The following is a 57,671-nucleotide window of genomic DNA, read 5'->3' on the forward strand; positions in this document are numbered from 1 at the left end:
TGATGGCACTTCTTTTAGAAAAGGATATCTCTTTTTATCGATTGTTTGTTGTTTTTGCATATCAGAGCGTGTATACGATTGTTTATTTTCTTTATATTTTCTTTGTTTATCTAAAAGAGCAGAGTTATAAGTTTGACGACAATATTGTAACCAACGTTCTAACATTTCTTTTTGTTCTTGAGTTGGAAAAATTTCATACTTTTGGCTGAGCAACATTGTCATCACCTACCTCTTTTTTTGTTGTAGGGTTTCAGATTCCCATACACAAAACAGAATATACGTTCTGTTTTGTTTCTAGTACTAATATACATGATGTTACATAAAAAGGAAAGAGAAATTTCGTGCTATGCACGACCAACATTCATCCCCTCCCTACCACTTGGGCTATGCCCTGCACGTGCTTGAGGAAGGGGACTTCTGTTGGAATTTTGTTAAAATAATGCTGCCCCAAAAGGTTATTATTACACAACTTTGGGGGGCAAGTTCTTTTATTCCTTCTCGATACGTACAAAAAATTGTTGTCATTTTTCTTACAGTATGCACAGATAAATTATCTTTGCACATTCATTATTATTTAATGTGTAGAGATGAGTTGAATCTTTTCAAAGAATGCTTGTAATCGTATAAATTCTTCTTCATTTCCACGTGTTGTAAAAATTTCTTGTTCCTGATGAAAAACAACAATAGCAGGAAACGTTTTAAAAAGCGCAAATACATGCTTCGTTTCTTTTATTTTATTAATTTGATGAAAAGGTATTTGTAATGAAATAGGAAGCTTTCCAAATATTTCACCGTAAAATAATAACTGCTGTTCAGTATAAGCTAAAATACCTTTCACAGGAGTAGGATTTGCATTTGGTGTTCCTACTAAACCAGACATTCCATTTTGCATTTCGTAATAAGCTGAGGTCATTCCTTGGATATTTTCAGTTGAAGATATCCTCTCTTGAAATTCTTTCATTGCTTGTTCTTTTAGACCCATGTTTATCACTCCATTAATAAAGATGTATAATAAATATTTTACTAGAAAAGAGAAACGAAATATGAATAAAAATGCTACTTATTAACTGAAGATTTTTATCCTACATATATTTATCTAAAACATCCCTTCTTGTTCGAAAGCCAATCTTCCCATGCATCTTCATGTTGTTTCACAAAGAGTGGTGGGAATTGGTCAATTGGAAAATACTTAAGCTCTAACGTTTCATTACCATCTGTTTTTAACGTTCCACCTACTGTCTTGCATTGAAAAAAAAACACAATCGTCTGCGCTTGATCTCCATTTGGGTATTCATCGTAATATTTCGTATATACGCCAATTAAATGTTCAACTGTTACTTTTAATCCTGTTTCTTCATATACTTCACGAATGGCCGTTTCTTCAGCAGATTCACCAAGTTCCATCGCACCACCAGGAAACCCCCACGCATTTCTATCTCCTCGTTTTTGCAGAAGCACTTCGCCTTCTTCGTTACAAATAAGTCCACCTGCAAAATTAAGAAAGATTCGTTCAGACCCAACTTTCTCTCGAATAAAACGAATATAATCCAGCTTTTTAGTCATATACATCCCCCTATATTACTCCATACATTTTTCTAAATCGTACCAAATAAACATGATATAATCATAATATACAGAAAGGACTGAATACAATGTTAACATTACGAGATACAGTAAAAAATCTACTCCATGAAGATGAAACGATCCTTTATCACACACAATGTTCTCTATCTTTATTTCTACATAAAGGACCATCTGTACCAGGAGTTATACTAACAACAAATAAAAGATTGTTGTTTATATATAAAGAAAAAGATACCTCTAATCCTACACGATATGAAGAATACATTTACAAACATATTGAGGAAGTAAAAGAACACCCTTATTTTTTCAGCTTTCACATCGCTATTTACTACAACAATGATTGGGTACAATTTCGAGATATCTATGATAAAAATGCAAGAAAGCAACTTTGTTCCATTATACAAAAGCAAGTTACAAGTAGCCCTATATCCTAAGGCTACTTATTTATGTATCTCTTCACTAAAACATCTTCTACATTGTAGTATAACGAAAAATAGTTTTATTTTTTAGAAAATTTTGTTAAAATATTCAAAAAGATTGTACCGGAAAGGAAGAAACAAATGATACATAAATTAAAAGAAAATATCTCTTCTGTTTTTGTCGGAAAAGAAAATGTGATTGATCTCCTCTTAGTTTCTTTATTAGCAGATGGACACGTCTTATTAGAGGATGTACCTGGAACAGGAAAAACATTGCTGGCAAAAACAATTGCGAAAAGTATTGGCGGGCAATTTTCGCGTGTACAGTTCACACCTGATGTATTACCGAGTGATGTAACAGGCATTGAATACTTTAATCCGAAAACAAGTGAATTTGAACTGCGCCTTGGTCCTGTTATGACAAATTTATTATTAGCAGATGAAATTAACCGTGCGATGCCACGTACACAATCGAGTTTATTAGAAGCAATGGAAGAAAGGCAAGTAACACTTGAAAAACAATCCACACTTCTTCCGAAACCATTTTTCGTAATCGCAACGCAAAATCCAATTGAATCACAAGGAACATTCCCTCTTCCAGATGCCCAGCTTGATCGCTTTTTAATGACCGTTTCGATTGGTTATCCTTCTCCAGAAGAAGAGCTACAAATGATGCGACGTTTTCGAAAGAACAAACCGTTAGACGCGCTTCATCCGGTCATCACACTAGAAGATATAATCCAATTACAAAATAAAGTAAAAGATGTTCATGTATCGGAACCTTTGGAAGACTACATCATTAAACTCGCTAACGCAACTCGTAATCATGATTTTATTGCAAATGGAATTAGTCCGCGCGGAACACTCGCTTTAGTGAGGGCAATTCAAGCTCTTGCCTTTTTACGTAATCGCGAATTTTGTACACCAGAAGACGTACAATTTCTACTTCCTTACATTTGGAAGCATCGTATTATTTTATCTATGGAAGGTGCTCTTCGTACGACAAAACAAGAGATTATAGAAGCAATTTTGAAAGAAGTTGATGTGCCGGTGGAGATTGAGCAAGCATGAATGGTCAACGTCTCGTCTCCGTCCCATTAGTATTTCAAAAACATATCGTTCAATTAACGATTCCAATTGCCCTGTTGTTCACATTTTACTTACCGCAATCACTTATCATATATCCATTTCTGTTTTACTATATATTTTCTTTTTTTATTTATCGGTATGTGACTTACATAGAGAATCACTTTCAAATTATCAATAAGAAACAAACAACAAGGCTATTTCCTGAAGAAAACGGACAACTATCCGTTATGTTACAAAATGAAGCAAAATTACCGCTAGTGAATGGGAAATGTTTTTTTCATATAAATCCATCGCTCGTTATCCAACCAAGCAACAGTCTAGATCAAATATCAAAAACGCTCTTTTCTTTCCCATTTTCACAACGTGCTCACTCACAACAAATGTGGGATATAACTTTTAAAGCGACAAGACGAGGCGTTTTCCAAATTGAACAGTTTGAATGCATCATTGGTGATCCCTTTAACATCATTCAAGTTCATTTACCAATTATACATAAATTAAAAACAGAAATTATTGTCTATCCTACCCCGAAGCAAGTTGCAGGGCTACAAGAAATACAGCAACTAGTACTAGGCTCTTACAGAACAAATTTTTCTTTTTTTCATGATGAAATGTCCATTGTCGGAGTAAAACAGTATGAAAGGGAATCATTTCGCTCCATCCATTGGAAGGCATCAGCGAAAATGCAAAGTTTACAAGCAAAGCAATATGAAGCAGTAAAAAATTACAGCTGGACAATTTGCATCTGCCTTGCCTCAGATCGAGGACTTGGATGGAAAGAAAACATAGAAGACTTGATTTCTTATGCAACATACATTTGTCAAATTGCAACAGAAAAGAAAATTCCCTTTGAATTATTTATTAGTATTTTAGTAGCAGATGGACCGCTGCACTTGACGTTGAATGATGGTCCCACGCATTATGCAAAAGTATTGGAAGAACTTGCGCGTATTTCAGAAGATAGTACATTACTGCCGCGAGATGGTTTTCTGCATTATATGCTGCGAAAAAGAGCGAGGTCGTCTACACTATTTTTCCTTGGCGTCCCTAAGTACCATATCCCTCATACAATGCAGCCAACATATATTGTTCACGATGAAGGAGTGGTGGAACAACTTGAATACATGGCTACGGTACGTTAATAATTTTATTCTTCTTCTCCTCCTTTCCTTATTAACTGAAAAAGGAGAAGTTGTACACATAGTTTTGTTTCTTCTAGTCAGTCATATTTGCTTGCTGCCTATTATGAAAATTAGTAAAAAGAAAAATAGATGGCTTACAGCACTATTTATTCTACAAGTCATTGTTTGCTATTCGTTGGCGTTATTTTCTTCTATAAGTTCCGTATTATTGCCGTTTTTCTTTTTTCTTGTGTACGCAAAAGATGATGTTTCACCCTTTCATAAATTATTAGGAGCATTTCTATGGTCTTTTTGTTCCTTTCTCCTCCATATGCAGTTTCCATCCATATGGGAAATAGGATTACTTATTTTGTATACACTTCTAACATTGTGGATTACAAGTTTCAATCGAAACCAACAAATGTTGCGTTTGTTCTCAATTACAGCTATCGGAATTTTGGGTTTTTTATTCATCCCCATACTCTCTTACGTACGAACTGGTATCGCTTATGCTCTGCAATGGATTGCTTTAGGATTAGGATATATTCTAAACCCACTATTTCTATCAGCTGAACAGAAGCAGAAAGATGATTCTTTGAATCTTAATTTAGGTCAGGGTAATTCGCCGCCTCCACCGGTTCCAGAAAAAGAATATGATCCATTCATTTTACAATCTATTACTATCCTTATCATAGTAGTTGCTGCCATATATGTGATTTGGAAACTATTTAAGCAACGTCATGAGATAAACTTTGGGCGTATGTCTTCCTATGAACCTATCGTTGTTGGTTCAGAACAAGAAAATATACAAAAGCGAAACCGAAAGTTACGACCACCAAACAATGCAATTCGCAAAGAAATTTTTAAACTTGAAAAAAAATTAAAACCACCCTTAAATCGGCAGCGTGGTGAAACAGTGGAACAATGGATGGAAAGACTTGGCACTGAAGAAGACATATATATTCAGTCCAACATTATTATAGAAGCATATAGTACTGCCAGGTATGGAGAGAAAGAAGATAACACCCTTCTTCAGCAATTCAAAACAGAAGCGCATACATTATATAACTACAAAAAGGTAGTTAATAAGAAAAAATAATATAAAAAGCTTTCAAGACCTCCATGAAAGCAATGTAAAAAATAAAGGAGAGTATGCATTAGTCATTTACAACATGTGCTCTCCTTTATTTTATTAAGTGAAAACTACCATCATTATTTTTTTGTTTATTGCTGTCTAAATTTAGAAATTAAGATTTAATCAAAACATGCTCTAATTTATTATCTTTCTCCTTCTAAAATAACAGCCACTAAAAAAAGAATGAATTTCCCTACAATTCCTCTTGCGTAATTCCTTCCTTGTAGTTAGAATGAATTATAATTAGGTAATCTAATTAAAGGAGTAGACATAAAGAAAATGCGTAAGAACGGAAAAGGAACATATTCAGATGATACCTTACCAAGATTGGGTATTCACCCTTATTTAGACCTTATTAATCACTCTGCATCATCAAGTACAAACCGTAATGATGCCTCTATGGGCTTAATCATGTTATGGTTAAGCGATAATATCTTAGATGTAATGGATCAAGAGTTAGCTCACTTCGGGATTACAGAAAGCAAACTTGATTTGCTAATCTTAATAACTCTGCATGATAACAAAGTGATAACGCCTTCAGCAATAGCTGAACGTTTAGGAATTAGGCGGGCATCTGCAACTTCTATGATTGATTGGTTGGAAAAAAGAAACCTTGTTACACGAAAACCCAGCTCGTTTGATCGCAGAAAAATCCATGTCAGTATTACCGAAGAAGGCCGTACATTTGTTGAAAAAGTATTGCCAACATATTGGTCCGTTTGTGCCTCTATTTTTGATGAATTAGATCCTACTGAGCGCCAAGTATTTGAGAAAATCATCAAGAAATTAAATGAAAATATGCAAGTACGACTTGGAGTTGGGCGATAAAGTGAAACTTTAATCAGTGGGGGTTTTCTTCATCCTCCACTGATTATTAGTTGAACCAATCGGGCTTTTACGGGCAGTTTATCTCCCACCTAGCTTCTTTGCTTTCGCCGAATTTTGAGGTGGGAGTATTACTGCCCGTTAATGCGGGATAAATAACAATTAACAGCTACCTATTCAAAGTGATAGTAGCTCTTTTTCCAACTTTTTAATTAGGTTATCTAACTATAAGTTAATATAATTAAAATAAAGGTGAAGGTGATTTTATGATCGCGATCGATTTTGAAAAACAGCACAACTATAATCTTATGACACTCATATTATGCTGGACTGGAATGGTTGTTATGTCCAGTTTATATGTAAGTATCCCACTCATTACCATGTTTAGTGATAATTTTCATGTTTCTCTATCGCAAGCAGCTACAACTTCTAGTATATTTTCAATAGGTTTTGCTAGTGGATGTTTTATTTACGGTGCGATTTCTGAAAAATATGGCCGCAAAAACGTTATATGCATTGGACTAATTTCTTTAAGTGTCATTTCATTACTGCTTGGAATGGTTCATTCTTTCTCATATATTGTTGTATTAAGAGGTCTACAAGGTTTAGCTGCTGCAACATTTTCACCAGTAGCGTTAGCGTACACACTAGAAGTATTCCCTAACGAAAGAAAGGTTGGTGCTGTTGGTTTTATTAGTACAGGATTCCTCGTTGCCGGAATCGTCGGTCAAGTGTTTAGTGCTTACGTAAGCCAACAATTTCATTGGCAATTTGTTTTTTACTCCCTTTCTGCAGTTTATATTCTTACTGCATCAATAGTGTTCTGGTTACTACCAACAAGTATAAGTCATAATCAAAAGAAAAATATTTGGGAGCCAATGAAGCAACTCGGCATTGTCTTTACTAATAAAAATCTAATATTTAGTTACGTAATAGCGTTTGTTCTACTCATGTCTTTCGTTAGTATGTACACCACCTTAGGACAATATTTAACTAATCTACCTTTCGAAATGAACAATCACGAACTTCTTTATATTCGTTCATTCGGGGTCCTAGGAATGATATTGTCTCCACTAGCAGGTAAATTAGCAAAACGTTTTAGCGTTCTGTTTGTACTTCAGTGGGCGCTACTTCTCTCCATTTTCGCCCTAGCTTCGATGGGCTTTCTTACAAACATATTCTTTTTAACAGTAATGAGTATAGTCTTTGTAAGTGGCATTGCACTCTCCGTACCTTCTTTAGTTTCTCTTGTTGGTCAATTAGGAGGTAAAGCTCGTAGTATTGCAATATCAATGTACACAGTCATTTTATTTGCTGGAACAAGTTTTGGTCCAATTATCTCTTTTACATTTATGAAAGCTTTCAGTTTCACTACGACGTTTATTCTATTTGCAGCCATACTCGGTCTAGGCTTACTTGCAGCTTGTCTCGTTAAGCATGAAAATTCATCAATAGTTGAAGTGAAATAAAGAGATTTCCGCTACTTTTAATATGTAATGATTCATTCCATCACATAAAAAAGAGGATACCTTTATATCCTCTTTTTTATCATACATTTCCCTATTTCTTTACGTTGTCACAATATGTTCCACACACTCAGGTAAATGTTTGAGCTTTGTTGTTAAAAAAGCAGGTTGCGTATGAAAAAGATGTAACTCCTCTAGCGGAACCCACTGGAATTCAAACTCTCGACCACCATCTTCTCTTATAAAAGAACCCGTTTTTGGAATAACGCAATCTTCTAAATGAGTTTCATAGTAAAAACCAATTTCATGAAACTTATGATTATCATATGTAAAAAACTTCTCCACAATCCATATTAAACGTTTTACATTCGCATGCACTTCTAATTCTTCTTGAAGCTCTCTTTTCAAAGCAGACTCACTACTTTCCAGCATTTGAACTCGTCCGCCAGGTAGACACCAAAAAGTATCTCCCTTCCCGCGATGAAGAAGAACCTGTCCATTCTCTATACATACTGCCACTACGCGATAATTAAAACGTTTCCCATCCTCTGTAAAAACAATATCCATCCCGATTCCTCCTCATATCTATCTGATCAATAAAAAACCCACAAATTCCATTATAAGAAATTTGTGGGTTCTTTCCTAATTATTCCGCAAAATTTTTCGCAACTTCTCTCGCTTGTGCAATTGCTTTTTCTTTAATACTCTCTGCTTCATTCGGCATTTGATTCATACCTTCTACAAAAATAGATTGCACATCTGTAATTCCAACAAAACTCATAATGGCCCGAAGATAACGATCTCCAAATTCCATTTCTTTTGCTGGTCCTTCTGAGTATATACCACCGCGTGCTTGAATATGAACGGTCTTTTTACCAGATAACAAACCAACAGGACCTTCTGCTGTATACTTGAATGTTTTTCCTGCAATACAAATTGTATCAATATACGCTTTCATAAGCGGTGGAAAACTAAAATTCCACATCGGTGTTACAAATACATATTTATCCGCTTCTACAAATTGATCTGTTAATTTATTAATTGCAGCGACCTTACTTTGTTCTTCAGCAGAAAGATTTTCAAACACTGTCCCTTGTTGTAGCTTTCCCCATCCACTAAATACATCCGCATCAATGTAAGGAATATTAGTTTTATATAAGTCAAGTTCAATAATTTCATCATTTGGAGCCTTGCTACGATACACTTCTAAAAAAGCTTGTCCAACTGAAAGTCCATATGATTGATCTGGTGTTTTTGGATTTGCAGTAATGTATAAAACTTTGTTCAATTGTGATCTTTCCTTTCGAAATATAAATTCAACCCTCCTTATATTGCCTTTTATATTGATTTTTATTAAAAATTTTATATCGTTTTGCTACTTACATCATTTATATACTTTACGAATAACACTCGACTTCCACCTTTTCCGTCATAGTTTGTATGTACAGACACTCCATCCACTTCATCATCCCCTCTTTCAATTTCAAATCCGATCTCACGATGAAATTGAATAGACTTTTTGTTAGCTGGAGATGTTATTGCTTTTACAACATGACGGCCATTCGATCGAACTGCATCAAAAAAGGAAGAATACAATGCCGATGCAATCCCTTGCCTTCTAAATTTCGGATTTACACCAATGAAATGAACATATGCCTCATCCTCAAAAGTTTGCGAGAAAAAGCCACATATAAACCCTGCAATTTCATTGTCTTTTTCAATAATAAAACTAGTTTCTTGAAAATGAATAAAAAAGAGTTTTGGCAGCATATCTGCCATCTGTCTCCCGCCCCACCAGTCATTCATAACAGAATGAATTGTAGTATAATCCTCAGGTCTAATTTTCCTAACGTGCATATGTCATACCTCTCTTTTTCCATCAATGTTTATATTATTAGATATTAAAATACACATTCCTTTTTAACTTCCAAATTCATTTTTGCAGATTCATATGAGATAATTAAATTAAAATAAATGAAATTAGGTGGAAAATATGTACAAAAAGCCTTCTTTTGGCGAGAAAAAGCAGCATATAGAATACACCTTACGTCCAAGTTCTTATGCAATTATTTTTAATGAAGATACTAGTAAAATAGCCGTTATCCAAAATGGAGTAAGATACTTTTTACCTGGCGGTGGAATAGAAAATAGTGAAACAAAAGAAAGCTGCTTACATCGTGAACTATTAGAAGAATTAGGCTGGGAAATTGAAGTGCAGCACTATATTGGAAATGCTGAGCGTTACTTTTATGCTGAAAAAGAAGATACACATTATTTAAATGATGGTCATTTTTACATATGTAGCAAAATGCGAGATTACCATGTTCCTACAGAAGATAGCTACATTTTACATTGGGTATCTTCTTCTGAAGCACAGCAGTTGCTTGTTCACGATCATCAACAATGGGCTGTCAGGCAAGCAATGTTATTACACAAACAAAAATAATTGCTTTTTCTGAGAATGATCACCTTTTTATTCCACAAAAAATAACATTAATCTTTAATCACCATATTTAACCAATACTTTTATTGGTTTTATTTTTTCTTCACTCAGCTCTTGAAAACACTGAATTAATTCTCGATGTGTTATTTCATGTTCAAATAGCTGACTTATAAATCGAGTATGCTTCACATACTGTAAGAACCAGCTTGCATGTCTTTTATAATCTAATCCATCACTAGAACCAACTATACATAGTTCCTTTTCATAAAACTCTGGTGTTAAATAAAATTCTTCTTTTTTCCATTCAAGATGCTTTTTTCCGCATAGAACGAGGGAATGTTGTTCCATCTTTCCCCATTCTTTAATAACTATAACTGTCTTCAATTAACATAGTTCCTTTTTAAATAAGTGCATACCATTTCGCATATGATACAGCTCATATTCTCTTTGAAATCTACAGCAAATGAGACTTCACCCTACTTAACTTCCATTATATTACTCTTCACTCATTTCTTTCAATTCTAAAAATTGACACTTCTTTTATGACATTATATCTACATTCCGAACACAAAAAATGACCACACCCTTACGATGCAGTCATTTCCATACTAACTTACCTTCTTTAAATTCAATACTGGCTTCTTCACTGTTCCTTTTTTCACAACATATAACCCAGCGAAAATTACAAATCCACCGAACAACTGCATAATGTTTACCTGTTCGCCAATCGTTACGGCCGCAAATATAACAGCAAATAACGGAACGAGATACATATAAACCATTACTTTCGTTGAACCAATTTTACTAATTCCAACGTACCACATTGCAAGTCCAAAAATGGTCGCAAAAACAATAGAGTAACCTAATGATCCCCAGCTTAACATGTCAGTTGGCCATGTTAAAGAGTCGCCATTTATAAAGCAGTATAATACAAGTGGTACAATTCCTAACAAAGTCGACCAAGCTGTTACGCGCATTGCAGAATATTTCGTTATAAGCGGCTGAGCCAGAATCGGATACCAGCCCCATGCAATCGACGCGGCTAATCCAATTATATTTCCAATCCATGCGTATTCATATGCAGACTGGTTTGTATGCCCTGTTAATAACACAAGTGCTGCTCCGCTAAAAGAAAGCATAGATCCGATTTGTATTTTTAGGGAAAAGCGTTCCTGTTTATGTAATACCGCTAAAATCCCCGTAAAGATTGGTGACATTGCAATTAATAATGAAGCATTCGTCGCAGATGTATATTTTACTGAAAGCATAAATAGTGTTTGATATAAAGTTGTCCCTACAATACCAACCACCAAAAGTCTAAGCCAGTCTTTTCTCTCTATACGTAACGAGCGTTCCATAATAAAGGTAATAAGTAACAAAATTGGAGATGCCACTAAAAAACGCATACTATTAAATTGAACGGACGACATATATGCCACCCCATATTTTCCTATCGTATAGTTTGCTCCCCATACTAATGCAACTAACATCAGGAGCCCTTCCATTTGCCTTTGTTTCATCAAAACCTCTCCTTCCCTCATTTAGCATAGTAAAATTGGCCCAATGTAACACCATCCAATTGGCTGTTTTTTTACCCAGCCAATTTGCTATAATGATGATAATGAAGTAACAAGGAGAGACGTTACAAATGAAATGGTCATTAGATACTGATAGTAAAATCCCAATCTATCAACAAGTTGTTGATTATATTGAAAGACGTATTGTATATGGAGAGCTTCCACCCGGCAGTTTTCTTCCGTCAGAACGTAAGCTAGCAGAGCAGCTCAAGGTGAATCGAAGCACAATTACAACAGCCTATAATGAACTACGTGCAATGGGAATTGTTGAAAGTACAACAGGAAAAGGAACGCGTGTAAGCACACATATGTGGGGCGTATCTCCGAAATTCACACCAAATTGGAGGGGGTTTGTAGAGGGCGGGACATTTTTACCTAATTTACCACTCCTTCGCTACATTCGTGAGCAAGTGCAGCAAAATGACAATATCATTGATTTTGCAAACGGGGAGCTTGGATGCGATTTGTTCCCGCACCAGCAATTACAAGCGATTTTACGCGAACAACCGTTAACACAATCGTTAAGTTATGATCATCCTCAAGGCTATCTTCCTTTACGACAAGCTGTAGCTACATATATGAAGGAGCACTTACAAATTGATGCAACTGAACAATCGATTATGATTACTTCCGGTGCCCAGCAAGCACTGCATCTTATTGTGCAATGTTTATTAAATCCAGGTGATGCTGTAGCATTTGAAAGTCCATCGCATTGTTATTCGTTGCCTCTTTTTCAATCCGCAGGCATTCGAATTTTCCCATTACCTGTTGATGAACACGGGATTAATCCCGATGATGTAGAAGAGCTATATCGTAAGCATCGGATTAAAATGATTTTCTTAAATCCAAATTACCAAAATCCAACAGGAACGCTCCTACACCCGAAAAGAAGAGAAACTCTTTTATCTTTATGCGCAGATCTACGCATTGCGATTGTTGAAGATGATCCGTCAAGTTTATTAACATTAGAAAACAAAAAGCAAGCATGTTCAACCTTAAAATCCATTGATTCAAATGGAACGGTCATTTATGTCCATTCCCTATCCAAAATGATAGCACCAGGATTACGAATTGGTTGGCTCGTCGCTCCGCAGTCCGTTGTTGAGCGTTTATCAGATGCACGGCATCAAATGGAATTAGGCTTAAGCATATTTCCGCAATGGCTTATGCAGCAATTTTTTGAAACTGTTCCATTTGAAACACATTTACAACAGTTACGGTCTGAATTAGTACAAAAAAGAAATATATTAGCAGATGCGCTGCAACATTCACTTCAGAAAGAACTCTCATTTTCCTTGCCAACAGGAGGAATTTATATATGGGGGAAATTACAACAACCTATCAATGAAAAACAGTTGATAATGCAAAGTCTAAAACAACAAGTTGCCTTTATGCCCGGCAGTATTTTCGGTGCAAAAGATGGATATATTCGTCTATCGTATGGAAAAGTTGATGTAAGCCGCATTGCCGAAGGAGTCTCTCGTCTACAACAGGCGATTCATTTATCTCATATATAAATGGTCAATCTATCTCCTTTTCCTTTTTTCAAACAGTATATAATACCGTGATTTTCCTATCTGAAAATAAACGAATTACCTAGAAATACAGTAGGTATCTGTACTTCTAGGTAATCTTCATTACCTTAATTCCTGCTAAAATATGTACATACCATTCCATATATGACATACACTCATATTCTCTTCATTCCCTTCAAATTCTACTGCGAATGGTACCTCTCCGTTATTCGTTAATTGATTCTGAACGATCCCATTCCCAATCGGTTCACAAAATTGAATTGTTATTTTCCCAAGAGAAAAACTTTGAGATATCGCATTCCACTCCTTATTTATTTTGGGCGGATTCATTTCTATCTGCAGTAAATCTTTCCATCGTTTACTTGTTTCATTTACATTAGTAACAGCATAGAACACTGTTTTCATTCCAATTATGTGATTGTTATGAGGCGAGATTACTCCTTTTTTCTGTAAATCATCCCTTCTTTTTTCATCCGATTCACTCCACTCAATGAAAAATGGGAATCTAGGGCCGTCTCCTTCTTGTTCAATAAATAGCATTTTCCAGCTTAATAGAGTTCCATCATCCTGCATACGTTTCCCTTCCAATGGACCGTTTATATGAAATCCCTTTGCTACCAGTCTCTCAGCAAGCTCTTCTATCTGTTCTGTACGCAGTGCAATTTGAAGCATTCCTTCTCCTATTTGTAACTTATGAATAGCTTGTTGAATAAGGGGATTCTCTGCTTCGATTGCAACCTCTTGATTTTGCACTGCTAAAAACTCAATGTATGCTAAATCAAAATAACATAGACTATTATGTGTCCCCCAATTCGTATGCTCTCCTCCTTGAACTACATGAAATCCATGTCGTTTCATTTGATTTATCACCTCAGCTGGAGAGCCTTGAACGCCTTGAACAAGATGATCAAACTGTAACATCTCCTCACCACCCTTACTTTTATTCTTTTAGTGTATTATTTTTCAATTATTTCTTGCAATGTGAATAACCCCTCCTTATACACCTTACGGCCTGATTGAAGAAGGGGCTTCCTGTTTCATAGACCGTTGCATAGTAGGGTGTCCCACTGTGTCTTACACAGTCTCCACAGGCGTAGATTATACTGTTCGGACATAACCTTGCCCTACAGTTTGTAGACTTTAGTTTGTGGCAAGCAATTCTTCTAATCCTTTTTGTAAGATGTTCCGGCTCGCGTTATAGTCTCTATCCAATATCATTCCACACTTTGTACAAATGTGGGTACGAATAGAGAGCGACTTCTTCACACGATTCCCACAAACAGAACAGTCTTGCGAAGTATACTTTGGTTCTACTTTAATCAGTATACCGCCATTATTTTCACATTTGTAAGCAAGCATGTTTCGAAACATTCCCCATCCTGCATCAGAAATAGACTTCGATAACTTTCTGTTTTTAACCATGTTACGAATGTTCAAATTTTCTACAACGATAACAGAATACTCTTTCGCTAGATTGTAACTGAGTTTATGAAGAAAATCTCTGCGCTGGTTCGCTACTTTTTCATGTAGCTTGCGAACACGCTGGGCTTGTTTTATGAAGTTAGCAGAACCTTTTTTCTTCTTAGAAAGTTTCCGCCCTGCTTTCTGTAATTGTTTTTCTTTTTCACGAAGAAATCTAGGGTTTTCAAACTCTGAACCATTAGAAAGAACGGCATACTTATGTAATCCCACGTCAATTCCTATCGCACGATTGGTATCGATATCAGATGGTACCACTTGTCTTTCGACACTGAAAATAGCGTACCATCTTTTCCCTTGACGTTTGAGAATAAATTGCTTGATTGTTCCTTCGAGTGGTCTATGAAGTAAGATATCTATTTCTCCCAATTTCTTATTGTATAACTTATCGTGATCAGAAAAAGACATAGCATAGCGATGCTTTCCGTATGATTTGAATCCAAATTGCGGAAACGTCATACTATTGTAGTCTTTATACTTTTTCTGTTTTGGATACTTTGCATCTTTACGAAAAAAATGATCAAAGGCTTTTTTCAGACGTGAAAAAACTTCTTGCAAAGGCTGAGAAGGCATTTCTTTTAGAAAAGGATATGCCTTCTTGTCCAATGTAAGTTGTCTTTGCATATCATAACGATCGTAATTTTCTTTGTTTTGCTTATATTTCCGTTCTTTGTCTAGTAAGGCAGAATTGTAGGTTTGACGACAATATTGTAACCAACGGTCTAACATTTCTTTTTGTGCTTCTGTTGGAAAAATTTCATATTTTTGATTCAACAACATTGTCATCACCTCCCATTCGTTTTGTCCTTGTGTTTCGATGTATTGTTTTAGCATTTCTAATGGTGCACCGACCACAGCCAGCAAACAATAACTTTGAGACCAAAAGCCTTCTTTACATACATTCTGTCTGATTTAAGGAAATTCCTTTTTCATTCCTTTGGCTTACACCAACCAAAATTCATCCCCTCCCTACTCATTAGGCTTCGCTCTTCTCATTCCTTGAGGAAGGGGAATTCTTTTGGAAATATGTTAAATTTTCTGAAAATCTGTTACTTCATGTTTGTTATAACGAAAAAAATAAAGCGAATTGAAAGACTAAAGAATCTTTTCCACTAGAAAGAGGAGCCTTTAATTTTAATACGATTCTTCCTGTAAATAAGAATTTCATCTCAAATAGCTTTGTCGAAAAATTTTTTTCTGAATTTTCCGTTAATTTTGAAGGGTTTTTTGAAACACAATGCGAAACCATTGTATAACCTTTTTTCAAGTAGGTTACCTATTACATACTTTTTAGGATCGGGATGAATTTTGAAAGCACTTTTCTTAAATAGCCATTTTTTTCTATAAAAAAATCCTTGCAATATTTTCAGAAAATCATTACAATTGCCATATATTAAAAATCATAGTAATAGAAAAATCCTCATCAATCCGATGAGGTAGAGGTTGCGGCTTTTATTAATAATCTAGACGAGACGCAGAGAACGTCAATAACTCTAGATAAAAGGAAAAGCTGCCGAAGTTTATACTTCTTCTCTGGAAGTATATGCTGGGGCTGTTTTCGAATAGGAACAGAACTGTCACGTTTACAAAATTACCGTGTAAACGTGGGGCGCTATCTTAACGGAAGGTATGATGGGGTGGCTATTTTTGAAATGCTCCGCTAAAGTCCTTTGGCGGTTTTTTTTATTCCCCCCGCTCCTTCCTATCTTACAAGAAAAGGAGTGTTGAACATGAACGGCGCAACTACTAACGTTACCTCTACAGCTACAAATCAATCTGCACAAACAACTAACGAACTTCGACGCGGATTAAAATCTCGTCACCTTACAATGATTTCTCTCGGTGGTACAATCGGTACCGGACTATTTCTTGCTAGCGGTGGTGTCATTCATACAGCTGGCCCTGGTGGAGCTCTTGTAGCATACGCTGCAATTGGAATTATGGTTTATTTTTTAATGACAAGCTTAGCTGAATTAGCAGCGTACATGCCTGTTGCTGGATCTTTTAGCACATATGCGACAAAATTTGTTGATCCATCGCTTGGATTCGCATTAGGTTGGAATTACTGGTATAACTGGGCAATTACGATTGCTGCTGAACTTGCAGCCGTAACATTAATTATGAAGTTTTGGTTCCCAAATACGCCTTCCCTTCTTTGGAGTGGCATTTGCTTAGTCATTATGTTTCTTTTAAATTACTTATCTGTTAAAGGATTTGGTGAAGCTGAATATTGGTTCGCACTTATTAAAGTAGTTACCGTTATTATCTTTTTAATTGTTGGATTTATGATGATTTTTGGTATTATGGGTGGCGAGCCTGTTGGATTTAAAAACTTTACTGTTGCAGACGCACCATTTAACGGTGGTATTATGGCAATCATCGGCGTTTTTATGGCTGCTGGTTTTTCATTTCAAGGAACTGAATTATTAGGTGTAGCTGCTGGTGAAACTGCCGATCCAGAGCGTAGTATTCCAAAAGCAATTCGCTCAATCTTTTGGCGTATTCTATTATTTTACATCTTTGCAATTCTTGTTATCGGTCTATTGATCCCTTATACAACTGATAGTCTTGCAGCAAGTGACGTAACAGTAAGTCCATTTACACTTATATTTGAAAAAGCAGGGGTTGCATTTGCTGCTTCTGTTATGAACGCTGTTATTTTAACTGCAGTTTTATCTGCCGGTAATTCAGGAATGTACGCATCAACTCGTATGCTTTGGGATTTAGCAAGACAAGGAAAAGCACCGAAATTTTTAGGGAAATTAAATAGTCGCGGTGTACCTGTTAACGCGTTAATCGCAACTTCAGTAGTTGGTTGTGTCGCTTTCCTAGCTTCCTTATTTGGCGACGGTGTAGTATATATTTGGTTATTAAATGCATCTGGAATGTCTGGATTTATTGCATGGGTCGGAATCGCTATTAGTCATTATCGTTTCCGAAAAGCATATACTGCACAAGGAAAAGATTTAAATGATTTACCGTATAAAGCAAAATGGTTCCCATTTGGTCCAATTTTTGCATTTGCACTTTGTGTCATTGTCATTTTAGGACAAAATTACGGAGCGTTTATGGGCGAGTCTATCGATTGGAACGGTGTACTTGTTTCCTATATCGGCCTACCTCTCTTCCTTGCGCTGTGGTTAGGATATAAATTTATAAAGAAAACAAAAGTAATTCCTCTTGATAAAGTAGAACTTTAATCCGGTGGAGATTCTTCATCCCCTGCTGATTATCGGCTCCTACTATCTGTTAATAAGTGATAAAGGTTAGCCAACACAATGGTGTTGGCTAACCTTTTTTTATCTGAACGAATCCTTGTTCAAAGGTTATAGTATCGATAGACCTTCTATCTATCAAATTATTTCCAATAATCTTTCATTAAATCGATAGACCAATTTGCTTGTCTAATTTCATTCTTTGGAAGAAACTCCTTCATTACAGGTTTAATATCAATGATAGGTGTTCCATCTATTGCATCTAATCCTTTCACCACTAATTTCTTGCCAGTATGCTCTATTAATTCAACTGTAGTTACACCCAATTTATTCGGTCTATTTTTTCCTCTCTGTGAAAAAATTCCGACTTTCGGAAAGTTAAGATTATTTCTCGGATGCCTTGCTTCATACTGAATTTTATCATCAGATACTTTGTCAAAGTAAAAAATTATTTCTAAGTGTGAAAAATCTTCTATTCCTTGTAATGCAGATTCATTTAATTCATCAGTTAGTTCGACTTCTGACACAACACTACCCCAATTATCATCTTTCATTTCTTTACGAGAATTATGAACGTATGCAACTGGATTCATTATAATTTCCATATAAACCCCTCCAAAAATTTCTTTTTTTTAATTATATAAGACATTTAACTATAAAAAAATTTTTTCTTTTTTAATTAGTTTAATAAGTTTTACTAATAATCCACTAAAATAAGTGCTTACTAGAAAATCCTTTCCATCAATAAGTCGCATCATCTTACCAAAGAGGATATACTTATTAAACTCAAATCATCTTCCTTACATAATTTCTGTTGTCATAAGTTATTTTAATTTTTTACTTAAAACAATGCTTCTTATATAGATTATTGAATTTCAAAACACAGCACAAACAACGCATGAAAAAACGAAATGCGTTGTTTGTGTTATTTTATCCTTTTAGAACCAAATCTGCATTTTTGTCAGGAGCTTCTGTGTTTACATAAAACTCTTCAGCTTTCCAATATCTATTCTCAAATTTTGTAATGTTCTTTTGTGTATCTTCACTTTCACGAAGAAATCTCTTACTTCTCGGACAATCTAGATATACAACATAATCATAGAAGCTTCTCCACTCTTTCCGCTGCAGAAAAACACCTTCTACTATAATAACAGAGGGATTAGAAAGTTGAACTTCCTGCTGACTATGTGTATTAGATTCATCATCATAAACAGGAAGAATAAGATGGTTAGCGGATTTCAGTTTACCGAAAAAATTGCGACTTAACCAATCCGTATCCCATTGTAAGTTGTAATACTCATACCATTCCTCATTCCCAGTATTGTAACGTTTTTCACGCTCTACAATATAATCATCTATGTGAAAGACATGAAACGAGATCTTCTTTTCTTTCATTTTATGACTAAGTTTTTTCACGAGTGTTGTTTTACCAGAACGGCTTAAGCCATCTATTCCTAAAATAAACCGACTGCCCACGCTGATATTCTCAATTATTTTCAGTAATGTTTTTTCATTCTCCCCCATACTACTCTCCCCTTTGAAACAAATCTCTTTTTTAGTAGCTACAATGAAATTTTAACGAGATTCAAACATATAAGCTATATGCCTTAACAATTTTAGTTTCCGTACAATTACTCTGTCCTATCTTTACCTGCTAAAATTCCATTTATAAATTCACCAATTGTTTCATGAAACGCATAATCAAAATATTGCTCTTGTCCTGTTTGTTCATTATTAACAAGTATTGTTGTTGCTCCTATTTCTCGTTTTGCTATTTGCGGAAAGGATGCCACAGGCTGTACTTTCAATGACGTTCCCATCACAAGTAATACATCCGTTTCATACAACCTTTCAACTGCCATTTGAAATTGCGGCAATGTATCTCCGTATAACACAACATCAGGATTCAAAATGAAATTACACTTTTCACAGCGCGGTACTTCATGTTCAATCATATATTGTAAGTTATATTTTGCACGGCACTTCGGACAATGAGCAGATTGAAGCGTACCATGTAAGTCAATGACATGTGTACTCCCGCTCAATTGATGAAGTCCATCAATATTTTGTGTTAACACTACAATATCTTTTCCCGTCTGCTCTAACTGCGCAAGAAACGTATGTCCTTTATTTGGTTTATATTGATGGAATGTATCAATTTGAAAAATTGCTTTATAATGTTTCCAAAATTCTTTCGGATTTCGGTTATAATATCCTCTTGATAAATACATTTCTACATTTGCATCTGCGTACAAACCGTTTGCTGATCGAAAGTCTGGAATTCCACTCTCTGTACTTGCACCTGCTCCGGTTAACACTGTAATCTTCTTAGCATTGTTAATAATAGAACACGCTTCTCCATAATGCTGCACAACATTCACCTCTATGTATCATTCTTCTTTCATTATAACAGGCATACGCAATAACTTGGAAATTTTTCCTTAATAAGTTATCCCGTCTACTATATAAATATCAATTGCACATTCGTTTGTTCTAATGAAAATAAAAGAAGGAATCAAAACAGCAAATGAGTTTTGATTCCTTCTTTCAAAAATTATTATAACGCTCTAGCGTGCTGTAATGGCCAAAATACTGCCGAACCTTTTCCTACAATTTGCTTTTCAGAAACAAAACCAAATCGTCGGCTATCCTTAGATACTTGACGATTATCCCCTAGTACAAATACAGAACCTTTCGGAACAGTTTTCTCGCCAGTTAGTCCTTCTAACGTAAAATCAGGAGTTAACATCTCTCCAGATAATTGCTTTTTAAATTCATCTAAATACGGCTCATCCATTGCTTTACCATTTACATATAAAATATCATGTTTGTACTCTATTGTATCTCCTGGTAACCCAATTACTCGTTTTACTAAGTCATGCCCTTCATTTCCGTGAAAAACAATAATCTCAAAACGATCTAACCCTTGTAGGCTAAATCCTATCTTATTTACAACCATTCTCTCATTATTCTCTAAAGTTGGCATCATCGATTCACCTTGGACAAGCGATGGTGTAAATAAAAATGCTCGACAAACAAATGCAATAATTAAAGCTAAAGCAATACTTTTAACCCATGACATAATCTCACTTTTTTTCATATATTCACTATCTCCTTTAATAACTATATGTATATAAGTTTAAAAAACGACATAAACCCCTTTCTTTTTTTACGGGAGGACGAGAGCAACTGGCCGTGCATAGAAGCGATCAGGGCCTTTTCCTGCAACATACGAGGTTTTCAAACAAAGAGAGCAAGCAAGTGCAGGTCATGATGTATCCTGCATAGTAGCGACTTATATGTCTAAACATTAAAATGAACTTATATAGTCATTTTTGCGATTTCTCGTACAGTTTGAACAACAACTTTACCAAAGCACGATTTTTCTTCTCTCACCGCTGTACCAACGTGAGCTTGTGTAATCCCTGTCTTATGTAGTAATTGTTGTACATTCTCTTTCGTCACACCACTACCAACGATCATTTCTATTTGCCCTTCACTTGCCTCGTGCATATGGCGTAAGACCGAAATGTTATCTTCTATTTTTCCTTGTCCGCCAGATGTTAAAATATGCGTGACCTCTTTAAACTTCCGCAATATTTTAACGGCTTTCACTAAATCTTCCATTTCATCAATTGCACGATGAAACGTCACATTCATTCCCTCTACTACTTCTAATAATTTTGCTAAATTTTCTTCATCAATTTCATTCTCTTCATTTAAAACACCTAATACAACACCAGTTGCACCAAGCTCTTTTGCCACTCGAATATCTTCTCTCATTAATCCTATTTCTTCATTAGAATATATGAAAGACTTGGCATGCGGACGAATCATTACATGCACTGGAATAGAAACAGCAGTTATCACATTTTTTATTAACGCATAGCTTGGTGTAAGACCACCTTCTGTAAATGCTGTAATCAATTCTATCCGTTTCCCACCGCCACGTTCAATCCGTTTGGCATCTTCTAAACATGTTGCGATGACTTCTAGCATTTATTAACTCCTTTTCGTACATTTTCTATTTTAATTATATACGAAAAGAAAGAATTGTACCTATTTTTTAACATCAAAATCTTGCAAAGCATGCTGTGCTAGTAGCGAAATTGTCACATCATCCATTGGAGGATTATGAAGTCCAGCGCGTACATGTAAGTAATAACGGTGTAATGGATTTTTTTCAGATAAGCTCCTTGCTCCGACGATACGCATCGCCTTATCAACAATAGAAATCGCTGCGTTTGTCACAACATACTTCACCGCAGCCATCTCTGCTTGCAAACTCTGTATTTGTTCTTCTTCATATCGCTTTGCAACGCTATATAAAAAAGAACGAGCTTGCATGATTTCTAATTCTATTTCTCCTATTAATCTTTGCACATTTGGTAGCATCGCTATTGGTGCTTTCAAGCTATTTGGTTGATACGTTGCTGCAAACTGTAGAGCATACTGGCGTGCAGCTAGGGCAATTCCAAGATAACAAGCCGGAATGTGCAGAAGCCATCCTCTTCTCTTTTCTATACTACGCGGAGAAATTTTCTCAACAAAATATTTATATGGAACTGCTACTTGTTCTAAAATTAAATCATGACTTGCTGTACCACGCATAGCTACACTATCCCACGTTTCTTCAATGGAGACACCTTCTGTAGTACGCGGAACAAGAAATTCTCCTATTTCTTCCGTTCCTTCTATAGATGCGGAAACAAGAAAATAATCTAATACCGGTGCCATCGTTGTAAATGTTTTTCTGCCTGAAATAATCCACATATCTCCATTTTTCACTGCTGTTGTCTCTGGCTTTCCTCCTCTTGTCGGACTTCCCGTATTTCGTTCTGTTGCTGCTCGGTTTACAAGCGCTCCGTCCTTCACCTTCTCACAAAGCCAAGAAAACATTTCCTTATCCCATAAACGATTTTCAGAAAGCTCATATATAATTCCAAGGTGCCATCCCATACATAATGCCGTTGCACCATCGCCCTGTGCAATATACTCTTGAAATAGTAAAAAATCATATAAGGACATTCCTAAACCGCCTTCGTCCTTTGGAACTGTCCATGATGTATACTCAATTTCTTTTAAATCTTCTATATTTTCAAAAGGAAATGAATACAATTTATCCAACTGCTGTTCTCTCTTTGAAAATAGAGTGATATATGGTTGTAATTCACTAAGTCGCTCTTGTTGCTCTTTCGTTCTTACAAAATCCATTTCATCAGCCCTTTACACATTCTTTTTCGTGAATAACCCCTCCTTATCCACCTTATGGCCTGATTGAAGAAGGGGCTTCCTGTTTCTCATAGACCATTGCGTAGTGGGGGGACCCACTGCGTCTTACACAGTCTCCACAGGCGTAGATTATACTGTTCGGACATAACCTTGCCCTACAGTTTGTAGACTTTAGTTTGTGATAAGCAATTCTTCTAATCCTTTTTGTAAGATGTTCCGGCTCGCATTATAGTCTCTATCTAACACTGTTCCACACTTTATACATATGTGAGTACGAATAGAGAGAGACTTTTTCACACGATTCCCACAAACAGAACAGTCTTGTGAAGTATATTTTGGTTCTACTTTGATGAGTACACCGCCATGACTTTCACATTTGTAAGCAAGCATGTTTCGAAACATTCCCCACCCTGCATCAGAAATAGATTTCGATAATTTTCTATTTCTAACCATGTTACGAATGTTCAGATTTTCTACAGCGATAACGGAATACTCTTTCGCAAGATTGTAACTGAGTTTATGAAGAAAATCTCTGCGCTGATTCACTACTTTTTCATGTAGCTTGCGAACACGCTCAGCCTGTTTTGTGAAGTTAGCGGAACCTTTTTTCTTCTTAGAAAGTTTCCGCCCTGCTTTCTGTAATTGTTTTTCTTTTTCACGGAGAAATCTAGGGTTTTCAAACTCTGAACCATTAGAAAGAGCGGCATACTTATGTAATCCCACGTCAATTCCTATCGCACGATTGGTATCGATATCAGATGGTACCACTTGTCTTTCGACACAGAAAATAGCGTACCATCTTTTCCCTTGACGTTTGAGAATCAGTTGCTTGATTGTTCCTTTGAGTGGTCTGTGGATTAGGATATCTATTTCTCCCAATTTTTTATTGTATAACTTACCGTGATCAGAAAAAGACATCGCATAACGATGCTTTCCGTTTCTTTTGAATCCAAATTGCGGAAACGTCATACTATTGTAGTCGTTATACTTTTTCTGTTTTGGATACTTTGCATCTTTACGAAAAAAATGATCAAAGGCTTTTTTCAGACGTGAAAAAACTTCTTGCAAAGGCTGAGAAGGCATTTCTTTTAGGAAAGGATATGCCTTCTTGTCCAATGTAAGTTGTCTTTGCATATCATAACGATCGTAATTTTCTTTGTTTTGCTGATATTTCCGTTCTTTGTCTAGCAAGGCAGAATTGTAGGTTTGACGACAATATTGCAACCAACGATCTAATATTTCTTTTTGTGCTTCTGTTGGAAAGATTTCATATTTTTGATTCAACAACATTGTCATCACCTCCTATTCGTTTTGTCCTTGTGTTTCGATGTATTGTTTTAGAATTTCTAATGGTGTACCGCCCACGGTCTATAAACAATAACTTTGAGACTAAAAGCATTCTTTACATACATTCTATCTGATTTGAGGAAATTCCTTTTTCATTCCTTTGGCTTACGCCAACCAAAATTCATTCCCTCCCTACTCATTAGGCTTCGCTCTTCTCATTCCTTGAGGAAGGGGAATTCTTTTGGAAATATGTTAAACATATTAATCTACACCACAATTGTTGCACTATTCCGACAGAAAAACAATGCTTTAAACAAAAAAAGATTTCCTAATAGATTAGGAAATCTCACTTATCCATCCCCCTTCACAAACCGGACAGGTAAGGATGCAACATAACCAATATAAGAACACAATTCTTTAAAAAAGAACGGTAACTCTGTGTCTAGACTACGGTAAGCAGACGTTGGTGTTGGTGAAGAATATGCATTCATACCGAGATGCTTAGCGATTCGCATCGCTCGTTTCATATGAAGCGGATCGCTTACAATTGTATACGTTTGTAAGCCATGTTCTTGTCCAATCTGCAGAGCATTTTTCAAATTTTCTTCTGTAAAGCGCGATTCCGTTTCAATTAAAATGTCTTCATCTCTCACACCATGCTTTAATGCATATATTTTTGACGTACGCGCCTCTTCTAATTCTGCTTCAAATTTCGTACCACCTGTAAAAATAATTTTTTTAACACTTCCATTTTGATAGAGAGAAATGGCATGATTAATTCTCTCGCGAAGTACTGGTGACGGTTTCCCATTCCAAGAAGCAGCCCCTAACACAATTGCCGCATCTGTATCAACTTGATCTGTCTTAGAACGATAATGCCAAATATCATACGCCGCATAGCTCACAAATACAATAATAGAACCAAGTATGAATAAGAGTGCCTGCACCAACCTGATTTTAATACTTCTTTTTTTCTTCATAAACTGATAGCCCCCGTATTTCATACATACTTTATACAAAAATTCATTTAATTGAATAATTGGTTAATTTGTTATTTGAATTCATTTGAAAGAAGGTAGTTTCCTTATTAGCAGTTCTATAAAAGAGGTTGAAATAAAAAAGAGATTTTTATATTTCACACTGATATATATTCATTTCATTTTTTCGCCATCTAAGTTGCTGCTATACAAAACATAACATGACCGCTACTCGCACGTGGCAGGAAAAGGCCCTGACCGCTTCTATGCACAGCCAGCTGCTCTCGTCTCCCCTAAAAGGAAAGAGGCTTTTATGTCGTTCTTTTAACTTATATATAAGTAGTCTATTTACAGTAACAATTTATATTTCTCTCAAATTCTTAACCTCTATATTGTAGCGAATTTTTCTGCAGAATGGAATCATGAAACAAAAGTATATAAAATACGTAATCGTTTTGTAAGAAAAAATGCCCCCTAACATGCTAGGAGACATTTCTGTTAAACTATTATTTTAAAATCCAATATTTCATATACTCTTCCTGTAGCACACAACAAAAACCAGATTTTTCTAAAACCCTTGCAGAAGCAATATTACTTGTTAGACATTCCGCTTTAATCGTCGTCACATTTTGTTGATTTAATAACCACTGCACAAGGCCTTTTACCATCTCTGTAGCATATCCTTTTCCTTGATAATCCGGGACAATACTATAGCCTATTTCAACAATCCCATTTACATCTGGACCACCTTTGCAGCCCATATCACCAATAATTGTATGATCCTCTTTATGAATAATAAGACCACTCCACCTACTACTTTCCGGTTTTTCTTGTAGCTGCTCTGCTTTCCACGGTAAAATTTCCGCATAATCAGGCATAGGCCATTGCTTAGAAATTTTATAAGGAATTATTTTCGAAAGCTCCTCATTTCCTTTTATAGTAGCCTCTACTAATTCTAATGTGAAAGAAATCATTTTTAAACGCTCTGTTTCTATATACGGCAACTTTATCCCCCTCTACCTATAACACATTAATTTATTTTCTAATCGTTCTTTTACACTTGGCCAATCTGATGAGATAATACTATAAACAACTGCATCCCTCACATATCCATTTGGAAGTAGCCGTTCATTTCGCATTACTCCCTCTTTTACTGCCCCTAGCCTTTCGATTGCTCGCTGAGACCTTTCATTGCGAGCATCTGTTTTAATTTGTACACGCAACATTCCTAGCTCTTCAAATGCATAGCGAAGCGTCATATATTTGCACTCTGTATTTACACTTGTACGTTGAACACTTGGACTGTACCAAGTATGTCCAAGCTCGGTTGTTTTGCAATCATTTGATATGTTGTATAGCCGCGTCGTTCCTACAACCTCATTTGTCGTTTGATCAATTACAGTAAATGGAATGTCAACTCCCCTTTTATACTTTTCTATTGACTCTTCAACTAATCTTTCCATATCTTCTAAGCAATCCATTTTCGCTATTAAATATGTCCAAATATCTGGGTGTTTTTCAATAATGGCATACAATGGTCCTACATCATTTATAGATAATAATTGCAATTTTGCTCGATTATATATAAATTCCATAAAACAGTCCCCTTTTCTTTCCATCTCTATTATATAATAATATTAATTGTATAAATTTTCAAAAACATCAAGCTAGAAATACTTATAGGGGGTCATGTATTTTGAAACGCTATTTTAGCGGGATAAATGTAAAACTATAGTCTGTTACTTCCTTGAAACCAAGTTTTTCGTACAAACTTCTAGCTGATATATTATTAGAAGATGTTTGTAAAATAGGGATTTTACCACAATTCAAGCAATCCAAAATCATATGAGACAATAATATTTTTCCACATTTTTGCCCACGAAATTTTTCTTCAACATAAAATGTTGTGAATTCAATGTAATTCTTTGTATAACTTCCATATCTCCCCATTCCGATTGGCACATTGTCATGCATAACAAAAAAAATCCCTTTCTCAATATCATTGCTTATTTTTTCTTTATTGATCAAACGCTGCAACTGTTCTTCATTACTCGGCTGAAAAAAGTGAATGAAAAATTTATGAATGAACGATATGTCATATTCATTATGAATTGCTTTTCTAACTATTGAAACATCTGTATCCTTGGTAAGCTTCTGACTATATACATAATGAATATCTCTACTAATGTCTTTCTTTATCCCTAAATACTTGAAAATACTTTCTACATATTCACTCTTTCCAGCAAGAAGTATAGAGTTTCTTTTCAAACACTCAATCTGTTTTGCGATAACTTCAAGTTTGTTTTTTCCTTTTACCCAAAATGTAGTAAAATATGTATTCCCTTCATCTTTTATATACAAAATGCTAGTTATTTCATTGTCATCCTTCTCCACATACCATTCTCCAAGTTGTTCATTTTCCAAACCTTGAATCGCTAATGTTTGAAACATCTCTTCTGTGTATAAACAACATCGTATTTCTTCTTTACAACTTTCATCTATTTCTGTTAACAATTCCATTTCTTTCACCTCATTACATTTATTCGACAGATTCGAAATCATACCTTCACTACCTATTTTCAAACAAAATAACCCCAGACACTTTTGTCTGAGGTTACCTTTGATTAATTTCCTATATACAACAACAGAGGACAGATGTGCATCCGCCTCTTGTGTCCAATCAATATTATTCTTGCTCATCCATAATTTTCTCAAATGCAGCAGATACTTTTTCAAATTCCTCGTCACTCTCAATGTATGAGAATTCACTATCCTCTTCTACTTTTAAAAAGAAGATATCAATGTCTTCCTCTGTTTCCGTTTGAATATCTTCTACAAAGGCAACAGCAATGTATTCTGCTCCTTCGACATTCATCGTTCCGAGCACTTCAACTTCCTGCTCCTCATTACTCTCATCGCTAAGGGTAAAAATTTCGCCTACTTCAATTTCCGACATATTCATTCTCCTCCTGTTATACTCTAAAAAATAGAACGTTCAAATCGTATACTTACTAGTATATCTTTCCATAAAAAATCCAATTAATGCGCAAAGAACAACAATTTCTTGCTGCTTCAGCGTAAAAATCCATTTTGAAGAAAACTCTATATTTTTATATCTAAAAACCCTTTTAGTACTCCAATTGTTTGCGGAGCTTGTAGTCTTGCTGTTATATATGGAAATTCTGGACTACCATCAAAGATCATCTGAGATGTTAACGGGGCACCTACCCACATGATATCGTCATCGATAATAACAAATGGCATCACTTTATTTTGACGATGTACTTGTACGTTTTTTATCGGAACTTGACCTTCTGTATAGATCATTACCGACGCTTCTGCACGCGCTAATACTTGCCATACTCTTTTATCTATACGACTTGAATTAGGAATAGATACAATGATTTTCTTTTTCGCTGAGATCATATCTTTTAATAATACTTTCGTTTCTTCTTTGCTTGTTTGTACAAACCACCGCAATCTTTTCGTAATCTTCCGCTCTAAAATCGCCCTCAATGTTGTACGATCATACACATCTCCTTGCCTTTGTATATGAGACGTTAAATGAGATAAAGCTTGTTTTCGCGAAAGATTTCGCCTCATATATTGACAATCTGATAGTTGAATAAATTTCCCTCTCGCCCTCGTAACTGCAACGTTAACGAGACGGTGGTTTTTTTGATCAAAAAAGAGCACACCCGGTCGTTCTTGCGGATAGCTATCAACTGTATCGAACAAAATCATATCACGCTCAGATCCTTGAAATTTATGAACGGTTGCCGCTAGTACCGGCGCATTTTTGAACTTTGTTTTTTGAAGAAATTCCCTTATGCACGTTGATAAAAAGCGCGACTGAGCACGGTATGGTGTTACAATACCAATTGACGGTATTCCATCCATTAAGCCAATTAGCGTAAGCTGCATCGCTATTAATCCAGAAAAAATATTATAACGTGAACTTGATGCTACGTCTTTTAATGAATAAGCGCCCATATTACTTGTATCTAGTAAAACCGCTGCTTCTTTCATGAAGGGCTGTAAAATCGCTATTTTATCTCGCTCTATAACAGAAGGATGATCGAACACTTCGTTTTTATAAATAAATTCGTTCGTAAAGCTTGAAATATGTGGATGCATACGCCGCTGCTCTTGCAGCATGTATAAATTCGGATGCTTTTTACGTTCATTTACCACTTCTACTATTCCCGCATGATAAAACATATCTTCTTTTAACCACTTATTCACAAGCTCATGATTTGATAAAGCAATTGGCGGTAATTGTAGAAAGTCCCCGCACACAACAATACGCTTTCCTAAAGAAGCTGCTAAGGCAATTTGCGGAACATATGCCATACTTACTTCATCGACAACCACAAGATCAAACGTTCTTTCGTAAACAAGCGAATCGATTGCACATTTCGATAATGTTGCCCCAATTACTTTTGCATTTTCAATATACTCTTTTTCAACTTCTTTCACTTTTGCTTTTTGCTTGCGAAGATCTCCTTCTATTTCCTGCATTTTTCTCTTTTCAGCAGAAGTCGCTTTATAAGAAAGAATTTTTTGCCTTAATTCTTGTCTTAATTCTTCTAAATAGAGCCTCTCTTCTTCCCATTCTTCATTTGTTGATTCAACTAATCGCGTAGTTAATAACGTTTCATGATTGCGAATTTGTTCATTTTGACTAAAACCATACCGAATCACATCTCCCGGTATCCACTTCTCTTTTTTCTCAATTTGCTTTGTTACTTCGCCCATTAATACATCAACCGCTGCATTACTATGTGCTAATACAAGAACGGATTTTCCACTTTGATAATGAGTTGCAATAATGCGCGATAAATTGTATGATTTTCCGGTTCCCGGCGGTCCCCAGACGTACGTTGTTGCATTGTAAAAAGCGCGGTATGCAAGTTCATTTTTCACTGTTTTCATTTTCACAATATGTTTTGGTTCACTAGTTCCTTGTAATAACCGTTTCACACGCTGACGCTTTTGTTTATCTTTCCTTACTTCCTTTAAACGTTCTTGCAATTGTTCTAACAGCTGCCACGGCTCACTATATAACACCGCTTCCTGTATATGTTGCTGCATATAACAATTAAGTTTGACTTCAATGTCCAATCCTTGAACAGATAGTACTTCCCCTGTCGCTTCCTCACCGTCAAATTCAATTCGAATCGGTGTTCCGTCTGGTAAACTCACCTCAGAAATAAGCTGAAATACATAGACACTACTTTCATAGTCCGTATATAAAAATCTTCCATTTATAATGGATAATTTGCTTCCACCAACTGTCTTCCAATGTTTAATTTCATATGTTAACGCTTCATGCCACTCTTTCATCGTTTCTGTTAATGAAGGAGTTTGCGCAGATGTAATCATGTTTAAGTCTCCTTCCTCTACTGCAAACATACTTTTTCACTATACCATACATCTATAGCTTGATTAAAAGTGAAATGCTTCCTGACGGGAAGTATATTGCGTTTTTTGAAATAGAATATAAAAAACCGCAGCAAAATTTTACTGCGGTTTTTCGTTTTATCACTCCTTTTTGTACAAGCTTTCTATTAAATTTTTTAACATCTAAGTCGCTGCTATACAAAATAAAACATAATTTGCACTTGCTTTCTCCCTTTGTTTTAAACCTCGCATGTGGCAGGAAAAGGCCCTGACCGCTTCTATGCACAGCCAGATGCTCTCGTCCCCCTAAAAAGAGATGGGTTTTTATGACATTTCCAACTCGTATATACTTTAAACATTACTAGTTATTTTCGGAAGATAAATTGTAAACGTAGTGCCTTCGCCTTTTACACTGTGTACAGTAATACTTCCTTCATGAAGATCAATAATTTTTTTCACAATCGAAAGCCCCAGTCCACTGCCTTCGATTGTTCTATTTCGCGCCTCATCCACTTTGTAGAATCGGTCAAAAATCTTGTCAATCTCATCTTCGCTCATACCGAGCCCTGTGTCAGAAATCGCGAGATACAATTCCGTTTCTTTCTCTTCTCCATAAAATGAAATGGTCCCGCCACTTTCTGTGAATTTAATACTATTCGTCAGTAAATTTGTCCACACTTGATGGAGCAAATTTTCATCTCCGTGCACTTGTATACTTGGAACATCTAATTCAATTGCGACATCTTTCTCACGCCATTGCCACTCTAACATAAAAATAACATCTCTTATTTGCTTCCCAACATCAAATGTTTTCTTATCTAAAACCCTCTCTTCTTTATCAAGAGATGCAAGCGTTAATAATTGTTTACACAAAGTAGACATACGTCTACTTTCTGATTCAATTATTTTCAAATAACGCTTACGCTCCGGTTCACTCATTTCATTTGTTTGTAACGTCTTCGAAAACCCTTGAATTGATGAAAGTGGAGATTGAAATTCATGAGAAACGTTGGAAACAAACTCTTGTCGCATCCGATCTAAATCCTTTAGGCTTTTTGCCATTTTCCGAAAGCTGACAGCCAGTGTTCCGATTTCATCTTTTCGATATTCTGGCAGAGCTACTTCATACTCTCCATTTGCAATTTTTTTAGTTGCACTTGTAAAAAGCTGAATAGGACGTACAATAAACCGTGCTGCAATTGCAATACAAATAATACTTAATCCGACCATTAAACATAATAATACAGCAAAGAAAATACGCATTTCACCAAATTGCTGCTGAATATCTGGGCGAATAAAGAGAGCATATTGCTTTCCATCATGTTGAATTGGAATCCCAATACTATTTAAGAGTTCATTATCAAAAAAACCTGTTATAAATAACCTTGTAGGATACGTCGAAATACCGTTGTATGTATGACCCTTTAATACACTCTCTATCGTTTCGTCACTCACGTTAATTTTTCGAAATGCATTTCCATATCGTTTTCCTTGTTTTTGATCATCTACCACATAAATTTCAAAACCAAGATTAGAAATAGATTGCAAATACTCTTCTCGATTTTGTTCATCGGACTGCTCATATAAATGTTTTACTTCTTGTGCGTATTTTAAAATCTTTTCACTGTTATATGGTTTTAAATAAAGATGATAATACACATTTGATAATAAAAACCCAATCGTACTACTAACTAACATAATGACAATCGAAATGATAACAAATCGTGAATATAATGATCTCATTTTATTTCAACTCCAATTTATATCCAAGACCACGCACCGTCTTAATTTGAAAATCATCTGTTCGTTTCGAAAAACGATCACGTAATCGCTTAATATGGACATCTACAGTGCGCTCATCTCCTGAAAAATCAACTCCCCACACAAGTTCAATTAATTCTTCACGAGAAAAAATCCGCCCTGGGTAACTCGCTAGCTGTGATAACAACTCAAATTCTTTTAACGGTAACAAAATGGTTTGTTCCTGGCAACGTACTTCATAGCTTTTTCGATCGATTGTCGTTCCATGCAATTGAATGACATCTGCACTTAGCATTTGATAACGGCGTAATAATGCTTTCATTCGAAATAATACTTCAGCAGGTTCAAATGGCTTTACAATATAATCATCTGTCCCGACGGAAAAGCCCTTCTCCTTATCTACTAACTGATCTTTTGCTGTTAACATAATAACTGGTATATCATGATATTTTCTAATTTCTTCACAAAGTGTGTAACCATCTACATGCGGCATCATGATGTCAACAATTGCTAAATGAATCGTTTCTTTCTCTAATATAGACTGTGCTGCTTTTCCATCTTCAGCTTCCCACACTGTATATCCTTCTTTTTGGAGGTGATAACGAAGGAGCTCTCTTATATGTAAATCATCATCAGCTAACAAAATATGTATCATATATATCAAACCCTTTCCTTCAGTCAGTACGACTATACATTATAAGATAGGTACATAATATGCAAGAAAAAAAGAGAAAGCAATTTGCTCCCTCTTCTATTCCAACGAATGAATAAATAAACCGCTGCGAAGTTTTGGTTCAAACCATGTTGATTTTGGTGGCATTACTTCCCCTGCATCTGCAATAGCTAATAAATCTTCCATTGTTGTTGGATACATTGAAAAAGCAACGGCCCAGCCTTCCTCATCAACCATTCTCTCTAACGCTTTCAGTCCTCGTATTCCTCCAACAAAATCAATTCTGTCATTTGTACCTGGATCATCAATTTGTAAAATGGTATGCAATAATTGATCTTGTAAAATTGATACATCTAATCTATTTACGACATCCTTTTCATCAACCCTATCTTCTTTTACAGTCAATTTATACCATACTTTATTCAAATACATTCCAAACGTATGACGCTCTGTCGGTTTAAAAGGTGCTACTTCTGCTTTTTCTACATAAAAAGCTTGAGATATCGCTTGTAAAAATTGTGCTTCTGATAACCCATTTATATCTTTTACAATGCGATTGTAATCCCAAATTGATAATTCCTCTTTCGGAAAAAGTACAGATAAAAAGTAATTAAACTCTTCTTCACCTGTATAGTCTGCATGCGCTTCGCGGCGCATCATTCCAACTTTCACAGCCGATGCAGAGCGATGATGGCCATCAGCAATATATAAAGAAGGTATGTCCTCAAACAATTCGATTAATGTAGCGATAACTCTTTCTTCATGAATAATCCACGCTTTATGTCCAATTGTATCATCTGCTGTAAAGTCATAAACAGGGCTATGCGTTATTTTCCAATTCGCGATTACATTTACAATTTCATTGTTCCCGCGATATGTTACAAAAATAGGCCCTGTATGAGCATTACAGACATCAACATGACGGATACGATCTTTTTCTTTTTCAGCTCTTGTCCGCTCATGTTTCTTAATTGTGTCGTTTATATATTCATCAATTGATGTACAAACAACAAGTCCAGTTTGAGAACGACCATCCATCGTAAGTTCATAAATGTAAAAACATGGTCGGTCTTCTTGTATAAGCACACTCTCTTCGATCAAATATTGTAAATTTCCCTTCGCTTTCTCATATACCGCATTATCGTATAGAGAAACAGATGGATCTAAGTCAATTTCTGCCTTGTCAATATGCAAAAACGAATACGGATTATCTTTCGCAATTTCTCTTGCTTCCGTACTATTGAGTACATCATATGGAAGAGCAGCTACTTCTTTTGCACGCTCTTGTATAGGACGAATTGCCCGAAATGGTTTAATTGTTGCCACTGAAATCTCCTCCTTATCTATATTAACGGGTAGTAAGCTCGATTCCCATCAACAGGGGATGAATTCCCTACTGATGGAAAATTCACTTTATACAATCATTCGTACTGCTACGACACCTGAAATGTCTCTAATATTTTCCACAACATCTTCTTTAATAATATCATCTATGCCATTATCAATATCAATTATTGTATATGCAAAAGAGCCCTTACTACGGTTAATCATATCTGCAATATTAATATGATGCTCTGCCAAGCATGCCGTAATTTGTCCAACCATGTTTGGAATATTTTGATGCGCAATTGTAATTCGGTTCTTGCCGATATACGGCAATTCTACATTTGGATAATTAACTGAATTGCGGATATTACCCGTTTCTAAAAAGCTTCGCAATTGCCGGGCAGCCATAACCGCACAATTTTCCTCTGATTCGTATGTAGATGCCCCAAGATGCGGCGTTGCAATCACATTTTTCATTTGCAACACACGCTCGTTTGGAAAATCTGTTATATAATGCTTCACAACCCCCATATGAAGCGCTCGTTCTAATGCATCTTCGTCAACAAGCTCTCCACGAGAAAAATTTAAAACACGAACTCCTTTTTTCATCACTTGAAATGCATGTTCATTTATAAGACCTCGCGTTTGTTCTACTAATGGAACATGCAAGGTAATATAATCGCACGTTGCAAAAACTTCTTCTAAACTAAACGCTCGCTGCACTTGTCTAGATAATCGCCAAGCTGTTTCAACAGAAACATATGGATCATAACCAACGACGTCCATTCCTAATGATAAGGCATCATTTGCAACAAGAGCACCAATTGCACCTAGTCCAATAATCCCAAGACGTTTCGAGGAAATCTCTGAACCAACATATTGCTTTTTCCCTTTCTCGACAAGTTGCGGCACTTCTTCACCTTGCAACTCTTTTGTCCATACAATACCGTCTACAACATTACGAGATGACATAATTAAACTTGCAAGTACAAGTTCTTTTACAGCATTTGCATTAGCCCCTGGTGTATTAAAAACAACAATCCCTTTCTCTGTACACCGTTCCACTGGTATATTATTTACACCTGCCCCCGCTCTTGCAATTGCTTTTAAATCACTTGAAAACTCCTCGTGATGCAATGAGTAGCTTCGTAATAAAATACCATCAGGATTCTTGGTTGTTTCTCCTATTCTATATCTCTCTTTTGAAAACGCAGCAATTCCTTTTTCAGCAATTTGATTCAACGTTTGAATATGAAACATTTTCTCATCCCCTTATTTGTACTTCTTTTCAAATGCATACATGAAATTCACAAGCGTTTGTACGCCTTCCACTGGCATTGCGTTATAAATACTAGCACGCATGCCGCCAACTGAGCGATGCCCTTTTAATTCTTCAAGACCATGCTTTTTCGCTTCTTGAAGAAACAATGCATTTCGTTCATTAGAAGACGTTGTAAATGGAATATTCATTAAAGATCGATATGTAGTATGTACTGGTGAAGTGAACACGCTTGATTCATCTAAAAAGTTGTATAGAATTGCTGCTTTTTTGTAATTTCTTTTTTCAATTTCCTGCACGCCTCCTTGCTCTTTCAGCCACTGTAAAACTAGCTTTGTTACATAAATACTGAAAGCTGGTGGCGTATTATAAAGTGAATTATGTTTACTGTAAGTTTCATAGTTTAACATAACCGGGCAAGAAGAATGCGCAGCACCAATTAAATCTTTACGAACGATGACAATCGTTAACCCTGCAGGTCCTAAATTTTTCTGTGCTCCAGCATAAATAAGACCGAACTTTGCTACATCATACTTTTCAGATAAAATATTTGAGGACATATCAGCAACAAGTGGGATTTCTCCTGTCTCGGGAATGTTTACATAACGTGTACCTTCAATTGTATTATTCGTTGTAATATGCATATAATCTATTTCTTGAGAGAGAAGTGTACGATTTATTTCTGGAATAGATGTAAATCGGTCATTCTCAGAAGATGCAGCAACTGAAACCGTTCCGATTTTTTCTGCTTCTTGAATTGCTTTCTTTGACCAGGAACCTGTATGTACATATGCGGCTTGTTTATATCGGTGCATTAAATTTAGTGGAATCATGGAGAATTGTAAAGATGCGCCTCCTTGTATAAAAAGTACTTCATAATTTTCAGGGATATTCATTAATTCGCACAGTAGACTTTTCGTTTCGTCTATAATATCCTGAAAAGTTGTAGATCTGTGACTCATTTCCATTATAGACATGCCTGTTTCCTGATAGTTCAATAATTCTTTTTGTACTTGCCCTAAAACAGGAATAGGAAGTGTAGATGGCCCCGCTGAAAAATTGTATACTCGATGCATCTTATTCCCCTCTTTCTTTTATATTTATAAATTTTAAAACTTTCTGAATTATAACTCATATAAAATACTCGGTCAAATTGTTTTCTCCATTTTATTCTAAGAAGCATTGGAACCGTTCTCATGAGCAGTTTTTATGAAGCTCTTTCCTTTCGTATTAATACAAAAAAGTGTTAAGCACGTCTGCTTAACACTTAAAATAATAATTGTATAATTGCTAACTACTTGCAAAAAAACGGTCGTAAATTTGATATAGTGCAGAAAGACCAATAAGCCAATAAACGGTATCAACAAGTGCCGGTACAGAACCAAAAAGTTTTTCCACTAGATTAAAATCTAGCGCAACAAATAACCAGTTTAAACCGCCAATAATCACCAGAATTGCTGTAAGGTACGACAAAAATTTCATTATGATTGCCCCCTTGGTGAAAAATGGTGAAAGGCCTTTCGCTATATTATATGCATGGAATCCTTGAATTTTCCCATTTTTATTTTTATTTTTATTTTTTCTCTTTAAAAAAGTATTCATACCTTCTTCGTATGAAATGAACACTCCCGCCACTTATCTCCTTCGAATCTTAAAGTGGGTGGGCTTGCCAACTTTCCGATAAAAAACCATGCAAACTATATATCCATTTTCATTTTTCGACATCTTTGTCTAGCTCTGCCTTCTAGGCCCTCATGTCTAAGAACCTTAGGTAAAAAACACCTTCTGTGCGAAAGAACCTTAGCCAGCAGGCCTAAACAGTCGGCTGCGCTTTTCTTTATAAGTCGCTGCTATGCAGAATACAACATGACCGCTACTTGCTTTCTCCTTTTGTTTTAAACATTGCATGTGGCAAGCAATGGCCCTGATCGTTTCTATGCGCGGCTAGATGCTCTCGTCCCCCCTTAAAAAGAAAGGGGTTTTATCTTGTATATATAGCGTTGCATATTATACCGTTTTTATCTTTCCTTCAAATATTATTTTTCGTCCACAGGGTTCTACAACCGTTTTTCCATCTCTTTTCACTTCATGAAAAATAGGCTCTTCCATGCGGCGGGACGGTGCATACCCTTCCTTTTCCATTCTTTCGAGGCACTGTGCAATTGTTTCATCTGGTAATACTTCAAATTTCTTCTTTTTTAATTGCTTTGTCATTGTTTTACCTACTTTCTACTTTCCTTATCATTGCTTGACTTTTCATATATGTCACGTAAACAATCGATATTACTGCCATAATGATCATAACGGCAAAGAAAAAGCTTGTATACTGTATTTTTTCTATAAATATTCCACCTAATACAGGACCAGTAATACTTCCGATACTAAAAGCAATTCCGCACAAAATATTTCCTGCTGGTAATAAATGCTTAGATAATAAATCTGTCATATAACCGAGTCCAAGTGAAAAACATGATCCAATAACCATACCAGCAAATAACATACATATAAATACAAGCCCATAATATTCATCGAATATAGCTGCTAATAGAAAAATCACTGTACTGACGCTAAATGCCCATGTTAAAATACGCTCTCTTCCAAGACGATCACTAAGTATACCAAGTGGTATTTGCGTAACAATTCCACCAATCGAAAACGCTGGCAATAAAAATGAAATTTGTTCAACTGACCAACCTTTCCTCATCGCATATACAGGTAAATTGCTATTAAGCATCCCTTCTAATACACCGTAAGCTAACGGTGCCAGTAACGCAATCCATCCGATTATCCACACTTGCGTATAGCGCTGCAAAGATGATTCACTTTCTTGATTCGCTTCTCCTTGATCAGGAAATGCGTTTTGCGTTGGAATTAACAATAACCAACCTATTAAGCAAAGGACAGTTGATACAATAAATGGTGTTGCAATACCGTATTTTACTGTACTCGCTAAATAAGGTCCCATTGCAAAACCAATACTGAAAAATGCTCCATATATAGAAACTTGTTTTCCTACCTTGTGCGGACTAGCAGTTGTAGTAATCCACGTTTGTGTTCCAACATGAAGCATATGATCCCCTACCCCAACTAAAAAACGAAGAACAAACCATACCCAAAAAGAAAATGTTTGCGTAAATACAAATAATGCTCCAATAACAATGAATCCTCCAATTACAATAAGAGGTTTCATTCCAAACTTTTGCATCGGTTTCTCAAGCCAAGGTGAAATAACAAGAATACCAATATATAATGCCGTTGCATGAATGCCATTAAAGCTTGAACTAATTCCCTCCTTCTCAAAAATCATTGCGATTGCTGGTAACAGCATGCCTTGTGAAAGTCCAGAAATCGCAACAATTCCAACCATAATCCAAAACGTATACCTTTTTCCCATTTTATTACGCTCCCTCTACAAACTCACATCCTTTATTATAGCTGGTTAATCCATAAATCGTATACTTTCAATTTCCACAAAAATAAAGCTAGAAGTTCAGACTTCTAGCTTTCATCCTTCCCCTGTTTGAGCTTTTACATATGGCTGCACAACTACACCTTGTACTGGATGCAAATAAGAATAGGTCATATAATATTTTGTCCCACACACTAGAAGGAATGTTTAAAAATACAATTGTTGAATATACGTATACAAAACTTTATAACTAATTGATTGAGAAACCGTTACTTCTGGAATCAATATCTGTACGAAAGTAGCTGGTTCTGTATAAAAAATCTCCATAATCTTTCTCTTTTTCAAAACGCCCCTATTACACGTTTCTTATTTACAGTAGGAAACAACGCAGCTACTCTTTCAAAAATTCGGTTACTTCATTGATAAATACTTCTAAACAATCGATAAATGGAGAATGCCCACAATTTTCTAACACGACCAATTTCGCATTTGGCAAATGCTTTGCCAACTCTTCACCAACTACTTTAGGCACCACATAATCACGATTACCTTGAAGAACTAATGTTGGCACTTGAATACGATTCATATCCCCGTTCCCGGCTACAACTCCGTTATGCTCATCGGATATATTAAATGTTACAAGTCCATAATTTACATCAACAAAATTGCGCTGCGTCAACATATCATTAAGATATTTTTCATAGCGATCTGGGCTAGGTTGATGATGCGTATAAATAAGTAAATTCCAGATATTACGATAATACTGCTTATCCTTTTGTTTTAAAGCTTCGACAACTGGTGCAATTTGAACAGGATCTTTAGCTATTTCTTCTTTTGTTTTTAAAAGATTAGATACAATCGGTTGACCATTTATGTCCTTCTTAAAAATTGGATATCCTTTCACCCCTACTGATTCTACCAATATAAGTTTATTCACATTCATCGGATAAGCTGCTGCAAACTGCATAGCAACTCCTCCCCCCATTGACCATCCGACCAATGAAAAATTTTTTAATTGCAGTTCATCCACGAACAACTTCACATCTTCTGCAAATTCATTCAATGAATCAATCGGATGATGATAAGTCGAAAATCCAAAACCACGTAAATCAAGGGCATAAATATGATAAGAATCTTGCAGTTGTTCTATAACTAAATCCCAATGCTGTGAAGATGTCATATTTCCGTGAATAAGCACCAATATTTCTGTTCCATTTCCCGCTTCTTGATAAGCAATTGTTTCTCCATTTGATAATGCTACCGATTTCATAATGGCAGGTTTCATCATTCTGTTTCCCCCTCAAAATTATCAATAACACACATTCCAAAAGACAGAAAATTCTAACTCAATAATAACACACAGAATATACGTTCTCAATCTGAATTAACTTATTTTTACATAAGCATAACAATGGACTACTAGACAATTCAGAAAAAAACAGATATAGTTAGCTAGGTAACTAATTAGAAAGGGCAAAAATATGGACGAAAAACAACACTTTTTTCACACTGTCAGCCAAACCGCTCGGAAATTTTCCAAGAGATTCAATGAACGTGTTTCCCCAACTGGTTTATACAGTGCGCAGTGGGCTGTAATCTTCAGACTAAATCAAACTGGATCTTGCACGCAAACAGAATTATGTCAATACTTAAACGTTGAGTCACCAACAATGACTCGTACTTTAAAGCGTATGGAATTAATGGGATGGATTGCTCGAACAGAGGGAACAGATCGACGCGAGAAGCTCATTTCTTTATCAGAAACAGCAATCGCAATGATACCGAATTGGCAAGAAGAAGTAGACTCATTTGAGAAAAAGACATTGCAAGATATTAGCGAGGAAGAGCTTCGCCTTGCTTTTCACGTACTACAAAAAGTAATTCGTAATCTTGATTAAAAATTGGAGGGATGACTATGGAAAGTCAAAGGCTTTGGACGAAAGACTTCATTGGAACATGTTTGAGTAGTCTATTTCTCTTTTTAACATTTTATATGCTGATCACAACCTTGCCTGTATATGTTATTGACGGATTAAAAGGAAAACCTGAAGAAATGGGTCTTGTCGCAACAGTGTTTCTTATTTCCTCTGTAATCTGCCGACCATTTACAGGTAAATGGCTTGATGATTTAGGAAGGAAGAAAATTTTATTCATCTCCCTTTCGTTATTTTTAGCTGCAACAGTAATGTACTTCGGTACGCAAAGCTTATTTTTACTGCTTGCTCTTCGCTTCTTTCATGGTATCGGATTTGGAATGGCAACAACAGCTACTGGTACAATCGTAACAGATGTAGCACCGCCCCACAGGCGCGGTGAAGCACTTGGTTATTATGGAGTGTTTATGAGCTTACCGATGGTTATCGGTCCTTTTTTAGGTTTAACAATTATTTCTAAATTCTCATTTACAGGTTTATTTATCATTTGTTCTATATTTTCTATACTTGCTTTTCTATGTGGACTATTAGTAAATATCCCTAACGAAAAAACAACTGTCAACAGCGAAAAGAAACGTATGCAATGGAAAGATTTAATTGAGCCTTCCACAATTCCAATTGCTCTCACAGGTTGCGTACTTTCCTTTTCCTATAGCGGTATTCTTTCATTTATTCCCGTTTATGCAAAAGAGCTTGGTATGGCTGATATTGCAAGTTATTTCTTTGTTGTATACGCAGTTGTAGTTGTTATTTCCAGACCATTTTCAGGAAAAATATTCGATCGGTTCGGAGAAAATGTTCTCATTTATCCATCTATTATTATCTTTATGATTGGAATGTTTGTTTTAAGCCAAGCACAAACGTCATTTTGGTTACTTGCTGCTGGCGTACTTATTGGCTTTGGATATGGAACTCTAATTCCAAGCTTCCAAACAATTGCAGTTAGTGTCGCACCAAATCACAGGCGCGGATCTGCAACAGCCACTTATTTCTCATTCTTCGATACAGGGATCGGTATTGGCTCTTTCGTACTAGGAATTATCGCAGCACATTCGAGTTATCATCATATGTATTTTATTTCTTCGATTATCGTTGCATTTACATTACTGATTTACTATTTTCTTCATGGACGTAAACAAAAGTTCCAAAAGCAAACAACACAAGAAAAATTATCTGCTTAATACTATAAGAGAGAGTAAACTTCTACGTTTACTCTCCTTTTTTTGCTTCTTTATAAGCTTATCTCTTATAATAAAATGAGAAGGAGGCTTATTATGAGATTTAAAAAATCCTCGCTTATTTTAAGCATTTTAATTTTTGTATGTATATTGACTGGTATGGGATTTACATTATTCAATCCAAATAAAAGTTTTTCTTCAAGACAAACAGCAACGAAAAACAACTGGTTACAAGATCCGTATCTTCGCTGGTCATATTCACATATGCGCGAATTTACTTTAACAAAGATTGTCGCTAAAAATCCAAATTATATATCATCAATCCGGGCTAATTTGCAAAATCTAGATAATCTACAAATTACAGATGAAAATGACCATAATACAACGGTTCAACAACTATTAGAAAAACACAAAACAGATGCTTTCATTGTTTTGCATGATGGAAAGCTTGTGTACGAACGGTACTTTCATGGATATAAAGAAAGCGAACCACACGGTATGGCATCGGTAGCAAAAGTATTTACAGGGTTGCTCGTTAATACCCTCATTGAAGAAGGAAAGCTACAACCTAACGCAACTGCAGAAACTTATGTAAAAGAATTAAAAGGAACATCATTTGGAATAGCAACAATTCAACAACTATTAGATATGCAAGTTTCAGTAGAATATCCAACTCACGGTTTCAAACAAGCTGGATTAGAAAATCAAGATGCACAATTATATTTAGCAAGCAACCTTCTTCCTCGCAGTAAAAACTATGATGGACCGGTAACAATTTATGACATGTTGCTAGAAGCAAATGAAACCGCTGCTCCAGGAGAAACATTTTCATATAATAATGGTTCTGCTGAAACACTGGCATGGATTATTCGTACTGTAACAGGAAAATCACTCGCAGATCTAATAAGTGAACGTATTTGGTCGCCCATTGGCGCAGAAGAAAATGCTTATTACGTTGTTGACGAAACAGGAGTGGAACAGGCAAGTGCAGGATTAAATACCACCGCTCGAGACATGGCAAGATTCGGGAAGATGATTATAGACAATGGAGTATATGACGGGAAACAAATTATTTCTTCTTCTATTATTGAAGAAATTAAGCATATACAAAAATACGAACTCCCAGTTGGTGATGGTGAGGGATACTCTTACCATAATCAATGGTGGATCTCCCATAACGAGCACGGAGCATTCGAAGTATTTGGCAGTTATGGACAAAGATTATATATCGATCCAACTGCACATATGGTTATCGTTCATTTTTCTTCCAATGCTAATCATAATGGAGAAATACACTCCGCATATGGAAATATGTATTTACAAATCGCGAAGCACTTACAGAAAGAGCCCTCTAATTAAGTTGAAATTTTCGAAGTTTTTGTTACGAAAAGAGCTGTCTCATGACAGCTCTTTCTCTATAATTGAAATTACATATTTCCATTGTTCTTCTGAAAAACATAACGGTTTTAACTGAAATACCATTGAACAGATCTCTTCTATATAATGAACATTTTCCTGTAAAAATTCCCATCGGAGCAACTTAGGTATATGCAAATCTGCAACTTGTTCACTTTGTTCTACTAAAATGTCTACCTCTCTCTTACAAATACCTCTTATAAGATACTCTTCTCGCACTGCTTGTTTGACTTTAGAAAATTGCTTGCTATTCTCCTTTATACCAAATAAACACTCAAGATAAGAACAAAACAAATCATCATCTCTTTTACATACATTCGCAATTTTGTAAATCAGTTCCCCATTTTTCATAATCTTATTGCCTTTTTATATATCTTTTGCAGCCATTTCTCTCTTTTTTCTCGTTTACTATTTTTCACTTGTTTCAAAATTGCACCGTTGAAGCTATAAGACTTTGGATGTGCATATACAATTAATATGTTCATTGTAAACAACACCTTCCTTTAATTCCCTTTTGACTTTTTCTATACTCACATGCTATTCTAATACATGTCGAAGGGCAAGCCCCTTTTACAAAGCGACAGACACCTATTCGGCGATGGTGTCTTTTTTATTTGCTAGCCGAGAACGCCCATTTTTCGGGGCACATTTAATTTTTGAACACTACACACTCAGCACCATTTCCTTTTAAAAAGACTGCATAGCACAGTCTTTTTAACTACATAACACTTATCAAATAAAATTAATTTTCAAACAAATATTACTATAAAAAAGGGAGAATAACTCCCTCTATATTATTTTACCGTGTAGTAAATACCTTTATCATCTATATATTTGTATGGCTCTGCTAAAGTAATTTTCCCATCCAGCTTTAACTCATCTAGCAGTCGTAGTAAATAAAATTGCTGCAGCATCTTCTTCGCAAATTTCCCTTTATGTTCAGTAGCGATATGTTGTTGAATATCCAATAATGTAATCGGCTCTTCCTTTTCTTCCATATATTTATAAATTGCATTACGTAGTGTAATATATTTTTCAAGCGTCATAGTCCACCTACTCCTTTCTTCTCGTTGCCCATCTTTCATTATCGGTTTTTTTACAATAAAAAAACCTCTTCGATAAGAAGAAGTGGATCATCTCTCTTCCTTCTTATCTTTCAGAACAAAACTGTTCTGCTGGAATTAGCACCTGCATCGCGGTTGCTGGGTTTCATCGGGCCAGTCCCTCCACCTCTCTGGATAAGAAAATATTCACTTTATCTCTTACTATAATGAGTGTAATTCAAAAAGTCAATTCTTATAAGAATAATCAGGATTTATTTTTTAGATTACTATGATATTTTATTTCGTTTTGCTCATACTACAAATGTATACGACCAAAGGAGGTGTGCACTCATGCAAAAAAATGCACGCGGTCACGTTCAAGATTCTTGTCAAGCTTTACACGAAGCAAAGAACTGTTTACAAAACGCCTTACAAACAGTAGAGAAATCAGATAATCGTCAACGGATTGAACAATCTTTGCAAGCTGTTCAACATGCACTGCAACAATGTGATAGTACAGCGGAAGTTTTGGCTCAGGAATAAAAAATCTACAACAAAAAAGTAAGCACGTATGAATCATGCTTACTTTTTAACTCATGAACTTACTATCAGCCCTTTAATTGAAATAATACTGTAGTAGCAATGAAAAAATAAACTGAATTGACGATTTCCCACACACCACCTTTTAAAATAGTTACCTTTTTACCATACAACACAATCGCACGAATGCAACTTGGAATAAACGCAATGACAAACCAAGGAGACACAATGAACGTACCAACTACAAGTGATACATGGTATCCCCATGAAATCCACCGATATGTTGGATTTTTCTTTTCTCGAATCATCGTTTTCACATAGAACGTACTTCCCATAAAGTATAAAAATGAAACAAGTGCGATCAGCCATGCTGTTTCATCAATTGTTTTCATTGTGAAATAATAACTGATCATGCCACCAATACAAAAAACGATAATAGCACTAACGTCATTCAGTAATGCTCGTTCATTCTTTTGACGATCAAAATACATGTTAATAAAAAATAATGGAATCATATATATTGCAAAAAAAAAGAATTCTCCACTCGTATGTAAGGGGAATTACACCAAACAAAATAGCAAGACTAAAATATATGAGCGCCCAGTGTAAATAGCGCTTTTGCCGCTTTTGTTTCATATACATTAGAAAGGGATATGTTGCTAAATAGACAAATAACCATGCTAAAAAAAGTGGTATGTGTTGCCATGTCGCTTTGCCAATGAAAGCACTCAGCAAAAACGGAATCAGAAGCATCGCCCATGCACCATGCTGTTTTGGAATCACCGGCTTTATCATATAGACACCTCAACTTTGAAAATCATTCTCAATGTTTATTATATATAATTTCATTCTTCGACTTTTGATGAAAATGTGTCTATAATTGAACCATTGCAGTGTAACAAACTGTAATATTTTTACATTTTGAAAAAGTTTTTTAAACCCTTTTATTCTCTATCTCCTTCTCCCATTCACTTAAATAAGGTACATACCCAAGGTCGTTTGGTTCATCAAATAATAGAGAAATGAATTCTAGCTTATTCCCATCACAATCGAGAAAATATACACTTGCTGCCGGCATCCAACTTTGGACAATAGGCTCTTCATTCCCTTTTCCTTGGCTTCCAATTACCTCTAATCCCCTTTCTTCTAGCCAAATTTTAGAGCACTTTAAAAACTCTAAGTCTACTCCAAAAGCAAAATGTTTAAGCTGAATAGAAGCATCTTTTGGCTTTTCCCATAACCCTAGCATTTGGTATCTATCCTCTCCTATCCAAAAAAAGGCTACTTTCCTTTCAAGTGATTTTCTTGCTAGCTTTAATCCTAGTTTATGTTGGTAAAAATCAATTGCCCTTTCTAAATCCCTTACCTGTAAATGTGTTTCATATATATTCCTTATCATGTTTTTCATCCCCTTTTTGGTAATAATGCGGTACAATACAACAATGATTAGGGAGATTTTTCCCTCTGTACTAATTCATTTCACCTTATCACTATCAGTATATAAAAATATAATCTTTCCAACATCCCTATGTAGTATCTACTTTTATCTATCAACGTCATACCATAGTATGAAAGATTGTAAGTTTCTAAATAAAAAAGACACTCCTTATATAAGATAAGAAGTGTCTCCAAAGGCAAACGAATATGTAAGTCGCGATCCTACTGTATATATTTATGCCCTCCAAGAAAAATTTATTCATTATTTACGTAATGGTATTTCCTTAATCTAAAATACCATACTTCCTCTTAAAGCGTGTCAATATTTTAAGCCAAGATGTACTAAACATCCAAAGAAACAGGACATTGGAAAGTGCATGGGCAAGATCAAAGTAAAAGCTTGTAATGTATGCTTTTATAAAAGTATCCCATGTTAATTCCTTCAAAAAGCCAATAAGGAACCATACATTCATAATCCAGTTAAAAGCAAATCCTGCGATAAAGCCAAAGAGAACTCTACCCCATAATGTTTTCATCATCCACGTATGCCGCAATAGTCCTGCAAAAAAACCCATCATACCCCAGCAAAACATTTGCCATGGCGTCCAAGGTCCTTGTCCTAAAAATAGATTAGAAACAAGTGCAGCTGTTGCACCGATAAGAAAACCTGTCTCACTGCCAAATGCAATTGCTGATACGATAATGACAAACGACGTTGGTTGTACACTTGGAATGATGGAAAACGGAACACGGCTAATCGCAGCAATTGCCGCTAGGACAGCTACAAGTACAATTTCACGTGAAACAAACGCTTTTTTCTCAAAACGTGCATAAAATGGCAGCATAATCACAATTAAAAAGAATAGACTGCACCATATATAGTATTGATCCGTCACAAAAGACGTAAATAAAAGTGTACCGATCAATACGAACAAAACGGCTAAAACGATACAAGCATATCTTTTGGACACGCCTCAAACACATCCTCCCACGTTAAAGCATACGGCAATTGTTTACGAATAAACCGATTAATAGACGTTGTATAAAAAAAGTTCTCACTAAAAAAGCGCGCCGGTGTTTCTTCCATGATAATTTTCCCATCAAATAACATAATACAGTTATCCACATATTTTGCTGCGAATTCAATATCATGCGTCGCCATAACAATTGTCGTTCCTTCTCTTTGTAGTTGTTGAAACAACTTGCCCAGTTCTTCTTTCTTCCCTGGATCTAGTCCCTTTGTCGGTTCATCTAATACTAAGAGATTTGGCTTTGATAATAATACTGTACAAAGAGCAATCAATTGCTGTTCCCCGCCGCTGCAATCATGCGGATGGCGATTGCGAATAGGAAAGATTGAAAACTTCCGAAGCATTTCTTCTACTTTTTCATTTGCTTCCCTTTTATATAGTTCTTCTGCACGGCTAAGCAACTCGTCCCAAACGGTATCATGCGTAAAATGATAGTAAGGATACTGCGATACATAACCAATTTTTTTAAAGCGTTCTTTCGCTTCTACCTTATGAATAGGCTTTCCTTCCCAAACTACTTTTCCTCTGCGACATTTTTGCACTCCTGCTAGAAGCGTTAATAGCGTTGATTTTCCAGTGCCATTTTTTCCAACAAGCGCTGTCCATTGTCCTTGTTTAACATCCAACGTCAAATCCTGTAAAATGAACGGTCCATTCTTTTCATATTGAAATGAAACATGTTTTGCTTGTAGTATTACATCCCTTTTTTCTATATGTTGTAATGGTATGTCACACCGAAACTCATTTAAAATAGGACGAATTTGTTTCTGTGCATCACGAACGGTAAACGGAACATGTTCAGCCTTCCACTCTAAAAACAACCGTGGAATTTGCGGAATATATGGGCGGAATGCTTCTACTTTCCACATTTCTGGTATCACTTCATTTGGTTTTCCATCATACACAACGGCTCCTTCATCCATAAAAACAATTCGATCGGCAAGAGGAACTACTTCGTCTAAACGATGTTCACTCATAATAATTGTAATTCCTAATTCTTCATGAATTCGTTTCAATAGTCCTAAAAAATCTTTTGCTGCAATTGGATCTAACTGTGCTGTCGGTTCATCTAACAACAACAATTTAGGTTGTAAAACAAGTACAGCAGCTAAATTTACAAGCTGCTTTTGCCCTCCAGATAACGTATGTACAGATTGATGCAACATATCTTGAAATCCTAAAAAACTAATTAATTCAGCAATTCTTTTTTGAATGACAGTTGTTTCATAGCCGATGTTCTCTAATGAAAATGCAAGTTCTTGAATTACCGTATCCATCACAAGCTGATTCTCTGGATTTTGAAATACCATACCGATTTCCTGAGCCGATAATAAGTCTGGTATTGCTTCTAAGGATGCTCCATCATAATATATGTTGCCCTCTCTCATACCAATTGGGAGAAGTTCTTTTTTGAAATGTTTTAATAGCGTCGTCTTACCGCAACCAGAACGGCCTGCTAGTACAACAAATTCTCCATGGGAAATAGATAAAGATACATTACATAAAGCAGCAGACTCCTCGTCTGTATATGTAAATGACAACTCTTTTATTTCTGCATGCGCCACCATAACCACTCCCTTCCTTCTATTAGAATTGGTAGACTTATATACATCAGAAATGGAATCAATACAAATACATCATTTTTCTCTAAAAAGAACGATTCTACTTTTGGATAGATTGTTAAAATACCATATCCCTTACTTACACCGAACAGACAACATACAAATAAGATTACGAACAAACTAAGGATTAACCAATCTCTATGTTCCATACGATACCGAATATATGTACTTCGTTTTGTCACTCCGAATCCACGCGCTTGCATAGAATCAGCCGTTTGAAGTGCTTCTTCTAATGAACAAACTAATAATACTTGTAAAAGCTTCATACCATTCCGTGCCCTTTCTTTCAAGGAACCCGCATCCACTTGAACTCCCTTTGTTCTTTGTACAAGTGTAATATGAGTAAGGCGCCTCATAAATAAAGGTACAAAGCGTACTGTAATCATCGTGAGCAATGCTGCTTTTGGTGAAATACGAGAAAATAAATATAAAAACTTATGACTCGAAATCATTTCATTATAAGAGGTGAATGTAAACATAATGACAACCAACGATAACGCCATTGTGCATCCATATGTTACAGCTTCTAATGTAATTGGATTATAACCAATATAAAATAAAATCGTACTGCCTCGATGCGTTAATAACGGATTGGCTATTGTAATAATAAAAGCGAAAAAAAGTGAACTAGGTAACATTTTTCTCAATTTTTCTCCATTACCTTGCGTAATATTTAATATAAGGATCATACAAATTGCACCAATTAAAAAAACAGGGTGAAGACATACCATACATAGTATAATCACCCCTGCATAATACAGAAAATTAACGAATGGATGCATAGAAGAAAATGCTAGTTTCATAACTCTTTACCGATCTTCTTTCCTATAATCTAACGAATAAAACCATTCAATTTTATCTCCTTGTTTCACTTTATAGCTACCCGCACCTTTATTAACAGCAACACCATTCACACGATACATCCAGCCACTCCCGGCACCTTTAGCTTTCTCGTATAAATTATTAATCCCTTGAACATATACACTGCTTCCTGAACCTGTATATTCCATTTGAATTCCTTTTTTCTTCAATGTCCGTCCTAACACTTTAAACACAGTATCTCCGTCTTGAAGTTCTACTTCTGTATCTCCTAAAATTGTACCTTGATCATCCCGTACAGATAACGTAACTATCTTTTTCTCTGGTTCTGGTTTCGGCTCCGGTTTTGGTTCTGGTGAAGGCACTGGATTTACTTGTGTCTGCTGTACATTTTCCTGTTTCGGTGTTTCTTTCGGTTCATTTACAACTTTGGATTGTTCTTTTTGATTTTGGGATGGTTCTGCCGTTTTCGTTTTTGACTGATTTTCTTCTATCGATTTTGGTTCTGCCGTTTTTTCATCTTTTCGTTTCTCTTCTTGTTTCTGTTCTTCTGTCGGCTTTTGTTCTTGCTTACTATCTTCTTGTTTATGCTCTTCCTGTTTATTCCCTTCTTGCTTCTTCTCATCTTTTTTCTCTGTTTGTTTTGTAGTTGTATCGGTTTTCACCTCATTTTGACTACATCCAGCAATAAAGCTAAATGAGAAAACTAACAAGACAAGCCATTTCATCATTTTCATCTTTCTCACACCTTTCATAACAAAATTAGGAGCAAATATTTGCTCCTAATTTTGTCAAGCCGCTTTTCTTCTCCATAATACATATGCACTGGTCATACATAATACGCCTAGTGCAGTTGACGTAGCAATGTCTCTGCCTGACATACCTGTCTCTGGTAAGTAGCGATTCTCTACTTTCGTATCTTTTTGTACAGATTGGTTTTCATCGTTTGAAGCAGAAGGTTCATTTGTTTGCTTTTGCAGTTCTTCTACTTTAGGCTGCTCATTTGTTGGTTGCTTTGACTCGTCAGTTGGTTTATTTCCTTCATTTGTTGACGTTTTTGTCCAATCATAAACAGAGCCTTTCCCCGTTAAAAAGTTCTTATATTGCACAAGCGCTAACATCGCTTGCTCCGTTGCCATGCCATTTTCTTCCGTATCAACTGGCAACCATTTAAAACCACCATTTTCCAGTTGGTAAGATAGTAGATTTTGGACCGCATTATAATTATTTTTCGTAAATGCAGCACTTGTTGGATCGATACCAGCTGCCGCAAGCCCAAGTACCGCCTGCGCTACACTGTTGGAATTTTCTCCACTACCAGATAAAAATCCACCTTTATCTGTTTGTGTACGAACTAAATATTGCTTTGCTTTTTCTAACGATTGCTTTACTTCTGCTTGTTCTTGATATGGTGCTAATGCGACAAGAGCCATCCCTGTTATATCAACATCACCTGGTTCCTCTAAATTACCCATGTACGCCCAGCTACCGTCTGTATGTTGTAATTTTAAAATAGCTTTAATTAAGGCATCACGGTTCCATTTTGCATTCGCTGGCACTTCATATTTTTTTGTATCTAACGCAATTAAACTATAAATGTAATCTGTAATAGATTCTGTTTTTTCAAAGTTATACAGCTTTGAAATTAAGTTATTACTTGCAATATTTGTTGGATCTCCTTCTACTGCTGTAACCGCTAAAATAGTACGTGCTAATTCCGTAGAAGAAAATTTATTTTCTTTTTCTGCAACACGTTCTCCTAACGATTGTAAATAACTAGACTTTACATCTCGAGCAACTTCTTGGCCTGATTGAGTAAGTCCTATCATTACCCAGTCACCCTCAATACCATCTTGCATCATCTTTTGAGCAGTTTTTGCAATCGCTTCATCAACTTTCTTTGTTACATCAACCTTTGTAGGTTCTTGTGGTTTTGGTGCATCTGGCTTATCTGTATTTGGTTTTTCCGTATCCGGTTGTTTCTTACATGTACCAAGTTTATCTAACACTTGCTGCAAAGTTTCTTGACTCATATTGTTCCAATCAACAACATAGCGATACGCTACAACATCTCCAGCCTTTAATTTATAGCTATCTGCTCCAACCATTGGTGACTGATTATTCACCTCATATGTCCACCCGCTTGTTGCACCAGCCATTAATCCATCAATACCTTTAATATATGGACCGTATTTTGTATTTTCTGCTGTTACTTTATTACCCATTTCTTTTTGGAGCAAACTATAGGCTGTCTCTCCATCTTGAATTGCAACTTCTTTTGGACATAGCATCATTCCTTTTTGCGAATCTCCAACAATTGCTAACGTTGCTGTATTTCCTTCAGCAAACGTAATATGTACAGTATTTGCAAAAGATAAAACAACCAATGCAACTGTCATAAATGACGTTAATAACCACTTTTTCATGTTCGTCATACTGATGAATCCTCCCCTCTACTAAAAATCACATAAAAAATACCCACAATGGGTGCGTATAAACACACGGAGAAACGAATATTCAATGAATGCATATTTGTTTCTCCCTTTATGTAGGAAACAACAACTTTTTACACCATAAAATATTGCGCTCTTACAAATCCATAATGTTACAAAATTCTGTACTATTTTACTATTTATATATTTTTTTGTCTATCATTTCTCATATTTCCGTCTTAAGAAGAATAGTATTTTCATTCCCTTACTTTTTATATCATCACTCATGATGAATTTCTTTTTCACATACAATTACACCATCTTCGTCAACATAAACATAATTTCCTGGAATCCAAGAAACTCCGCCAAAAGACACCGGAATATTTGCTTCGCCCTTCCCTTCTTTCACACTTCGCTTTGGCATCGTCGCAATTGCTAAAATACCGAGTTCTATTTTCTGAAGCTCCGCGTAATCACGAACACATCCATAGATAATGATGCCAGCTAAATTCCGTTCTCTTGCTATGTTTGCTAAGTTATCACCGAGTAATGCGCAATTTGTTGAACCCTCTCCATCTACAACTAATACCGTTCCCTCTGGCACCATCTCTAGCGCCCTTTTTACGAGTACGTTATCATCTTTAACTTTCACCGTCGCGATTTTTCCGTGAAACTGCTTTTTCTTTCCATACGATTGAAATAATGGTTTACATACTTGCACTTCCATTTCATTTGCATCATAAAGATCAGTCGTTTTCCACATCATTTTCCCTCTTTCCTTTTCACGATTTATGTTACATATTCTTGTCCATTCCTATTTTCCCTGTCTTAATTTGCGAAATTTTGTATACTAAAAAGAAGAAATAAAAAAGGAAGTGTGGAAAATGAGTAGTAAAACAAATGCTTGTCGTTTATTAGATAAGCACAAAATCACATATACAGTTCACGAATATGAATGGGATGAGGAGAACTTAGATGCGAAACATGTCGCTGAGAAAGTTCATTTACAATTAGAACAAGTCTTTAAAACACTCGTCCTTCGCGGCGATAAAACTGGGGTAATTATGGCTTGTATCCCTTCGCATAAAGAGCTTAATTTAAAAGCGCTAGCATCTGCAAGTAAAAATAAAAAAGTTGAAATGGTTCCAATGAAAGAAATACTCGGATTAACAGGATACATACGCGGTGGTGTTTCACCACTTGGTGTGAAGAAAAATTATCCACTCTTTATTGACGAATCTGCTGCAAATTTAAATCCAATTAGCATTAGTGCTGGAAAAAGAGGATTACAAATTTTTATGAACGGCGCTGACCTAATTAAAGGTAGTAATGCAACACCTGCTTCCATTACTTTATAACAAAACCTGTCTCAACAGATGAGACAGGTTTTGTTTATTTAATTTAAAGTGTGATCGGTATGAAAAAGGAAAATTTGTGTTCATAAAGTTGTATCTTTCTAGACACTCTACTTTGTGGTTAACGAAAGGTACGCTCCCTCTATCCCTTCTAATTCATTTACGAGATATTTGGATATCTTTTCCACAGCCGGGGAGAAGACGATCTCCTCGTGCGACCCAGGCACCGAATACTTATTCACTTTCCCCCGTAACCACGGCTTCCAATCCGTGAACAACTCTCTGCCTTCTTCGGCACTGAAGTAGATGACGTCCCCAAAATATGGCGTTAAAACATGCTCTGCCATTAAATTTAGACACTTCCTGTGAGCATTGATAATTTGCTTCAAATTCGTAAGATCTGCATCAAACGGGAGCACTCCTTCCAAAATTAATTGCTCAACAAGCATGTCCTGTTGATGAACGAGCTCTTCTTCCTGATCCACTAGCTCTAAATGGATGAAATGCTCCAATATATAAGATAGCATTTTATCCTCTGTCTTGTAATCCTTTTCTGAAGGCACCTTAGTATCCATTAGTACCAACACCTCAACTTCTTCTCCCTGGTTCCGTAGTATAGTTGCGATTTCATAGGCGATGGCACCGCCCAGAGACCATCCTCCCAGACGATACGGCCCCTCTGGCTGAACTCGCTTCATTTCCTCGATGTAGAGTTGAACTACTTCCAACAAAGTCAACCCGTCCATTCCTTCTTTCTCTACGAGAGGATTCTGTAAACCATAAAATGAGCAGTGATCCTTGAGTAGCCTTGCTAGCTGAATGTAACAGAATACATTACCCATAAACGGATGAACACAGAAGAAAGGCCTTTTCTCTGATTCTTGTAATGGAATCAGAACCGATAACGATTTTTCCATACCATGATTGTCACGGATGAGACAAGCGATCCCTTCCACTGTCGGGTTCTCAATCAGTGCGGACACCTTAATCTCTTTTCCAAATTTCTCTCTGACCTTTGAAATCAATTTGATTACTAGGAGAGAGTGCCCCCCTCTATCGAAGAAATCATCGTTTACATGGACATCTTCTATCTGTAGCACATCCTGCCAGATTGTAATCAGCTGATACTCGATTTCATCCCGTGGGACGATTGGTGTAGAAAAGGTACTTTCTCTTTGAACCGTTAAGCTGTTCAGTGCCTTTCGATCAACCTTCCCATTTGTTGTAAGCGGAATCGCTTCTACCTCAATAAAGTGTGCAGGAACCATATAATTCGGTACTTGTCTCTTGAGATGTTCACGCCATTCATGCATACTTCCTTCACCCACCACATAGGCAACCAATCTCTGATCTCCTGGTTGGTCCTCTCTTATCAAGACTACTGCTTCTTTCACCGATGGATGACTTTCTAATTTCGCTTCAATCTCTCCAAGCTCAATCCGGAAGCCTCGAATTTTCACTTGATTATCGATTCTTCCCAGATAATCCAAATGGCCATCAGCTAAATAGCGGACTAGATCTCCCGTCCGGTATAACCGTTCCCCTTCATTAAATGGATGAGGAATAAAACGTTCGGACGTTAACTCTGGACGATTCAAGTATCCTCTCGCTAAGCCTGCCCCGCCAATATAAAGTTCACCCGTTACACCAATTGGAACAGGTAGCAAATTCCCATCCAATACATAGGCTTGAACGTTCGGCAACGGACGACCAATGGTTACTCTTTTACTGTCTTTTTTGATACGATAGCATGTCGCATCAACAGTACATTCTGTAGGACCATACACGTTATAAAAATGGATCTTGTCAGCCTTTACTAATTGTTCCCACAGTGACGGCACAATTGCTTCGCCACCGACCAGTACCTTGCTTGGAACATGAACACTATCGTTTGTTTCTAACAACCCCTCATCTATGAGTAATTGGAGTAGTGAAGGTGTTATATCGAACATTTCCAACTTATTCTCCCGAATATAAGATACAAACTGTTGAGGATCACTGCGAACTTCGTTTGAAATAATATACAAACTAGAACCATACAAAAGCATTTGTAATTGTTTAACGGATGAATCAAAGGCGATTGAGGCATTTAGACCAACACGCATGTTAACAGGTGTCCGATGTAAAAAAACCTCTTTTTGTAAACCATAGGATAAATTTAATACCGAATGATGCTGCACCAAAACCCCTTTTGGATTCCCGGTCGAACCTGAAGTGTAGATAACATACGCCAAGTTTTCTCCTGTCACTTTACATATTGGTGAAAGGGTGTTTTCTTGCGAAATCATTGCTTGATCCCGATCCAAACAAACTGTTTCAACTTCTTCAGGTATCCAACCTTGTGATACTTCATTCGTAACCAATATTTGAATTCCTGTGTCCTCCAGAATATATCGTAGGTGACTTTCTGGATACGATGGATCCAACGGAACATAGGCTGATCCAGCTTTCAAGATTCCCATGAGACCGACAATCATCTCAACTGAACGTTGGGAACAAAGCCCGACCAATGACTCCGTCCCAACTCCACATTTCTGAAGATAATGGGCCAATTGGTTTGCCTTCTCATTCAGCTCTCGATACGTCAACTGCTGATTTTCATCCACTACTGCCACCGCATCAGGTGTACGATCCACTTGATCTTCAAACAGTTTGTGGATCACACTCTCACGTGGATACGCTGCTCCATTATCATTCCATTCTTCCAGTAGTTGTTTCTGTTCTATTTCCGTAACATACACCAGCTCCGACAGAGTTTGATCAACGTTCTCGATCATTTGCTTTAACACCTGGCTTAAATGACCCAGCATCCTTTCAATGGTGAGGCCATTAAATTTGCTACGATCATACTTCAACTTTAACAACAACTGGCTTTCTGGAACAACTGTCAATCCTAATGGATAATGAGTTTGCTCTACTCCTTCCAAGTCACCAATTTCTAGATTTCCTGAAGACTCCTCTTTCACTGGGTAATTTTCAAACACATACAAACTATGGAACAGCGGAGTTCCTCTAGGAACTTCACTCCATCCTTGAATCTCCGTCAAAGAAGCATATTCATATTGTCTTCTTTCTATCTCTTCCTCTTGTATCTTCTGCAACCAATCCATTACTTTTATATCATCTATCAACTGAATTCGCGTCGGTGATGTGGTAATAAAAGGACCTACAATGTTTTCAACATCAATAATCTCCGTAGGGCGTCCTGAGCTAGTTACACCATAGACAATGTCATCTTCTCCGCTATACCGGCTCATGAGATACGCCCACGCACCTTGAATTACCGTATTCAAAGTGAGCCTATTGCGCTTCGCCCAGTTTTGTAACGCTTGGGTTTGCTCTTCTGATAAATAAGTTACCTTCTCTGTGTAACCTTTTTCTTGCTCCTTACTTTCTAAGCCAAGCAGGGTTGGCGCTGTAAAGCCTCTGAGTTTCTCTCTCCAGAATTTTTCCGCTTGCTCCTGATCCTGCTCTTTCAGCCACTGAATATACTTCTTGTATGGCGGTGACTTAGGTAAATCCACAGCCTCTCCTTTCATCCTCTTCTGGTACACTGTAAGCAATTCGTTAAATACCAGTGGCAGGCTCCATCCATCCAACAAAATATGGTGATGCGTCCAAACAATCCG

The 57,671-nt window shown here is 36.1% G+C and carries 57 protein-coding genes, 1 pseudogene and 2 riboswitches (1 of these 60 running past the window's edge); of the genes and pseudogenes, 14 read left to right on the top strand and 44 right to left on the bottom strand.

Going from position 1 to position 57,671, the window contains the following annotated elements; all coding sequences use genetic code 11:
- From BM350_RS17085 to BM350_RS17095, 3 genes are all read right to left on the bottom strand, one after another.
- Positions 1-222, bottom strand: a 222-nt coding sequence (locus BM350_RS17085) for a helix-turn-helix domain-containing protein (RefSeq protein WP_170857733.1), incomplete at its 3' end; no start/stop codon positions are given.
- A gap of 352 nt (positions 223-574) precedes the next feature.
- A complete protein-coding gene (locus BM350_RS17090) occupies positions 575-982 on the bottom strand; it encodes a hypothetical protein (protein WP_090917135.1) in 408 nt (135 codons plus the stop codon).
- Between the two features lie 110 nt (positions 983-1,092).
- Complete coding sequence (locus BM350_RS17095; RefSeq protein ID WP_090917133.1) at positions 1,093-1,563, bottom strand: NUDIX hydrolase; 471 nt, start codon at positions 1,561-1,563, stop codon at positions 1,093-1,095.
- 89 nt (positions 1,564-1,652) lie between these two features.
- Here BM350_RS17095 and BM350_RS17100 point away from each other — a divergent pair, with 89 nt between their 5' ends.
- The 6 genes from BM350_RS17100 (at position 1,653) to BM350_RS17125 (ending at position 7,642) form a co-directional block, all read left to right on the top strand.
- Positions 1,653-2,018, top strand: a complete 366-nt coding sequence (locus BM350_RS17100; protein ID WP_090917129.1) for a PH domain-containing protein — start codon at positions 1,653-1,655, stop codon at positions 2,016-2,018.
- Between the two features lie 126 nt (positions 2,019-2,144).
- Positions 2,145-3,074, top strand: coding sequence for an AAA family ATPase (locus BM350_RS17105; RefSeq protein ID WP_090917128.1), 930 nt, complete (start codon positions 2,145-2,147; stop codon positions 3,072-3,074).
- A complete protein-coding gene (locus BM350_RS17110) occupies positions 3,071-4,234 on the top strand; it encodes a DUF58 domain-containing protein (RefSeq protein ID WP_090917126.1) in 1,164 nt (387 codons plus the stop codon). Before BM350_RS17105 ends, BM350_RS17110 begins: the two co-directional genes overlap by 4 nt.
- Positions 4,209-5,312, top strand: coding sequence for a DUF4018 domain-containing protein (locus BM350_RS17115; RefSeq protein WP_090917124.1), 1,104 nt, complete (start codon positions 4,209-4,211; stop codon positions 5,310-5,312). The genes BM350_RS17110 and BM350_RS17115 overlap by 26 nt, the downstream gene beginning before the upstream one ends.
- A 315-nt stretch (positions 5,313-5,627) precedes the next feature.
- Positions 5,628-6,176: a MarR family winged helix-turn-helix transcriptional regulator gene (locus BM350_RS17120; protein WP_090917122.1), complete on the top strand. Its 549-nt coding sequence runs from the start codon at positions 5,628-5,630 to the stop codon at positions 6,174-6,176.
- A 263-nt stretch (positions 6,177-6,439) separates the two neighbouring features.
- On the top strand, positions 6,440-7,642 hold the full coding sequence (locus BM350_RS17125; protein ID WP_090917120.1) for an MFS transporter: 1,203 nt from the start codon (positions 6,440-6,442) through the stop codon (positions 7,640-7,642).
- A gap of 99 nt (positions 7,643-7,741) precedes the next feature.
- On the opposite strand, the gene BM350_RS17130 is transcribed toward BM350_RS17125, so the two are convergent.
- From BM350_RS17130 to BM350_RS17140, 3 genes are all read right to left on the bottom strand, one after another.
- Positions 7,742-8,206, bottom strand: a complete 465-nt coding sequence (locus tag BM350_RS17130; protein WP_090917118.1) for an NUDIX hydrolase — start codon at positions 8,204-8,206, stop codon at positions 7,742-7,744.
- Positions 8,207-8,285: 79 nt separating this feature from the next.
- Entirely contained in the window at positions 8,286-8,927 is a 642-nt protein-coding gene (locus BM350_RS17135; protein WP_090917116.1) for an FMN-dependent NADH-azoreductase, read from the bottom strand.
- Positions 8,928-9,001: 74 nt separating this feature from the next.
- Entirely contained in the window at positions 9,002-9,496 is a 495-nt protein-coding gene (locus tag BM350_RS17140) for a GNAT family N-acetyltransferase (RefSeq protein WP_090917114.1), read from the bottom strand.
- A gap of 136 nt (positions 9,497-9,632) precedes the next feature.
- Between BM350_RS17140 and BM350_RS17145 the strand changes: the two genes are divergently transcribed.
- Entirely contained in the window at positions 9,633-10,085 is a 453-nt protein-coding gene (locus BM350_RS17145) for an NUDIX hydrolase (protein WP_090917112.1), read from the top strand.
- Positions 10,086-10,139: 54 nt separating this feature from the next.
- Here BM350_RS17145 and BM350_RS17150 read toward each other — a convergent pair whose 3' ends face one another.
- Together BM350_RS17150 and BM350_RS17155 are read right to left on the bottom strand one after the other, a co-directional pair.
- On the bottom strand, positions 10,140-10,466 hold the full coding sequence (locus tag BM350_RS17150; protein ID WP_090917110.1) for a hypothetical protein: 327 nt from the start codon (positions 10,464-10,466) through the stop codon (positions 10,140-10,142).
- 224 nt (positions 10,467-10,690) lie between these two features.
- Entirely contained in the window at positions 10,691-11,602 is a 912-nt protein-coding gene (locus tag BM350_RS17155; protein ID WP_090917108.1) for a DMT family transporter, read from the bottom strand.
- Between the two features lie 128 nt (positions 11,603-11,730).
- On the opposite strand from BM350_RS17155, the gene BM350_RS17160 reads away from it, so the two are divergent.
- The gene (locus BM350_RS17160) at positions 11,731-13,176 is read left to right on the top strand and encodes a MocR-like pyridoxine biosynthesis transcription factor PdxR (protein ID WP_090917107.1); all 1,446 of its coding nucleotides are present in this window, start codon (positions 11,731-11,733) and stop codon (positions 13,174-13,176) included.
- Positions 13,177-13,311: 135 nt separating this feature from the next.
- On the opposite strand, the gene BM350_RS17165 is transcribed toward BM350_RS17160, so the two are convergent.
- Positions 13,312-14,115, bottom strand: a complete 804-nt coding sequence (locus tag BM350_RS17165; RefSeq protein WP_090917105.1) for a VOC family protein — start codon at positions 14,113-14,115, stop codon at positions 13,312-13,314.
- Positions 14,116-14,334: 219 nt separating this feature from the next.
- Entirely contained in the window at positions 14,335-15,459 is a 1,125-nt protein-coding gene (locus BM350_RS17170; protein ID WP_090917145.1) for an RNA-guided endonuclease InsQ/TnpB family protein, read from the bottom strand.
- Positions 15,460-16,102: 643 nt separating this feature from the next.
- Positions 16,103-16,296, top strand: a riboswitch (Lysine riboswitch).
- A gap of 107 nt (positions 16,297-16,403) precedes the next feature.
- Between BM350_RS17170 and BM350_RS17180 the strand changes: the two genes are divergently transcribed.
- Complete coding sequence (locus BM350_RS17180) at positions 16,404-17,873, top strand: amino acid permease (RefSeq protein WP_139207700.1); 1,470 nt, start codon at positions 16,404-16,406, stop codon at positions 17,871-17,873.
- 158 nt (positions 17,874-18,031) lie between these two features.
- Here BM350_RS17180 and tsaA read toward each other — a convergent pair whose 3' ends face one another.
- The 22 genes from tsaA to BM350_RS17290 form a co-directional block, all read right to left on the bottom strand.
- Positions 18,032-18,493, bottom strand: a complete 462-nt coding sequence (tsaA, locus tag BM350_RS17185) for a tRNA (N6-threonylcarbamoyladenosine(37)-N6)-methyltransferase TrmO (protein WP_090917101.1) — start codon at positions 18,491-18,493, stop codon at positions 18,032-18,034.
- A gap of 325 nt (positions 18,494-18,818) precedes the next feature.
- Complete coding sequence (locus tag BM350_RS17190; RefSeq protein WP_090917099.1) at positions 18,819-19,412, bottom strand: kinase; 594 nt, start codon at positions 19,410-19,412, stop codon at positions 18,819-18,821.
- Between the two features lie 107 nt (positions 19,413-19,519).
- Complete coding sequence (locus BM350_RS17195; RefSeq protein WP_139207699.1) at positions 19,520-20,260, bottom strand: NAD-dependent protein deacylase; 741 nt, start codon at positions 20,258-20,260, stop codon at positions 19,520-19,522.
- 185 nt (positions 20,261-20,445) lie between these two features.
- Positions 20,446-20,988: a signal peptidase I gene (gene lepB, locus BM350_RS17200; protein WP_090917095.1), complete on the bottom strand. Its 543-nt coding sequence runs from the start codon at positions 20,986-20,988 to the stop codon at positions 20,446-20,448.
- A gap of 221 nt (positions 20,989-21,209) precedes the next feature.
- Positions 21,210-21,887 carry a copper homeostasis protein CutC gene (locus BM350_RS17205; protein ID WP_090917093.1) on the bottom strand — a complete coding sequence of 226 codons (678 nt, stop codon included), beginning with the start codon at positions 21,885-21,887 and terminating at the stop codon, positions 21,210-21,212.
- Between the two features lie 60 nt (positions 21,888-21,947).
- On the bottom strand, positions 21,948-23,102 hold the full coding sequence (locus tag BM350_RS17210) for an acyl-CoA dehydrogenase family protein (protein ID WP_090917091.1): 1,155 nt from the start codon (positions 23,100-23,102) through the stop codon (positions 21,948-21,950).
- Positions 23,103-23,291: 189 nt separating this feature from the next.
- Complete coding sequence (locus BM350_RS17215) at positions 23,292-24,416, bottom strand: RNA-guided endonuclease InsQ/TnpB family protein (protein WP_090948280.1); 1,125 nt, start codon at positions 24,414-24,416, stop codon at positions 23,292-23,294.
- 341 nt (positions 24,417-24,757) lie between these two features.
- Complete coding sequence (locus tag BM350_RS17220; protein WP_090917087.1) at positions 24,758-25,387, bottom strand: YdcF family protein; 630 nt, start codon at positions 25,385-25,387, stop codon at positions 24,758-24,760.
- Positions 25,388-25,890: 503 nt separating this feature from the next.
- Positions 25,891-26,388, bottom strand: coding sequence for a GNAT family N-acetyltransferase (locus tag BM350_RS17225; RefSeq protein WP_090917086.1), 498 nt, complete (start codon positions 26,386-26,388; stop codon positions 25,891-25,893).
- Between the two features lie 12 nt (positions 26,389-26,400).
- Complete coding sequence (locus tag BM350_RS17230; protein ID WP_090917084.1) at positions 26,401-26,979, bottom strand: GNAT family N-acetyltransferase; 579 nt, start codon at positions 26,977-26,979, stop codon at positions 26,401-26,403.
- Positions 26,980-27,088: 109 nt separating this feature from the next.
- Positions 27,089-27,967: a GNAT family N-acetyltransferase gene (locus tag BM350_RS17235; RefSeq protein ID WP_170857734.1), complete on the bottom strand. Its 879-nt coding sequence runs from the start codon at positions 27,965-27,967 to the stop codon at positions 27,089-27,091.
- 103 nt (positions 27,968-28,070) lie between these two features.
- Positions 28,071-28,340: a DUF1292 domain-containing protein gene (locus tag BM350_RS17240; protein ID WP_090917081.1), complete on the bottom strand. Its 270-nt coding sequence runs from the start codon at positions 28,338-28,340 to the stop codon at positions 28,071-28,073.
- A gap of 146 nt (positions 28,341-28,486) precedes the next feature.
- Positions 28,487-30,769, bottom strand: a complete 2,283-nt coding sequence (locus BM350_RS17245; RefSeq protein WP_090917079.1) for an AAA domain-containing protein — start codon at positions 30,767-30,769, stop codon at positions 28,487-28,489.
- 369 nt (positions 30,770-31,138) lie between these two features.
- Positions 31,139-32,530 (bottom strand): sensor histidine kinase, encoded by a 1,392-nt coding sequence (locus BM350_RS17250; protein ID WP_090917077.1) that lies wholly within the window; start codon positions 32,528-32,530, stop codon positions 31,139-31,141.
- Position 32,531: 1 nt separating this feature from the next.
- The gene (locus BM350_RS17255; RefSeq protein ID WP_090917141.1) at positions 32,532-33,209 is read right to left on the bottom strand and encodes a response regulator transcription factor; all 678 of its coding nucleotides are present in this window, start codon (positions 33,207-33,209) and stop codon (positions 32,532-32,534) included.
- Positions 33,210-33,299: 90 nt separating this feature from the next.
- Complete coding sequence (locus tag BM350_RS17260; protein WP_090917075.1) at positions 33,300-34,547, bottom strand: DUF1015 domain-containing protein; 1,248 nt, start codon at positions 34,545-34,547, stop codon at positions 33,300-33,302.
- 87 nt (positions 34,548-34,634) lie between these two features.
- Positions 34,635-35,807, bottom strand: coding sequence for a 3-phosphoglycerate dehydrogenase family protein (locus BM350_RS17265; protein WP_090917073.1), 1,173 nt, complete (start codon positions 35,805-35,807; stop codon positions 34,635-34,637).
- Between the two features lie 12 nt (positions 35,808-35,819).
- Positions 35,820-36,902 carry a 3-phosphoserine/phosphohydroxythreonine transaminase gene (gene serC, locus BM350_RS17270; protein WP_090917071.1) on the bottom strand — a complete coding sequence of 361 codons (1,083 nt, stop codon included), beginning with the start codon at positions 36,900-36,902 and terminating at the stop codon, positions 35,820-35,822.
- A 214-nt stretch (positions 36,903-37,116) separates the two neighbouring features.
- Positions 37,117-37,308 carry a DUF378 domain-containing protein gene (locus BM350_RS17275; RefSeq protein ID WP_090917139.1) on the bottom strand — a complete coding sequence of 64 codons (192 nt, stop codon included), beginning with the start codon at positions 37,306-37,308 and terminating at the stop codon, positions 37,117-37,119.
- 525 nt (positions 37,309-37,833) lie between these two features.
- Positions 37,834-38,040, bottom strand: a complete 207-nt coding sequence (locus BM350_RS17280) for an NETI motif-containing protein (protein WP_090917069.1) — start codon at positions 38,038-38,040, stop codon at positions 37,834-37,836.
- A 4-nt stretch (positions 38,041-38,044) separates the two neighbouring features.
- Complete coding sequence (locus BM350_RS17285; protein ID WP_090917067.1) at positions 38,045-39,220, bottom strand: MFS transporter; 1,176 nt, start codon at positions 39,218-39,220, stop codon at positions 38,045-38,047.
- A 406-nt stretch (positions 39,221-39,626) separates the two neighbouring features.
- Positions 39,627-40,523, bottom strand: a complete 897-nt coding sequence (locus tag BM350_RS17290; protein WP_090917065.1) for an intracellular short-chain-length polyhydroxyalkanoate depolymerase — start codon at positions 40,521-40,523, stop codon at positions 39,627-39,629.
- A gap of 193 nt (positions 40,524-40,716) precedes the next feature.
- Between BM350_RS17290 and BM350_RS17295 the strand changes: the two genes are divergently transcribed.
- The 3 genes from BM350_RS17295 to BM350_RS17305 all read left to right on the top strand — a co-directional run bounded on the left by BM350_RS17295 (position 40,717) and on the right by BM350_RS17305 (position 43,706).
- On the top strand, positions 40,717-41,133 hold the full coding sequence (locus tag BM350_RS17295; protein WP_090917063.1) for a MarR family winged helix-turn-helix transcriptional regulator: 417 nt from the start codon (positions 40,717-40,719) through the stop codon (positions 41,131-41,133).
- A gap of 17 nt (positions 41,134-41,150) precedes the next feature.
- Positions 41,151-42,350 carry an MFS transporter gene (locus BM350_RS17300; protein ID WP_090917061.1) on the top strand — a complete coding sequence of 400 codons (1,200 nt, stop codon included), beginning with the start codon at positions 41,151-41,153 and terminating at the stop codon, positions 42,348-42,350.
- 93 nt (positions 42,351-42,443) lie between these two features.
- Complete coding sequence (locus BM350_RS17305) at positions 42,444-43,706, top strand: serine hydrolase domain-containing protein (protein ID WP_090917059.1); 1,263 nt, start codon at positions 42,444-42,446, stop codon at positions 43,704-43,706.
- A gap of 39 nt (positions 43,707-43,745) precedes the next feature.
- Here the strand turns inward: BM350_RS17305 and BM350_RS17310 are convergent, their stop codons facing one another.
- From BM350_RS17310 to BM350_RS17315, 3 genes are all read right to left on the bottom strand, one after another.
- A complete protein-coding gene (locus BM350_RS17310) occupies positions 43,746-44,114 on the bottom strand; it encodes a hypothetical protein (RefSeq protein WP_090917057.1) in 369 nt (122 codons plus the stop codon).
- Entirely contained in the window at positions 44,111-44,248 is a 138-nt protein-coding gene (locus BM350_RS26340) for an NAD(P)H-dependent oxidoreductase (RefSeq protein ID WP_139207696.1), read from the bottom strand. The genes BM350_RS17310 and BM350_RS26340 overlap by 4 nt, the downstream gene beginning before the upstream one ends.
- Positions 44,249-44,557: 309 nt before the next feature.
- Positions 44,558-44,809: a hypothetical protein gene (locus tag BM350_RS17315; protein WP_090917055.1), complete on the bottom strand. Its 252-nt coding sequence runs from the start codon at positions 44,807-44,809 to the stop codon at positions 44,558-44,560.
- A gap of 100 nt (positions 44,810-44,909) precedes the next feature.
- Positions 44,910-45,008, bottom strand: a riboswitch (SAM riboswitch).
- 149 nt (positions 45,009-45,157) lie between these two features.
- Between BM350_RS17315 and BM350_RS17320 the strand changes: the two genes are divergently transcribed.
- Positions 45,158-45,349, top strand: a complete 192-nt coding sequence (locus tag BM350_RS17320; RefSeq protein WP_090917053.1) for a hypothetical protein — start codon at positions 45,158-45,160, stop codon at positions 45,347-45,349.
- Between the two features lie 65 nt (positions 45,350-45,414).
- Here the strand turns inward: BM350_RS17320 and BM350_RS17325 are convergent.
- The 8 genes and pseudogenes from BM350_RS17325 to rraA all read right to left on the bottom strand — a co-directional run bounded on the left by BM350_RS17325 (position 45,415) and on the right by rraA (position 53,450).
- A pseudogene (locus BM350_RS17325) lies at positions 45,415-46,138 on the bottom strand (YwiC-like family protein).
- A 142-nt stretch (positions 46,139-46,280) separates the two neighbouring features.
- Positions 46,281-46,745: a VOC family protein gene (locus BM350_RS17330; protein ID WP_090917051.1), complete on the bottom strand. Its 465-nt coding sequence runs from the start codon at positions 46,743-46,745 to the stop codon at positions 46,281-46,283.
- Between the two features lie 322 nt (positions 46,746-47,067).
- Positions 47,068-47,754, bottom strand: a complete 687-nt coding sequence (locus BM350_RS17335) for an ECF transporter S component (protein WP_090917049.1) — start codon at positions 47,752-47,754, stop codon at positions 47,068-47,070.
- Positions 47,724-49,382, bottom strand: a complete 1,659-nt coding sequence (locus BM350_RS17340) for an ABC transporter ATP-binding protein (protein WP_090917047.1) — start codon at positions 49,380-49,382, stop codon at positions 47,724-47,726. The genes BM350_RS17335 and BM350_RS17340 overlap by 31 nt, the downstream gene beginning before the upstream one ends.
- Complete coding sequence (locus tag BM350_RS17345) at positions 49,361-50,239, bottom strand: energy-coupling factor transporter transmembrane component T (RefSeq protein ID WP_090917046.1); 879 nt, start codon at positions 50,237-50,239, stop codon at positions 49,361-49,363. Before BM350_RS17345 ends, BM350_RS17340 begins: the two co-directional genes overlap by 22 nt.
- A gap of 6 nt (positions 50,240-50,245) precedes the next feature.
- Positions 50,246-50,992 (bottom strand): DUF4430 domain-containing protein, encoded by a 747-nt coding sequence (locus BM350_RS17350; protein WP_090917044.1) that lies wholly within the window; start codon positions 50,990-50,992, stop codon positions 50,246-50,248.
- 54 nt (positions 50,993-51,046) lie between these two features.
- The gene (locus BM350_RS17355) at positions 51,047-52,690 is read right to left on the bottom strand and encodes a DUF4430 domain-containing protein (protein ID WP_090917042.1); all 1,644 of its coding nucleotides are present in this window, start codon (positions 52,688-52,690) and stop codon (positions 51,047-51,049) included.
- A 277-nt stretch (positions 52,691-52,967) separates the two neighbouring features.
- A complete protein-coding gene (gene rraA / locus BM350_RS17360; RefSeq protein WP_090917040.1) occupies positions 52,968-53,450 on the bottom strand; it encodes a ribonuclease E activity regulator RraA in 483 nt (160 codons plus the stop codon).
- Positions 53,451-53,571: 121 nt separating this feature from the next.
- Here rraA and ybaK point away from each other — a divergent pair, with 121 nt between their 5' ends.
- On the top strand, positions 53,572-54,045 hold the full coding sequence (gene ybaK / locus BM350_RS17365; protein WP_090917038.1) for a Cys-tRNA(Pro) deacylase: 474 nt from the start codon (positions 53,572-53,574) through the stop codon (positions 54,043-54,045).
- Between the two features lie 107 nt (positions 54,046-54,152).
- Here the strand turns inward: ybaK and BM350_RS17370 are convergent, their stop codons facing one another.
- A protein-coding gene (locus tag BM350_RS17370; protein WP_090948282.1) for a non-ribosomal peptide synthetase crosses the window boundary here: on the bottom strand, positions 54,153-57,671 show its end. Its footprint extends 11,388 nt past the window's final position; only the last 3,519 of its 14,907 coding nucleotides appear in the window; the start codon falls outside the window, past its right edge; it ends in the stop codon at positions 54,153-54,155.

Origin of the sequence: Bacillus sp. 103mf, assembly GCF_900116295.1 — a bacterium.
In the GTDB taxonomy this organism is placed as follows: domain Bacteria; phylum Bacillota; class Bacilli; order Bacillales; family Bacillaceae_G; genus Bacillus_A; species Bacillus_A bruguierae.

What these genes read in the sequence shown, in the direction of transcription:
- BM350_RS17090 (WP_090917135.1), bottom strand. Translation starts at nt 982, where the DNA reads ATGGGTCTAAAAGAACAAGCAATGAAAGAATTTCAAGAGAGGATATCT.
- BM350_RS17095 (WP_090917133.1), bottom strand. Translation starts at nt 1,563, where the DNA reads ATGACTAAAAAGCTGGATTATATTCGTTTTATTCGAGAGAAAGTTGGG.
- BM350_RS17100 (WP_090917129.1), top strand. Translation starts at nt 1,653, where the DNA reads ATGTTAACATTACGAGATACAGTAAAAAATCTACTCCATGAAGATGAA.
- BM350_RS17105 (WP_090917128.1), top strand. Translation starts at nt 2,145, where the DNA reads ATGATACATAAATTAAAAGAAAATATCTCTTCTGTTTTTGTCGGAAAA.
- BM350_RS17110 (WP_090917126.1), top strand. Translation starts at nt 3,071, where the DNA reads ATGAATGGTCAACGTCTCGTCTCCGTCCCATTAGTATTTCAAAAACAT.
- BM350_RS17120 (WP_090917122.1), top strand. Translation starts at nt 5,628, where the DNA reads ATGCGTAAGAACGGAAAAGGAACATATTCAGATGATACCTTACCAAGA.
- BM350_RS17125 (WP_090917120.1), top strand. Translation starts at nt 6,440, where the DNA reads ATGATCGCGATCGATTTTGAAAAACAGCACAACTATAATCTTATGACA.
- BM350_RS17130 (WP_090917118.1), bottom strand. Translation starts at nt 8,206, where the DNA reads ATGGATATTGTTTTTACAGAGGATGGGAAACGTTTTAATTATCGCGTA.
- BM350_RS17140 (WP_090917114.1), bottom strand. Translation starts at nt 9,496, where the DNA reads ATGCACGTTAGGAAAATTAGACCTGAGGATTATACTACAATTCATTCT.
- BM350_RS17145 (WP_090917112.1), top strand. Translation starts at nt 9,633, where the DNA reads ATGTACAAAAAGCCTTCTTTTGGCGAGAAAAAGCAGCATATAGAATAC.
- BM350_RS17155 (WP_090917108.1), bottom strand. Translation starts at nt 11,602, where the DNA reads ATGAAACAAAGGCAAATGGAAGGGCTCCTGATGTTAGTTGCATTAGTA.
- BM350_RS17160 (WP_090917107.1), top strand. Translation starts at nt 11,731, where the DNA reads ATGAAATGGTCATTAGATACTGATAGTAAAATCCCAATCTATCAACAA.
- BM350_RS17165 (WP_090917105.1), bottom strand. Translation starts at nt 14,115, where the DNA reads ATGTTACAGTTTGATCATCTTGTTCAAGGCGTTCAAGGCTCTCCAGCT.
- BM350_RS17170 (WP_090917145.1), bottom strand. Translation starts at nt 15,459, where the DNA reads ATGACAATGTTGTTGAATCAAAAATATGAAATTTTTCCAACAGAAGCA.
- BM350_RS17180 (WP_139207700.1), top strand. Translation starts at nt 16,404, where the DNA reads ATGAACGGCGCAACTACTAACGTTACCTCTACAGCTACAAATCAATCT.
- tsaA (WP_090917101.1), bottom strand. Translation starts at nt 18,493, where the DNA reads ATGGAAATTATAATGAATCCAGTTGCATACGTTCATAATTCTCGTAAA.
- BM350_RS17190 (WP_090917099.1), bottom strand. Translation starts at nt 19,412, where the DNA reads ATGGGGGAGAATGAAAAAACATTACTGAAAATAATTGAGAATATCAGC.
- lepB (WP_090917095.1), bottom strand. Translation starts at nt 20,988, where the DNA reads ATGAAAAAAAGTGAGATTATGTCATGGGTTAAAAGTATTGCTTTAGCT.
- BM350_RS17205 (WP_090917093.1), bottom strand. Translation starts at nt 21,887, where the DNA reads ATGCTAGAAGTCATCGCAACATGTTTAGAAGATGCCAAACGGATTGAA.
- BM350_RS17210 (WP_090917091.1), bottom strand. Translation starts at nt 23,102, where the DNA reads ATGGATTTTGTAAGAACGAAAGAGCAACAAGAGCGACTTAGTGAATTA.
- BM350_RS17215 (WP_090948280.1), bottom strand. Translation starts at nt 24,416, where the DNA reads ATGACAATGTTGTTGAATCAAAAATATGAAATCTTTCCAACAGAAGCA.
- BM350_RS17220 (WP_090917087.1), bottom strand. Translation starts at nt 25,387, where the DNA reads ATGAAGAAAAAAAGAAGTATTAAAATCAGGTTGGTGCAGGCACTCTTA.
- BM350_RS17230 (WP_090917084.1), bottom strand. Translation starts at nt 26,979, where the DNA reads ATGGAATTTATATATAATCGAGCAAAATTGCAATTATTATCTATAAAT.
- BM350_RS17240 (WP_090917081.1), bottom strand. Translation starts at nt 28,340, where the DNA reads ATGTCGGAAATTGAAGTAGGCGAAATTTTTACCCTTAGCGATGAGAGT.
- BM350_RS17245 (WP_090917079.1), bottom strand. Translation starts at nt 30,769, where the DNA reads ATGATTACATCTGCGCAAACTCCTTCATTAACAGAAACGATGAAAGAG.
- BM350_RS17250 (WP_090917077.1), bottom strand. Translation starts at nt 32,530, where the DNA reads ATGAGATCATTATATTCACGATTTGTTATCATTTCGATTGTCATTATG.
- BM350_RS17265 (WP_090917073.1), bottom strand. Translation starts at nt 35,807, where the DNA reads ATGTTTCATATTCAAACGTTGAATCAAATTGCTGAAAAAGGAATTGCT.
- serC (WP_090917071.1), bottom strand. Translation starts at nt 36,902, where the DNA reads ATGCATCGAGTATACAATTTTTCAGCGGGGCCATCTACACTTCCTATT.
- BM350_RS17275 (WP_090917139.1), bottom strand. Translation starts at nt 37,308, where the DNA reads ATGAAATTTTTGTCGTACCTTACAGCAATTCTGGTGATTATTGGCGGT.
- BM350_RS17280 (WP_090917069.1), bottom strand. Translation starts at nt 38,040, where the DNA reads ATGACAAAGCAATTAAAAAAGAAGAAATTTGAAGTATTACCAGATGAA.
- BM350_RS17285 (WP_090917067.1), bottom strand. Translation starts at nt 39,220, where the DNA reads ATGGGAAAAAGGTATACGTTTTGGATTATGGTTGGAATTGTTGCGATT.
- BM350_RS17290 (WP_090917065.1), bottom strand. Translation starts at nt 40,523, where the DNA reads ATGATGAAACCTGCCATTATGAAATCGGTAGCATTATCAAATGGAGAA.
- BM350_RS17295 (WP_090917063.1), top strand. Translation starts at nt 40,717, where the DNA reads ATGGACGAAAAACAACACTTTTTTCACACTGTCAGCCAAACCGCTCGG.
- BM350_RS17300 (WP_090917061.1), top strand. Translation starts at nt 41,151, where the DNA reads ATGGAAAGTCAAAGGCTTTGGACGAAAGACTTCATTGGAACATGTTTG.
- BM350_RS17305 (WP_090917059.1), top strand. Translation starts at nt 42,444, where the DNA reads ATGAGATTTAAAAAATCCTCGCTTATTTTAAGCATTTTAATTTTTGTA.
- BM350_RS17310 (WP_090917057.1), bottom strand. Translation starts at nt 44,114, where the DNA reads ATGAAAAATGGGGAACTGATTTACAAAATTGCGAATGTATGTAAAAGA.
- BM350_RS26340 (WP_139207696.1), bottom strand. Translation starts at nt 44,248, where the DNA reads ATGAACATATTAATTGTATATGCACATCCAAAGTCTTATAGCTTCAAC.
- BM350_RS17315 (WP_090917055.1), bottom strand. Translation starts at nt 44,809, where the DNA reads ATGACGCTTGAAAAATATATTACACTACGTAATGCAATTTATAAATAT.
- BM350_RS17320 (WP_090917053.1), top strand. Translation starts at nt 45,158, where the DNA reads ATGCAAAAAAATGCACGCGGTCACGTTCAAGATTCTTGTCAAGCTTTA.
- BM350_RS17330 (WP_090917051.1), bottom strand. Translation starts at nt 46,745, where the DNA reads ATGATAAGGAATATATATGAAACACATTTACAGGTAAGGGATTTAGAA.
- BM350_RS17340 (WP_090917047.1), bottom strand. Translation starts at nt 49,382, where the DNA reads ATGGTGGCGCATGCAGAAATAAAAGAGTTGTCATTTACATATACAGAC.
- BM350_RS17345 (WP_090917046.1), bottom strand. Translation starts at nt 50,239, where the DNA reads ATGAAACTAGCATTTTCTTCTATGCATCCATTCGTTAATTTTCTGTAT.
- BM350_RS17350 (WP_090917044.1), bottom strand. Translation starts at nt 50,992, where the DNA reads ATGAAAATGATGAAATGGCTTGTCTTGTTAGTTTTCTCATTTAGCTTT.
- BM350_RS17355 (WP_090917042.1), bottom strand. Translation starts at nt 52,690, where the DNA reads ATGACGAACATGAAAAAGTGGTTATTAACGTCATTTATGACAGTTGCA.
- rraA (WP_090917040.1), bottom strand. Translation starts at nt 53,450, where the DNA reads ATGTGGAAAACGACTGATCTTTATGATGCAAATGAAATGGAAGTGCAA.
- ybaK (WP_090917038.1), top strand. Translation starts at nt 53,572, where the DNA reads ATGAGTAGTAAAACAAATGCTTGTCGTTTATTAGATAAGCACAAAATC.